General features: G+C 64.2%; 49 protein-coding genes, 1 other RNA gene and 3 pseudogenes (2 of these 53 only partly in view). 13 read left to right on the forward strand and 40 right to left on the reverse strand.

Features of this window, described 5'->3' with window-relative positions:
- Window positions 1-215, forward strand: the final stretch of a protein-coding gene (locus ACG873_RS22530) for an SRPBCC family protein (RefSeq protein WP_394887761.1). It extends 250 nt beyond the left edge of the window; 215 of the gene's 465 nt are visible here — the last part of the coding sequence; its start codon lies beyond the left edge, outside the window; it ends in the stop codon at window positions 213-215.
- A 42-nt stretch (window positions 216-257) separates the two neighbouring features.
- Here ACG873_RS22530 and ACG873_RS22535 read toward each other — a convergent pair whose 3' ends face one another.
- The 6 genes from ACG873_RS22535 to mtgA all read right to left on the reverse strand — a co-directional run bounded on the left by ACG873_RS22535 (window position 258) and on the right by mtgA (window position 4236).
- Window positions 258-1025, reverse strand: a complete 768-nt coding sequence (locus ACG873_RS22535; protein ID WP_394887762.1) for a TerC family protein — start codon at window positions 1023-1025, stop codon at window positions 258-260.
- A gap of 188 nt (window positions 1026-1213) precedes the next feature.
- Window positions 1214-2038, reverse strand: a complete 825-nt coding sequence (locus tag ACG873_RS22540) for a TIGR00282 family metallophosphoesterase (protein WP_394887764.1) — start codon at window positions 2036-2038, stop codon at window positions 1214-1216.
- Window positions 2035-2628, reverse strand: a complete 594-nt coding sequence (locus ACG873_RS22545; protein WP_394893653.1) for a 5-formyltetrahydrofolate cyclo-ligase — start codon at window positions 2626-2628, stop codon at window positions 2035-2037. Before ACG873_RS22545 ends, ACG873_RS22540 begins: the two co-directional genes overlap by 4 nt.
- Before the next feature lie 118 nt (window positions 2629-2746).
- Window positions 2747-2902, reverse strand: a non-coding RNA gene (gene ssrS, locus ACG873_RS22550) — 6S RNA.
- Window positions 2903-3156: 254 nt separating this feature from the next.
- A complete protein-coding gene (rpmF, locus tag ACG873_RS22555; RefSeq protein WP_008834724.1) occupies window positions 3157-3339 on the reverse strand; it encodes a 50S ribosomal protein L32 in 183 nt (60 codons plus the stop codon).
- 189 nt (window positions 3340-3528) lie between these two features.
- Window positions 3529-4236, reverse strand: a complete 708-nt coding sequence (gene mtgA, locus ACG873_RS22560; protein WP_394893655.1) for a monofunctional biosynthetic peptidoglycan transglycosylase — start codon at window positions 4234-4236, stop codon at window positions 3529-3531.
- A 168-nt stretch (window positions 4237-4404) separates the two neighbouring features.
- On the opposite strand from mtgA, the gene ACG873_RS22565 reads away from it, so the two are divergent.
- Both ACG873_RS22565 and ACG873_RS22570 read left to right on the forward strand, forming a co-directional pair.
- Complete coding sequence (locus ACG873_RS22565; RefSeq protein ID WP_394887772.1) at window positions 4405-5340, forward strand: polyprenyl synthetase family protein; 936 nt, start codon at window positions 4405-4407, stop codon at window positions 5338-5340.
- A gap of 136 nt (window positions 5341-5476) precedes the next feature.
- Complete coding sequence (locus ACG873_RS22570; RefSeq protein WP_394887774.1) at window positions 5477-7813, forward strand: response regulator; 2337 nt, start codon at window positions 5477-5479, stop codon at window positions 7811-7813.
- 24 nt (window positions 7814-7837) lie between these two features.
- Here the strand turns inward: ACG873_RS22570 and ACG873_RS22575 are convergent, their stop codons facing one another.
- The 4 genes from ACG873_RS22575 to ACG873_RS22590 all read right to left on the reverse strand — a co-directional run bounded on the left by ACG873_RS22575 (window position 7838) and on the right by ACG873_RS22590 (window position 12090).
- Window positions 7838-8701, reverse strand: coding sequence for a lytic transglycosylase domain-containing protein (locus tag ACG873_RS22575; protein ID WP_394887776.1), 864 nt, complete (start codon window positions 8699-8701; stop codon window positions 7838-7840).
- A 3-nt stretch (window positions 8702-8704) separates the two neighbouring features.
- Window positions 8705-9955 (reverse strand): flavodoxin-dependent (E)-4-hydroxy-3-methylbut-2-enyl-diphosphate synthase, encoded by a 1251-nt coding sequence (gene ispG, locus ACG873_RS22580; RefSeq protein ID WP_394887777.1) that lies wholly within the window; start codon window positions 9953-9955, stop codon window positions 8705-8707.
- Window positions 9956-10036: 81 nt separating this feature from the next.
- Entirely contained in the window at window positions 10037-10975 is a 939-nt protein-coding gene (locus tag ACG873_RS22585; protein ID WP_394887778.1) for a bifunctional helix-turn-helix transcriptional regulator/GNAT family N-acetyltransferase, read from the reverse strand.
- A gap of 74 nt (window positions 10976-11049) precedes the next feature.
- Complete coding sequence (locus tag ACG873_RS22590; RefSeq protein ID WP_394887779.1) at window positions 11050-12090, reverse strand: zinc-dependent alcohol dehydrogenase family protein; 1041 nt, start codon at window positions 12088-12090, stop codon at window positions 11050-11052.
- A 169-nt stretch (window positions 12091-12259) separates the two neighbouring features.
- Here ACG873_RS22590 and ACG873_RS22595 point away from each other — a divergent pair, with 169 nt between their 5' ends.
- Window positions 12260-13042, forward strand: coding sequence for a 3-hydroxybutyrate dehydrogenase (locus tag ACG873_RS22595; RefSeq protein WP_394887781.1), 783 nt, complete (start codon window positions 12260-12262; stop codon window positions 13040-13042).
- Window positions 13043-13132: 90 nt separating this feature from the next.
- Window positions 13133-14263 (forward strand): patatin-like phospholipase family protein, encoded by a 1131-nt coding sequence (locus ACG873_RS22600; protein WP_394887783.1) that lies wholly within the window; start codon window positions 13133-13135, stop codon window positions 14261-14263.
- 107 nt (window positions 14264-14370) lie between these two features.
- Here the strand turns inward: ACG873_RS22600 and ACG873_RS22605 are convergent, their stop codons facing one another.
- A complete protein-coding gene (locus ACG873_RS22605) occupies window positions 14371-14964 on the reverse strand; it encodes a TetR/AcrR family transcriptional regulator (protein ID WP_394887785.1) in 594 nt (197 codons plus the stop codon).
- A 107-nt stretch (window positions 14965-15071) separates the two neighbouring features.
- Between ACG873_RS22605 and ACG873_RS22610 the strand changes: the two genes are divergently transcribed.
- From ACG873_RS22610 to ACG873_RS22630, 5 genes are all read left to right on the forward strand, one after another.
- Window positions 15072-15533, forward strand: coding sequence for a (2Fe-2S)-binding protein (locus tag ACG873_RS22610; protein WP_394887786.1), 462 nt, complete (start codon window positions 15072-15074; stop codon window positions 15531-15533).
- Window positions 15534-15535: 2 nt separating this feature from the next.
- Complete coding sequence (locus tag ACG873_RS22615; RefSeq protein WP_394887788.1) at window positions 15536-17809, forward strand: xanthine dehydrogenase family protein molybdopterin-binding subunit; 2274 nt, start codon at window positions 15536-15538, stop codon at window positions 17807-17809.
- 285 nt (window positions 17810-18094) lie between these two features.
- Window positions 18095-19228 (forward strand): efflux RND transporter periplasmic adaptor subunit, encoded by a 1134-nt coding sequence (locus tag ACG873_RS22620; RefSeq protein ID WP_394887790.1) that lies wholly within the window; start codon window positions 18095-18097, stop codon window positions 19226-19228.
- Window positions 19229-19232: 4 nt separating this feature from the next.
- Entirely contained in the window at window positions 19233-22403 is a 3171-nt protein-coding gene (locus ACG873_RS22625; protein WP_394887792.1) for an efflux RND transporter permease subunit, read from the forward strand.
- Window positions 22404-22677: 274 nt separating this feature from the next.
- A complete protein-coding gene (locus ACG873_RS22630) occupies window positions 22678-22836 on the forward strand; it encodes a DUF3309 family protein (RefSeq protein ID WP_394887794.1) in 159 nt (52 codons plus the stop codon).
- A 60-nt stretch (window positions 22837-22896) separates the two neighbouring features.
- Here the strand turns inward: ACG873_RS22630 and ACG873_RS22635 are convergent, their stop codons facing one another.
- The 12 genes and pseudogenes from ACG873_RS22635 to ACG873_RS22690 form a co-directional block, all read right to left on the reverse strand.
- Window positions 22897-24075, reverse strand: a complete 1179-nt coding sequence (locus tag ACG873_RS22635; RefSeq protein ID WP_394887796.1) for an MFS transporter — start codon at window positions 24073-24075, stop codon at window positions 22897-22899.
- Window positions 24076-24195: 120 nt separating this feature from the next.
- Window positions 24196-27654 (reverse strand): pyruvate carboxylase, encoded by a 3459-nt coding sequence (gene pyc, locus ACG873_RS22640; protein WP_394887798.1) that lies wholly within the window; start codon window positions 27652-27654, stop codon window positions 24196-24198.
- A 146-nt stretch (window positions 27655-27800) separates the two neighbouring features.
- Entirely contained in the window at window positions 27801-28919 is a 1119-nt protein-coding gene (locus tag ACG873_RS22645; protein WP_394887800.1) for a branched-chain amino acid ABC transporter substrate-binding protein, read from the reverse strand.
- Window positions 28920-29055: 136 nt separating this feature from the next.
- Window positions 29056-29403: a DUF6867 family protein gene (locus ACG873_RS22650; RefSeq protein ID WP_394887802.1), complete on the reverse strand. Its 348-nt coding sequence runs from the start codon at window positions 29401-29403 to the stop codon at window positions 29056-29058.
- Window positions 29404-29489: 86 nt separating this feature from the next.
- On the reverse strand, window positions 29490-30218 hold the full coding sequence (locus tag ACG873_RS22655) for an ABC transporter ATP-binding protein (protein WP_394887803.1): 729 nt from the start codon (window positions 30216-30218) through the stop codon (window positions 29490-29492).
- Window positions 30218-31643: pseudogene (locus ACG873_RS22660) on the reverse strand (ATP-binding cassette domain-containing protein). Before ACG873_RS22660 ends, ACG873_RS22655 begins: the two are co-directional and overlap by 1 nt.
- Window positions 31643-33211 carry a high-affinity branched-chain amino acid ABC transporter permease LivM gene (gene livM, locus ACG873_RS22665; RefSeq protein ID WP_394887804.1) on the reverse strand — a complete coding sequence of 523 codons (1569 nt, stop codon included), beginning with the start codon at window positions 33209-33211 and terminating at the stop codon, window positions 31643-31645. Before livM ends, ACG873_RS22660 begins: the two are co-directional and overlap by 1 nt.
- 4 nt (window positions 33212-33215) lie before the next feature.
- A complete protein-coding gene (locus ACG873_RS22670; RefSeq protein WP_394887807.1) occupies window positions 33216-34118 on the reverse strand; it encodes a branched-chain amino acid ABC transporter permease in 903 nt (300 codons plus the stop codon).
- A 332-nt stretch (window positions 34119-34450) separates the two neighbouring features.
- A complete protein-coding gene (locus ACG873_RS22675; protein ID WP_394887810.1) occupies window positions 34451-35452 on the reverse strand; it encodes a 4-hydroxyproline epimerase in 1002 nt (333 codons plus the stop codon).
- 9 nt (window positions 35453-35461) lie between these two features.
- A complete protein-coding gene (locus ACG873_RS22680; RefSeq protein ID WP_394887812.1) occupies window positions 35462-36712 on the reverse strand; it encodes an NAD(P)/FAD-dependent oxidoreductase in 1251 nt (416 codons plus the stop codon).
- An 8-nt stretch (window positions 36713-36720) separates the two neighbouring features.
- Window positions 36721-37182, reverse strand: a complete 462-nt coding sequence (locus tag ACG873_RS22685) for a GNAT family N-acetyltransferase (protein ID WP_394887813.1) — start codon at window positions 37180-37182, stop codon at window positions 36721-36723.
- A 39-nt stretch (window positions 37183-37221) separates the two neighbouring features.
- Window positions 37222-38115 carry a dihydrodipicolinate synthase family protein gene (locus ACG873_RS22690; RefSeq protein ID WP_394887815.1) on the reverse strand — a complete coding sequence of 298 codons (894 nt, stop codon included), beginning with the start codon at window positions 38113-38115 and terminating at the stop codon, window positions 37222-37224.
- A 168-nt stretch (window positions 38116-38283) separates the two neighbouring features.
- Between ACG873_RS22690 and ACG873_RS22695 the strand changes: the two genes are divergently transcribed.
- Window positions 38284-38874 (forward strand): GntR family transcriptional regulator, encoded by a 591-nt coding sequence (locus tag ACG873_RS22695; protein WP_394893657.1) that lies wholly within the window; start codon window positions 38284-38286, stop codon window positions 38872-38874.
- 82 nt (window positions 38875-38956) lie between these two features.
- Here the strand turns inward: ACG873_RS22695 and ACG873_RS22700 are convergent, their stop codons facing one another.
- The 3 genes from ACG873_RS22700 to ACG873_RS22710 all read right to left on the reverse strand — a co-directional run bounded on the left by ACG873_RS22700 (window position 38957) and on the right by ACG873_RS22710 (window position 41613).
- Window positions 38957-39259 (reverse strand): hypothetical protein, encoded by a 303-nt coding sequence (locus ACG873_RS22700; RefSeq protein ID WP_394887817.1) that lies wholly within the window; start codon window positions 39257-39259, stop codon window positions 38957-38959.
- Between the two features lie 231 nt (window positions 39260-39490).
- Window positions 39491-39799 (reverse strand): hypothetical protein, encoded by a 309-nt coding sequence (locus ACG873_RS22705; protein ID WP_394887819.1) that lies wholly within the window; start codon window positions 39797-39799, stop codon window positions 39491-39493.
- A 317-nt stretch (window positions 39800-40116) separates the two neighbouring features.
- Window positions 40117-41613, reverse strand: coding sequence for a CoA-acylating methylmalonate-semialdehyde dehydrogenase (locus ACG873_RS22710; RefSeq protein WP_394887820.1), 1497 nt, complete (start codon window positions 41611-41613; stop codon window positions 40117-40119).
- A 154-nt stretch (window positions 41614-41767) separates the two neighbouring features.
- On the opposite strand from ACG873_RS22710, the gene ACG873_RS22715 reads away from it, so the two are divergent.
- A complete protein-coding gene (locus ACG873_RS22715; RefSeq protein WP_394887822.1) occupies window positions 41768-42649 on the forward strand; it encodes a LysR family transcriptional regulator in 882 nt (293 codons plus the stop codon).
- A gap of 3 nt (window positions 42650-42652) precedes the next feature.
- Here the strand turns inward: ACG873_RS22715 and ACG873_RS22720 are convergent, their stop codons facing one another.
- From ACG873_RS22720 to obgE, 14 genes and pseudogenes are all read right to left on the reverse strand, one after another.
- Window positions 42653-43219 carry a transglutaminase-like cysteine peptidase gene (locus tag ACG873_RS22720; protein ID WP_394887824.1) on the reverse strand — a complete coding sequence of 189 codons (567 nt, stop codon included), beginning with the start codon at window positions 43217-43219 and terminating at the stop codon, window positions 42653-42655.
- Window positions 43220-43467: 248 nt separating this feature from the next.
- Complete coding sequence (locus ACG873_RS22725) at window positions 43468-44721, reverse strand: D-amino acid dehydrogenase (RefSeq protein WP_394887826.1); 1254 nt, start codon at window positions 44719-44721, stop codon at window positions 43468-43470.
- Between the two features lie 42 nt (window positions 44722-44763).
- Window positions 44764-45914 (reverse strand): annotated as a pseudogene (gene alr / locus ACG873_RS22730) (alanine racemase).
- 80 nt (window positions 45915-45994) lie between these two features.
- Window positions 45995-46516, reverse strand: a complete 522-nt coding sequence (locus ACG873_RS22735) for an RNA pyrophosphohydrolase (protein WP_394887828.1) — start codon at window positions 46514-46516, stop codon at window positions 45995-45997.
- 7 nt (window positions 46517-46523) lie between these two features.
- Window positions 46524-47690: a divergent polysaccharide deacetylase family protein gene (locus ACG873_RS22740; protein ID WP_394887830.1), complete on the reverse strand. Its 1167-nt coding sequence runs from the start codon at window positions 47688-47690 to the stop codon at window positions 46524-46526.
- A gap of 149 nt (window positions 47691-47839) precedes the next feature.
- Window positions 47840-49165, reverse strand: coding sequence for a S41 family peptidase (locus ACG873_RS22745; RefSeq protein ID WP_394887832.1), 1326 nt, complete (start codon window positions 49163-49165; stop codon window positions 47840-47842).
- Window positions 49155-50478, reverse strand: a pseudogene (locus ACG873_RS22750) (murein hydrolase activator EnvC family protein). The gene ACG873_RS22745 and the pseudogene ACG873_RS22750 overlap by 11 nt, the downstream one beginning before the upstream one ends.
- A 107-nt stretch (window positions 50479-50585) precedes the next feature.
- Entirely contained in the window at window positions 50586-51068 is a 483-nt protein-coding gene (gene rlmH, locus ACG873_RS22755; RefSeq protein ID WP_394887833.1) for a 23S rRNA (pseudouridine(1915)-N(3))-methyltransferase RlmH, read from the reverse strand.
- Between the two features lie 21 nt (window positions 51069-51089).
- Complete coding sequence (gene rsfS / locus ACG873_RS22760; RefSeq protein ID WP_394887835.1) at window positions 51090-51467, reverse strand: ribosome silencing factor; 378 nt, start codon at window positions 51465-51467, stop codon at window positions 51090-51092.
- A 117-nt stretch (window positions 51468-51584) separates the two neighbouring features.
- A complete protein-coding gene (locus ACG873_RS22765; RefSeq protein ID WP_394887836.1) occupies window positions 51585-52898 on the reverse strand; it encodes an MFS transporter in 1314 nt (437 codons plus the stop codon).
- 96 nt (window positions 52899-52994) lie between these two features.
- Window positions 52995-53597, reverse strand: a complete 603-nt coding sequence (locus ACG873_RS22770; protein WP_394887838.1) for a nicotinate-nucleotide adenylyltransferase — start codon at window positions 53595-53597, stop codon at window positions 52995-52997.
- Between the two features lie 204 nt (window positions 53598-53801).
- Window positions 53802-55088 (reverse strand): glutamate-5-semialdehyde dehydrogenase, encoded by a 1287-nt coding sequence (locus ACG873_RS22775; RefSeq protein ID WP_394887839.1) that lies wholly within the window; start codon window positions 55086-55088, stop codon window positions 53802-53804.
- Between the two features lie 3 nt (window positions 55089-55091).
- Window positions 55092-56237: a glutamate 5-kinase gene (gene proB / locus ACG873_RS22780; RefSeq protein ID WP_394887841.1), complete on the reverse strand. Its 1146-nt coding sequence runs from the start codon at window positions 56235-56237 to the stop codon at window positions 55092-55094.
- Between the two features lie 7 nt (window positions 56238-56244).
- A complete protein-coding gene (gene obgE, locus ACG873_RS22785; RefSeq protein WP_394887844.1) occupies window positions 56245-57279 on the reverse strand; it encodes a GTPase ObgE in 1035 nt (344 codons plus the stop codon).
- Between the two features lie 96 nt (window positions 57280-57375).
- Between obgE and ACG873_RS22790 the strand changes: the two genes are divergently transcribed.
- A protein-coding gene (locus ACG873_RS22790) for an endonuclease/exonuclease/phosphatase family protein (RefSeq protein ID WP_394887847.1) crosses the window boundary here: on the forward strand, window positions 57376-57671 show its beginning. The gene runs 571 nt beyond the window's last position; 296 of the gene's 867 nt are visible here — the first part of the coding sequence; its start codon is at window positions 57376-57378; its stop codon lies beyond the right edge, outside the window.

Genomic DNA, 57671 nt, shown 5'->3' on the forward strand with positions numbered 1-57671 from the left:
CCATCGTCTGGACGTTTACGCCGATGATCGATGAAGCGACTTTCGTCAGCATCCGCAACTCCGGTTTTTCCGGCGATGCAGACCAGCAAATGAACGAGGCGATCGCCTCGACGGAAGGCTTCACCCTCGTGCTCGCCGGCGCCAAGGTCTGGCTGGAACAGGGCCTGACGCTCGGCCTGATCGGCGACCGCCATCCGAAGGGCGTGCCGACATGACGCAAAGGAATGGCCGCCGCTCTGTGCCGTTCCTTTTGAATATCAGTGCGGATCGATTGTCTTTCCGGTTCCGCCCCTCCTGCGGCGCGCCAGCATATTCAACCCTTCGACCAGCGCCGAGAAGCCCATGGCGGCGTAGATGTAGCCCTTCGGCACATGGAAGCCCATGCCGTCGGCGATCAGCGTCATACCGATCATCAGGAGGAAGCCCAGCGCCAGCATGATGATGGTCGGGTTCTTGGCGATGAACCTCGACAGCGGATCGGCGGCGAGCAGCATCACCGTCACGGCGGTGATGACCGCGATGTACATGATCGCGATCTCGTCGGTCATGCCGACGGCGGTGATGATCGAATCGATCGAGAAGACGAGATCGAGCAGCAGGATCTGGAAGATAGCCGCGCCCATGGTCATGGTGACCGTGTGGCCGACCATGTCTTCCTTGTGGTCCACCGGATCGACCGTGTGGTGGATTTCCTTGGTTGCCTTCCAGACCAGGAACAGGCCGCCGGCGATGAGGATGAGGTCGCGCCACGAGAAGCCATGGCCGAAGGCGGTGAACACCGGATCCGTCAGCCGCACGATGATCGAGATCGTGGCGAGCAGCACGAGGCGCATGACAAGCGCCGCGCCGATGCCGAGCCGCCGCGCCCTGGACTGCTGCTCGACAGGCAGCTTGTTGGTCAGGATGGCGATGAAGATGAGATTGTCGATGCCGAGCACGATCTCGAGGATGACGAGCGTGGCCAGCGCCACCCAGGCCGTCGGATCGCTGAGCCAATCGAAATGCGGCGCGAGGAATTCGATCATCGGGGGCTTGCTCGTCAAAATGGATAAAGGATCAGGCAGAGTTAGGGGCGGCTGCGCGAAAGGTCAACTTTACCGTGCGGTATGAGTACGCATGATGTTGGGTTAGAAGCCCTCTCCCCTCGCCTCGGTCGGGGGCAACATGTCGCGCCGTTGGGCGATGCGAGCCTTCTGGCCCGCCCCGAAATCCATCAGCCCCAGAAGGCCGGCGCCGTCTCCTCCAGCCGCGGCCCGATCCTCAGCGGCGCGATCTTCTCAGCCAGCCCGGTGCGGTCGGAAATGTCCACCCCCACGCCGCAGATCGTCGCCGGGCCGGTCGCCGCCTCGAAACGGCCCTTCGGCACCTTGGACAGGAACCGGTTCAGCGGCTCCTCCTTGTCCATGCCGAGCGAGGAATCGTAATCGCCGCACATGCCGGCGTCGGTGATGTAGGCGGTGCCGCCGTTGAGGATCTGGTGGTCGGCGGTCGGCTGGTGGGTGTGCGTGCCGACAACGAAGCTGGCGCGGCCATCGACGAAATGCGCGAAGCACATCTTTTCCGAAGTCGCCTCGGCGTGGAAGTCGATCACCACGGCGTCGGCCTGTTCGCCGAGCGGGCAGGCGGCGAGTTCACGCTCGCCGGCCTGGAACGGATCGTCGAGTTCGGGGTGCATGAACACCCGGCCCATAATGTTTGAGACCAGCACGCGCGCGCCGTTCCTGGCGACGAAGAGGCCGGAGCCACGGCCCGGCGTGCCCTTGGGATAGTTGGCCGGCCGCAGGAATCTTTCCTCGCGCCCGGCAAACATCAGCGCCTCGCGCTGGTCCCAGACATGGTTGCCGGTGGTCACGACGTCGGCGCCGGCACGAAGCGTCTCCTGAAAGATCTCCTCGGTGATGCCGAAGCCGCCAGCGGCGTTCTCGCCGTTGACGATGACAAAGTCGAGCCGGAAGTCGGCAATCAGCCCCGGCAGTTTTTCCCACACCGCCGTGCGTCCAGATTTTCCGACCATGTCGCCGAGGAAAAGAAGTCTCATGAGTTCACCTGCGCGCCGAAGCGGCGCAATCCGCTCTCGGTCAGGATTTCGGGGATGACGATATCGTGCGGCTCGTCAGGCACCAGCCCGACCTCCTGGCAGTCGAAGGCGATGCCGATCAGCCGGGGGCTCCTGCCGAGGTCGTGCAGCCGCTCTATGGCGCGGTCGTAATAGCCGGCGCCATAGCCGATGCGGTGGCCACGCGCGTCGAAGGCGGCGAGCGGCACCAGCATCAGTTCCGGCTCGAGTATCGCGGCGTCGGCTGCCGGGCCGCAAGTGCCGAAGCCGGTGTCGATCAGCTCGGCGCCTCGCACCAGATCGCGAAAGACGATGGTGGTCCGGTCGATGATGGCGGGCAGGCAGAGCCGCGCGCCCTTGTCGGCGAGCGCAAACATCAGCGGGCGCACATCCACTTCCGAGCGCATCGGCCAGAAGCCCGAAACCACCGCGCCCGGCTCCACCTCTATCCGCCCGGCGACATGTTCGGCCATGCCCAGCGAAGCCTCGATGCGCCAGACCGGGTCGAGCGCATCGCGCCGCGCCAGCGCTTCCATGCGCAGGGCCTTCTTCATGTGGTTGGATTGCTTCATAAGGACGGGGTTCAACTACCTGTTTCGTCGTCCTTGGCACAAAACCGGCCGTTGCCGCAACGGCCAGCGAGCTTGATGCGCGGTGCAGCGGTCATTCGAAACGGCGATGTCGGAAAAGCGGCGATCCACACAACCGGTGGAGAAGTCGATCCCGGGAACCTACAAAGTAGGTGGGCGCCGTATGAGAAAACCCACGGGTCTTCCCAGGGACAGCTCCCTAGGGATCAATAAGGCCCCGGGGAAATGTCTCTCCTGCCGCGAGGCGCAGACCGCCGTTGACAAATATAGAGTGTCTTGCGGCCACATACCAGAGAATGATCAGGGTTTCCGGCGCGTCGAGGAAAATTTAATCCACCGGCTCTGCCTCGTGCGTCGAAGGGAAGGTTCCGGAGCGCAGGCGCAGCGACCCCGCCCCTATCCGCTCCACGGATCGCCCCTCTCCTCAAGGGGGAGAGCCGATGCCAAAAACGAAAAAGACCGGCGCATGGCCGGTCCTTGTCCGTCGAGACATGAAACGCCGTTAAGCGTTCAGCTTTCCTTCGGCGTCAAAACCTGACGGCCGCGATACATGCCGGTCTTCAGGTCGATATGGTGCGGGCGGCGCATTTCGCCGGAATTCTTGTCCTCGACATAGGTCGGGGCCTTCAGCGCATCGGCCGAACGGCGCATGCCGCGCTTGGACGGCGAAGTTTTTCGTTTTGGCACAGCCATGGAATTGCTCCATCTATCGGTAAAGGCTCGGGCATGCTCTCGTTGAAGAGCCGTGCGATCCGGGCCGGAATCTGAGAAAGTCGGCGAGCCTATACACGGCAATGTCGCGATTGACCAGCACCGCCACGAAATTTTTTGCCGCGTGCGGCGCTATGCCCGCAATCCGCGACCGGCCGCCCAGGGCAGGCTTTATTGGAGGCAGCGGACGTAGCCGCCGGACTTCGCCGCCCGCCGCTGGATCGTGTTGGCCAGCCGCTTCAGCCCCGGACCCGGTCTGGCCGGGTCGCGGGCGGCCGGATTGGGCAGCGCAGCCGCCATCAGCGCCGCCTGACGCGCCGTAAGCTCGCTCGCCGATACGCCGAAATGGTGCTGCGCCCCGGCCTCGATCCCATAAACGTTCGGGCCCCACTCGGCGATGTTCAGATAGATTTCTATGATCCGCCGCTTGGGCAGCACGGCGTCGAAATACACCGCAAGCGGCAGTTCGAGCGCCTTCCTAACCACCGAGCGCCCGTTCCAGAGAAAGAGGTTCTTCACGGTCTGCATCGGGATGGTGGAGGCGCCGCGCGTGGCTTCGCCCGCCAGCGCACCGTCGAGCACCACCTTCAGTTCGCCGAGGTCGATCCCGTAATGCCCGCAAAACTGTCCGTCCTCCGACATGATGACCGAATGGGCGAGCACCGGCGCGATCTCGTCCAGCGGAACCCAGCGGCGGTCGTAGCCTGTAAACGTCGCCAGGTCCTTCAACATCAGCGTCGAAACCGGGTGCACGAAGGGCGGGAAGTAGAGGAGCGTCAGCACGACCGGCAGCAACGCAAGCACGACCGCGGCCGCCACGATGCGACGAAGCCACGACCCTGCGGCGGCGCGCGATCTTCCCTTCCGCTTCGGCGCCATCGCCAGCCCCTCGGTCTCGAGATCGAGTATCGGTTCGTCCAAGCCCTGCCTCTGCCTCTCTTTCAATCCGGCATAATGGTGCTTGCCCTCCCGCGCAATGTCTGAACAGCCGCGGAGCACGATTGCGGGCGCTTGACCGGGTCCGCGATTGCCGTAAACGGTCGGATCATGACGATTCCAGCCGATTTTCCGTTCGAAGCTGTTCTTGCGGCGCGCGCCGATGCCGTCGAGGCGTTTTTGCGCAACTTGCTGGACGACCGCGCCCTCACCGGCGAGATCGTCCGGCCGGCGGGCCTGATGGCGGCGATGCGCCATGGCGTGCTCAATGGCGGCAAGCGGCTGCGGCCTTTCCTGGTCCTCGAAAGCGCAGCCTTGTTCGACGCATCCCAGCATGCAGCGCTGACGGTGGCCACGGCACTTGAATGCGTTCACTGTTACTCGCTGATCCACGACGACCTGCCCGCCATGGACGACGACGACCTCCGCCGCGGCCAGCCGACGGTCCACAAGGCGTTCGACGAGGCGACCGCCATTCTCGCCGGCGACGGACTGCTCACCCTGGCTTTCGATCTCATCGCAAGCGGCCCGTCCGGCGAGCCGCTCGACGGCTTGCTTTCGGCTGAAACGCGGCTTGACCTTGTTCTCGGCCTTGCCCGCGCGGCAGGCGTCGGCGGCATGGTCGGCGGACAGGCGCTGGACCTTCAGGCCGAACGCCTGCTCCCGGACGAGACCGGCATCATCCGGCTTCAGGCGATGAAGACCGGCGCGCTGATCCGCTATGCCTGCGAGGCGGGCGCAATCGTTGCCGGCGCGCCGCCGGCCGACCGCGAGCGCCTGGCCGAATTCGGCTCGGCCATCGGGCTGGCGTTTCAGCTTGCCGACGATCTGCTCGACGTCACCGCCAACGCCGAAACCATGGGCAAGGCGACCGGCAAGGACCAGGCCGCGGGCAAGGCGACGCTGGTCGCTTTGCATGGCGTGGATTGGGCCCGCCGCCAGCTTTCCGGCCTGGTCGAGCAAGCCCATTCGATGCTCGAACCCTATGGCGAACGCGCCGCAGTGTTGAAGTCGGCGGCGAACTTCATAGCCGAGCGGCGCAGCTGATCGGGCCTTCCGGCCGGGCGTTGCTTGGGCACGTCCCGCGCAACTTTTCGCTAACCTCTTATGCCTGAACGTTTCTTTAATGGAAATAATGCGTAATCCGGATCGGTAAAAGTGTGCGTATTGTCCGGAGAGTGCGTTGCCGAACTATTCCTCGTTTATCCGGCTGGTCCGGGTTCGCTACCTTTCCGGGCTGCTGGCCTTCGCTCTCACCTCCGGTGCGATCATGTACGCGCTGAACGGCGTCAACGCCTTCCGGCACGACATAGACGTAATCAACGAGCAGATGGTCCTGCTGGGCCGCGATCTGCGCAACGCCACCAATTTCGCCGAGACCACCACCACTGCATGGCGCGCCGAGACACGCGATGCGCTCAAATCGGCGGCCCGCGGCCATGCCGAGCGCCTGAATTCCAGCATAGAGGCGCTGACGGCGGCCGTGTCGAGTGTCAGGTCGCGCCTGTCCAGGCGAACAGCGGACGAACTCGATTCCGCCTCCGTCAATGGCGACCTGTTCTGGTCGGCCCGCGATGTCGTCCGCAATCTGGGCGTGCTGGCCGCGGCGCAGGTCCCCGACGAAGCCGCCTATCGCGAGATCGACAACCAGAACAAGCTTTTTGCCCAGCCGTCGCTGATACGGGCGGGCGCTGCACTGGACGCCGAACACGAGCTTGTCGAAACGCGCGGCAACAGCTTGCTGCTCTGGGCGAGCGCGGCGTTGCTCGCGGTGCTCGCCGTCGTTGCCATCTGGATCTTCCGCCCGATGGAAAAAGCTATCCGCCGGGCTTTCACCGAATCTTCGGAATCGCTGTCCAAGGCCGAGGCGGCCGACCGCGCGAAATCCGAATTCCTGGCCAATATGAGCCATGAGATCCGCACGCCGATGAACGGAGTGCTCGGCATGGCCGAACTCCTGGCCAAGACCGAGCTTACGCCGCGCCAGAAGACGTTCACCGACGTCATCGTCAAATCCGGCAACGCGCTGATCACCATCATCAACGACATCCTCGACTTCTCGAAGATCAATGCCGGCCAGTTGACGCTCGATCCCGCGCCGTTCCGTCTGTCCGAGGCGGTCGAGGACGTGGCCACGCTGATTTCGGCCCGCGTCGCCGAAAAGAATCTCGAACTCATCGTCCGCGTCGATCCGCGCCTGCCCAGCCATCTGATCGGCGATGTCGGCCGCTTCCGCCAGATCGTCACCAACATGCTGGGGAATGCGGTGAAATTCACCGAAAGGGGCCACGTCCTGATCGACGTCTCGGGCGAAGTCGCCGGCGAAACAGTCCAGCTCAAGGTGCGCGTCGAGGATACCGGCATCGGCATTCCGGCCGACAAGCTCCAGACCGTGTTCGAGAAATTCGCGCAGGTCGACGGCTCGTCGACACGCCGCCACGAAGGCACCGGGCTTGGCCTGGCGATCGCAGCCAGGCTGGTCGACCTGATGGGCGGAACGATCGGCATCGAAAGCGAGGTCGGCCGCGGTTCGGTCTTCTGGTTCGCCGTGCCGCTGCCCGTCCACGAAGCCGGCGCCAGGAACGAGATCGTCCCCGTCGATGTCACCGGCGCCCGCGTGCTGGTCATCGACGACAACGCCGTCAACCGCGAGATCCTGCTGGAACAGCTCCGGAGCTGGGGCTTCGACTGCGCGGCCGCCGAAAGCGGGGCCGTCGGCCTGGCCTTCCTCGATCGCGCCTGCCAGCTCGGCGCGGCCGTCGACTGCGTCATACTCGACTACCAGATGCCCGGCATGAGCGGCGCCGACGTGGCCAAGGCGATCAGCTCGGACGCCCTGCTTTCCGCCATTCCGGTGGTCATCCTGACCTCGGTCGACCAGATCGATTTCGGTCGACTGGTCGTCGAATACGGCATCGCCGCGCATCTGACCAAGCCCGCCCGCTCGGCCATGCTTCTTGGCACGGTGATCGCCGTGATCCAGCGTGCCCGCACCCAGGTCGGCAAGGCGCACTTCGTCCGCGAGCCGGTACAACAGCTGCAGAACGCTGTCGCGTCGGCCTTCACCACGCTGCGCGGCGCTCAGGCATCCGGTTCCGAGCGCGATGCCGTCGTCAGCGGCAATGCGCCGCTCGATGTTCTGGTGGCCGAGGACAATGAGGTGAACCAGATGGTGTTCGGCCAGATACTCTCCGGCCTCGGCCTCTCCTACCGCATCGCCGCCAACGGCCGCACCGCTGTGGAGATGCATCGTTCGCTGCACCCCAGGCTGATCCTGATGGACGTCTCCATGCCGGAAATGAACGGCTACGAGGCCGCGCAGGCGATTCGCGAGTTCGAGGCTTCCACCGGCGCGCACATCCCGATCATCGGCGTCACCGCGCACGCGCTTAAGGGCGACCGCGAAAAATGCCTCGATGCCGGCATGGACGATTATATCCCGAAGCCGGTCTCGCCCGACCGCCTGGGCGCCAAGATCGGCACATGGCTCAGCGAGACCGCGCTGGCGAAAACAGCATAGTTTCAGCAGCTTGCCGGCCCGGCCCTACCGGTTCCGCACCACCACGCAGGACCCGCCGGCGCCGCGCAACTGCTGGCAGATGATGTCGGCATTGGCGCGGTTTTCGACGCCGATCCTGACCGCATAGATGCCGCGGCGGCCGATTGGCGTACGTACGCGGCTGACGACAGGTTCGTACTCGGCGAGCAGCGCCGAAAACCGGCCTTTCAGGCGCTGCCATTGCTTTATAGCGGCTGAACGGCGGAAATTCCCTGCCACCTGGACGCCCCACGGCTTGATGTTGACGGTCGCCATGGCGACCATAGTGGATTGAATCACCGGCAGGCGGCGGCACGCATCGCGAAAAGACGTTTTTGGATCAATGGGTTGAACGGTTCCGGCGTAATTCGTGTCGGTAAATTTGTCCACAAACTCGCCCATGATGTCTAAAACGTAGTCTTCGGTCTCGATCGGCAGGAAACCGCCCGAGATCAGCCAGCGCGAGACGCGATTCTCGCCGGCATTGTAGGCGGCCGCCGCGAGCCCGAGATTTCCAAAGCCGGATTTCAGTTCGCCGAGGTACCGCGCCGAGGCGGGTATCGCCTTTTCGATGTCGAAGCTGTCGTCGAGGCCGCGCAGCGCAGCCGTGCCCGGCATGAACTGCGCGATGCCCTCGGCGCCCGCCGGGCTGACCGCGTTGGGATCGAAGCGGCTCTCCTTCCAGATCAGCCGCGCGAAGAAATCCTTCGGCAGGCCGTTGCGCTCAGCATGGGTTTCGATCAGGTCGCAAACCCGATCGATCGTAACTGGCGGCGATCCAAGCGCCGATGAAGGTTCGGCATGGGCCGGAGCGCCAGTCGCAAGGAGTACTGCGCAGGCGAAACACAGCTTTCGCCGCGCGGCCCGCATCGGCTACTCCGCAGCCGCCTTGCCGCGCCCGAAGCGCTGCTCGATATAGTTGGCGACCATTTTTTCGAACTCTTCCGCTATGTCGGGCCCGCGCAGCGTCGCGGCCTTGCGGCCGTCGATGAATACCGGGGCGGTCGGCGTCTCGCCTGTGCCGGGCAGCGAGATGCCTATATCGGCATGTTTCGACTCGCCCGGCCCGTTGACGATGCAGCCCATCACCGCAACTTTCAACTGCTCGACGCCCGGATATTTCTCGCGCCAGAGAGGCATGTTCTTGCGCAGGTCCGCCTGGATGTTCTGCGCCAGTTCCTGGAACACGGTCGAGGTAGTGCGGCCGCAGCCGGGGCAAGCCGCCACGATCGGCACGAACTGGCGGAAGCCCATGGTCTGCAGCAATTCCTGCGCCACCTGCACCTCGCGGGTGCGGTCGCCGTTGGGCTCGGGGGTCAGCGAAATGCGGATCGTGTCGCCGATGCCCTGCTGCAGCAATATGCCCATGGCCGCCGAGGAGGCGACGATGCCCTTGGAGCCCATGCCCGCCTCGGTCAGGCCGAGATGCAGCGCGTGGTCGGAGCGCGTCGCCAGTTCGGTGTAGACGGCGATCAGATCCTGAACCTGGCTGACTTTCGCCGACAGGATGATCTTGTCGCGGGCAAGGCCGATCTCCTCGGCCGCGTGCGCGGAAAGCAGCGCCGACTGCACGATCGCTTCGCGGGTCACTTCCTGAGCCGTTAGCGGCGAGCCCTTCTTCTGGTTCTCGTCCATCAGCCGGGTCAGGAGGTCGGCGTCGAGCGAGCCCCAGTTGACACCGATGCGCACGGGCTTGCCGTAACGGATCGCCATTTCGACGATGGCGCCGAATTGCTTGTCCTTCTTTTCCTTGAAGCCGACATTGCCCGGATTGATGCGGTACTTCGCCAGTGCCTCGGCGCATTCGGGATGATCGGCAAGCAGCCGGTGGCCGATATAGTGGAAGTCGCCGACCAGCGGCACGTTGATGCCGAGCCGGTCCAGCCGCTCGCGAATGCCGGGCACTGCGGCGGCGGCCTCGTCGCGATCGACGGTGATGCGCACGATCTCGGAGCCGGCCTTGGCGAGCGCCGCGACCTGGCGAACCGTCTGGTCGACATCGGCGGTGTCGGTGTTGGTCATCGACTGCACGACGACCGGCGCGCCGCCGCCGACCATCACGCCGCCGACATTGACGCCGACCGATCTGCGGCGGGCAAAGGGGGCGGAAAAATACCCGGTCATGCGGGCGGCCTCTTCAGCGAAAAATTCCGCCATGAGGTGGAGGACGGCGCTCGTTATGTCAATGGCGAAGTGGTTCGCCGGTCAGAGCGCAAGGTCCCAGGTCTGGCCGACGAGATCCTTGCCGAAGGAATGATGGCGCTCCTCCTCGACCAATTCGAAACCCGCCGACTGATAGATGCGGCGCGCCGAGACGAGCACGTCGTTGGTCCACAGCGTCAAGGTCTTGTAGCCCTTTTCGCGGGCGAAGCCGACGCATTCGTCGACCAGCCTGCGCCCGATGCCGAGCCCCCGCGCCGAAGGCTCGACGAAGAGCAGGCGCAGCTTCGCCACCTCGGCGGACTTGCGCACGAGAAAGACGGAGCCGACCACCTCCCCTTCGCGCTCCGCGATCCAGGCGTTCTCATGCTTCGGATCGAACGACTTGACGAAGCCGGCGAGAATTTCCGCCACCAGCGCCTCGTAGCTCTCGTCCCAGCCATATTCCTGGGCATAGAGGACGCCTTGCCGATGGATAATCCAGCCGATGTCGCCGACCTGGAGCGGCCGCAGCAGATAGGATGCCTTCTTCGGCTCCGGATTTTGGCCGAGCAGGCCCTGCACCCGTTGCATGGCCGCGACGACGGCTTCGCGGCGGTCGGCGGAAAGCCGGCCGAGCAAGCCGGCAACTTCTTCCCGCGACGCCCGCTCCAGCGGCTCGAACGCTTCGCGGCCGGCCTCGGTGATCGACAGCACGGACTGCCGCGCATCTGCCGGCGACGGCGCCTTTGCCACAAGCCCGCGGCTTTCGAATTTCTTGAGGATGCGGCTGAGATAGCCGGCGTCCAGCCCCAGGTCGCGGCCGAGATCGGTTGCCGTCAAGCCGCTGCGGTGGGCGAGTTCGTAAAGCACCCGCGCCTCGGTCAGCGAGAAGGCGCTCCTGTGGAGCCGCTCCTCCAGCAGGCCGATCTGGCGCGTGTAGAACCTGTTGAACGCCCGCACCGCCGCTATCTGCTCTTTGGATGATGCGCTCGAAACAGTCATCGGAGCCTCCCTGCTCCGACCAATGTCACGCAAACAGTTGACTGAGTCAAGTAATTGCGTTGTAGCGCCAATCGTCAAAAACTCGTGACGACGCTGATGCCGAGACCTCCAAATCTGTCCATGGCCATGAGGGCAGCCGGCGCTTCGGCGAGGCTGATTTTTCTGCCGACGAGTTTCTGCGGCGAAAGCTTGCCGGTCGCGATCATCTCCATCATCGCGCCGTAGCGGAATGCCTGCATGCCGTGGCTGCCGAGGATTTCGAGCTCGAAGGCGATGATTTTGCTCATCGGCACCTGCGCCTTGGCATGGTCGCCGAGCATCAGCCCGACCTGCACATGCCGGCCGCGGCGGCGCAGGTTGGAGATCGAATTGAAGCAGGTCACAGGATGGCCGAGCGCGTCGATCGAAACATGCGCGCCGCCCTTGGTGATCTGCTTGACCGCGCGAACGACGTTTTCGGTCTGTGATGCGTTGACGGTGGCGACAGCGCCCATCTGCCTGGCGAATTCGAGTTTTTCGTCGGTCAGGTCGACGGCTACGACATTGGCGCCCATCGCAGTGGCGATCATGATGGCGGACAGGCCGACGCCGCCGCAGCCATGCACCGCGACCCATTCGCCGGGTCTCGTCCGGCCCTGGTCGACTACGGCGCGGAACGAGGTGACGAAGCGGCAGCCGAGCGCCGCGGCCGTTGCGAAATCCAGTTCCTCCGGCAGCCGGACCAGATTGGTGTCGGCGAAGTCGAGCGCGACATATTCGGCGAACGAACCCCAGGCGCTGAAGCCGGGCTGGAACTGGTGCTCGCAGACTTGATGGTTGCCCGAATTGCACTCGAAGCAATGGTCGCAGCCGGCCACGAACGGCACCGTGACGCGGTCGCCGATCTTCCAGTTCCTGACGCGGCCGCCGATCGCCTGGACCGTGCCAGCGAGCTCGTGGCCCGGCACATGCGGCAGCGTGATGTCGGGGTCGTGTCCCATCCAGCCGTGCCAATCGCTGCGGCAGAGCCCCGTCGCCTCGACCTTGACCACCACGCCGTCGGGCGATGGCGTGGGATCGGCGACGTTCTGCAGACTTGGCGGCGTGCCGAACTGTTCGAAGACGACGGCTTTCATGGGAACTCCAGGCTCTGAACTGCCTCCATCTTGTCGCTGGTCGGAACGGAAGGCAAATGAGGTGGTAGGCGCGGCATTCCACTCCCCCTTGAGGGGAGGCAGCACCGCTTCGCAATTCTGCTGCAATGCAATATGTATATTGCGTCGCACCATCATCGGAGGAAGCACCATGACCGCCAGAAGGACCGCCATCGTCACCGGATCGACTTCGGGCATCGGGCTGGCGATTGCCCGCACGCTCGCCGCCGAGGGTTGCAGCGTCGTCGTCAACTCCTTTTCGGATACGCCGCAGGACTACGCGATCGCCGAGACGATCGCCAAGGAGCATCCGGGTGAGGCCGTCTACATCAAGGCCGACATGTCGAATGCCTTCGAATGCCGGGCGCTGGTGGAGCGGGCTGCGGAAAAGTTCGGCTCGGTCGACATCCTCGTCAACAATGCCGGCATCCAGCATGTCGCGCCGGTGGAGGAATTCCCGGTCGAGAAATGGGACGCGATCATCGCGATCAACCTCACCTCGGCCTTCCACACCATCGCCGCCGCTATCCCCCTGATGAAAAAGGCCGGCGGCGGGCGCATCGTCAACATCGCCTCCGCGCACGGGCTGATCGCCTCGCCGTTCAAATCGGCCTATGTCTCGGCCAAGCATGGCATTATGGGCCTGACCAAGACGGTCGCCCTGGAGGTGGCGCGCGAAAAAATAACCTGCAACGCGATCTGCCCTGGCTACGTGCTGACGCCGCTGGTCGAGGCGCAGATACCGGACCAGATGAAGGCGCACGGCATGGACCGCGAGACGGTGATCCGCGAGGTCATGCTGGACCGGCAGCCGACCAAGGAATTCGTGACCGTCGAGGAGATCGCGGCCGCGGTCTCGTTCCTGTGCTCGCCGGCCGCGGCCCAGATCAACGGCACGCATATTTCGGTCGACGGCGGTTGGACGGCGGAGTGAGATGCGGCATTGCGTTCTCCCCGTGAACGGAGAGAAGGGGCGCTGTCCGCCGCCGCTGCAACCGCTTCCGCAACGCAGAAGGATGCATCCATGACCACCAACGGCCATGCCCCGGATAAAAAACCGATCAACGTCGCGCTGCAGGGCGGCGGCTCGCACGGGGCGTTTTCCTGGGGCGTGCTCGACCGGCTGATAGAGGACGGGCGGCTGGAATTCGCCGCCATCTCCGGCACCAGCGCCGGCGCAATGAACGCGGTGGCGCTGGCCGACGGCTGGGTGCGCGGCGGCGCTGACGGGGCGCGGCAGAAGCTTTACGATTTCTGGCGCGCCGTGGCGCAGAAGGGCCGCTTCAGCCCGGTGCAACGCACGCCTTGGGACGTCGCCTGGGGCAACTGGTCGGTGGAGAACACGCCGGGCTACATCTGGTACGACGCGGTGTCGCGCATGCTGTCGCCCTACGTCGCCAACCCGCTCAACCTGAACCCGCTGCGCGATGCGGTGCGCGACGAGATCGACTTCGACAATGTCCGCGCCTGCAAGGCGATGAAGCTGTTCATCTCGGCGACGAATGTCGAAACCGGCCAGCTTCGCGTCTTCAACCCGGACGAGATCGACATCGACGTGATCATGGCGTCGGCCTGCCTGCCGCAGCTTTTCCAGGCGGTCGAAATCGACGGAAAACCCTATTGGGACGGCGGCTACGGCGGAAATCCGGCCATCTATCCGTTCTTCAAGGCTACCGAGACCGAGGATGTGCTTCTGGTGCAGATCAATCCGGTCATCCGCGAGGGCACGCCGAAATCCGCCAACGAGATACAGAACCGCATCGATGAGATCACCTTCAATGCCGGGCTACTGCGCGAATTCCGCGCCATCGCCTTCATCAAGGACCTGATCGCCGCCGGGCGCCTGCCGCATGGCGAGTTCCGCGACATCCGCATGCACCGGATCGACGCCGACGAGGCGTTCAAGGACCTGTCTGCTTCGTCCAAGGTCAACGCCGAATGGGCGTTCCTGGAATATCTGCGCGATCTCGGCCGCACCGCCGCCAGCGACTGGCTCGAGGAAAACTATGACGCCGTGGGCGAACGGCCGACGCTCGACCTTTCCGGCGACCTCGACGACGAGTACCGCCCGATGCGCAGCAAGGGTCTCGGCAAACGGGTGCAGGAATACATGGCGACGCACAAGAGGCCGCCCGCCGTGCGGCGCAGGGCCTAGAGCAAGCCGCCCGATTTCGGAATCGGCATCTCGCTCTAGCTTTTTTTCGCATCGTTTTTGCCGAAAACCGGCATCCACTTTTCGGCACGATGCTCGAGCGTAGATGCTTAGCCCTGGACGGCGATCTCGACGACCCTGACCAGCCCGCGGGCGGCGGCGCGCTGCTCATCGGGATCGGGTATGCGCATCTTCATGCCTTCGAGCCCGTCGAGCAGCAGCGCCGAGAGCAGCGGAGCCGACAGGCCCCGCGCCTGGAGGTCGACGCCGTTGCGCCGGGCCTCGTCCGCGACCGCGGCTTCCACGAGAGCGCCGAGCCGGCTGCGCCAGGCGGCATGCAGATCGCCCGCGAGCCTGCTCTTCATGTCGAGGATTTCGGCACCGTGCGGGGATCCCGCTATGTGCCGCATCATCGCGATCAGGCACTCCTCGATCATCGTCATCATCCGCTCGGCGAAAGGCCCCTCGCGCCGCAGTATGACGCCTGCCTGCGCGACCGAACCGTCCAGAAGCTGCTCGGCGATAGCCCGGTAGATTTCTGTCTTGTTCTTGAACAGGAGATAGAGCGCCGGCCGCGACATTTCCGCGGCGCTGGCGATGTCACCCATCGTCGTGCGTGAAAAGCCGTAAGCGAGGACGAGCCTCATCGCGGCCTCGAGGATGCGGGCTCGCTTGGGGTCGGTGGGTTCGGCGTCTGTCGTCATATTCCTCACTTCGCTATTGTCTATTGACAAAATAACAGAATTTGTCAAGCTGTCAGGGATCGGCGTCTCGGCGCCTCCGGCAATGGACGAAAACCAAGGGTATCCCCATGCGCCTCATCGTAGACGGAAAATCAATAGAGTTCGAAGCCGATCCGGAAATGCCACTATTGTGGGCGCTGCGCGATCTGGCCTGCAAGACCGGGCCGAAATTCGGCTGCGGCATCGCCGCCTGCGGCGCCTGCACGGTGCATGTAGGCGGCGAGGCGGTGCGCTCCTGCAGCCTGCCGGTGGGCCAGGTCGAGGGCGAGGTCACCACGATCGAGGGGCTTGCGGTCGACGGCAAGCTGCATCCGGTGCAGCAGGCGTGGCTGGACGAGCAGGTGGCGCAATGCGGCTACTGCCAGGCCGGCCAGATCATGAGCGCCGCGGCGCTGCTCGAAGCCAATCCCGACCCGACCGACCGGGACATAGACGAGGCGATGAACGGCAATCTCTGCCGCTGCGGCACCTATCCGCGGATACGCTCGGCGATCAAGAAGGCCGCCGCCCTCAAAACGGCGGGGATCTGACCATGGCCAGCGTTGCAAAGATCGCCAGGCGTACATTCCTGATCGGCGCTGCCGCCGTCGCCGGCGGCGTCGCGGTCGGCTACTACTCCTACCGCAAGCCCTATCCAAACCCACTCGACAAGGATCTCGCCGAGGGCGAGACGACCTTCAATCCCTACGTCAAGATCGCACCCGACAACACCATCACCGTGATCGTGCCGCGCGCCGAGATGGGGCAAGGCGTGGCGACATCGCTTGCCGCTCTGGTGGCGGAGGAGTTGAACGTCAGGCTCGACCAGGTGAAGGTCGAGCACGGGCCGGCCGACTGGGCTTACTACAATTCCGAGATATTTGCCGAAGGCGGCCCCTTTGCTTCCTTTAACGAGGGTGCCGTCGCCGAGGCCGCGCGCGGGCTGATGGGCGGTGTGGGCAAAATCTTCGGGCTACAGGGCACCGGCGGTTCGTCGTCGTTGCGAGACGGTTTCGGCAAGATGCGCGAGGCCGGTGCGACGGCGCGCGAGATGCTGGTGTCCGCAGCCGCGGCGCGTTTCAAGGTGCAGGCCGGCGAGTTGGTCGCCGACGGCGGCGTGATCGCCCACAAGACATCCGGCAGGTCGCTGACCTATGGCGAGGTGGCAGCCGATGCCGCGAAGCGGGAAGTGCCGTCCGGGATAAGGTTGAAGGACAAGTCCGAGTGGAAGCTGCTCGGCAAGCCGCAGCCGCGCACGGACATGCTCGCCAAGGTGACCGGCGCGCCGATCTTCGGCATCGACGTCACGCTACCGGATATGCTTTACGGCACCGTGAAGATGAGCCCGCGCTTCTGGGCGAAGCCGGTCAAGGCCGACATCTCCAAAGCGGAGAAGATGCCGGGCGTAGTGAAGATCGTGCCGATCGAGACGAGCTACGGCCACGGCTTCGGCGTCATCGCCGAGAACACCTGGGCGGCGTTCCAGGCGGCGGAAGCCATCGAGGTCGAATGGGGCGCGGCCGACTATCCGGCCGACAGCGCTGCGATCTCGCAAGCGCTCAAGGATGCGCTCGCCGTCGACGGCTCGGCCCTGCGCGACGACGGCGACGTAGACACGGCCTTCGCCGACGCGCCGCGCGAGAAGCTCGTCGCGGCGGAATATTCCGTGCCGTTCCTGGCGCATGCCTGCATGGAGCCTATGAACGCCACCGCAAGGCTGAAAGACGGCGTGCTCGACATCTGGTCGCCGAACCAGTTTCCGACCCAGACCCGGCTGATGTGCGCCGAAGCGGCCGGCGTCGAGCGCGACAAGACCTTGGTGCACACCACCTTCATGGGCGGCGGCTTCGGCCGCCGCGTCGAGATGGACTTTTCAGTCTTTGCAGCCCTGCTCGCCAAGGCGGTCGAAGGCCGGCCGGTCAAGGTAACCTGGACCCGCGCGGAAGATACCCAGCACGACGCCTACCGGCCGCCGGCGCTCGGCAGCTTCCGCGCGCACTGTGGCGAGGACGGCATGCCAGTCGCGGTAGACATGCAGATATCCTCACCGTCCGTCATGGCGAGCGCGATGCGGCGCTTCTTCCCATCCCTGTCGCCGGTCGGACCGGACAAGACGATCGTTGAGGGGTCCTACGATCAGCCCTACGCGATCCCGAATTACCGCGTTTCGGCGCACAAGGCCGACATCGGCATCCCGGTCGGCTTCTGGCGATCGGTCGGCAATTCCTACAACGGCTTCTTCCATGAATGCTTCATGGACGAGATCGCCACAGCCGGCAAAACCGACCCGGTCGAGCTTCGCCGGAAGCTGATGGCGTCCTGGCCGACGGCGGTCAAAGTCGTCGACAAGGCCGCCGCGATGGCGAAATGGGGCGAGCCGCTTCCGGCGGGGCGAGCGAAGGGGTTCGCCTTTACGTTGAGTTTCGGCAGCTGGGTCGCGGAGATCGTGCAGGTGGCCGATACGCCGGCCGGCATTCGCATCGAGAAGGTCTGGATCGCCGCCGATGTCGGCACGGCGCTCGATCCCGGCATTATCGAGGCTCAGCTGGTTTCAGGCGCGGTTTTCGGCCTCTCCGCAGCAATGGGTCAGGAAATCACCATCGCCGACGGCATGGTTGAGCAATCAAATTTCCATGATTTCGACGCAATGCAGATCTCCCAATGCCCCGCGTTCGAGATCGCCATACTGGAGAATGCGGAACGGATGGGCGGCGTCGGCGAAATCGGTACGCCACCGGCGGCGCCCGCGCTCGCCAATGCGGTCTTCGCCCTTACCGGCAAGCGTATCCGCACGCTTCCGCTGTCGAAGGAGGTCGCCTTTGCATGAACTCATTGAATCATGCTGACTCCTGCTGCCAATCGGGCAGGTTGCAATCTTCGGCATCATCAGCGCGTCGGAAGCCAGCGCGCCGCGCCTGAAAAATGTCAGGAAATGCTACCTGTGATAGAGCCATGAATTTTTCTGACTGTTTTGCGGCGCGACTTTGATGTAGGTAACGCGCGCCCGCGGAGCGTCGCTTCGCGGAGCGATTGAACACGGCCCGACGCGATACCATATCGGGGGCGCCCTTGCAGGACGCGGTCTGGCCGGCCGACAACGGAAAAAACGATAATGGCGAAGTACAGGTTCCACAAGCTTGCCGCGTTGGTCGTGCTCGCGGGCTTCGCGGCCTGGATGGGCACGGGGGAATTTTCCTCTGTCGGCAGCGCCGCCAATGAAGACGAGAAGAAGACGGAATCGGCCGAACAGCCGGCTGCTCCGCTGCGCACGGTTGCAGTGGTGACGCCGCCGCGTGTGCAGCATGCGCGCGCGATCCGCATTTCGGGCAGGACCGATGCGGAGAAGCGCGTCACGCTCGCCACCCGCGTCATGGGCGTCATAGAGAGCCTGCCGGTGAAGCAGGGCCAGCGCGTCGAGCGCGGCGACCTGGTGATGCGCCTAGACGCCCGGGACAAGGAAGCAGCGGTCCAAATGGCCGAAAGCGTGGTCACGCAGCGGCAGGCCGAGTTTGACGCCGCCGAACGGCTGGTGGGCGGCGGCAACGCGCCAAAGCTCCAGGCCGACCAGGCCCGCGCCGCGCTGGCTACCGCCAAGTCGGAACTGGAGGGCGCCAAGGCCGAGCTTGCCCAATACGAGATGTATGCACCCTACAACGGCGTCGTCGACCGGGTTCCCGTCCAACGCGGCAGCACCATCCTGGCGGGCGCAGAGGTGGCGACGCTGATCAATCTCGACCCGTTGCTCGCCATCGGTGAGGTAAGCGAACGCGATCTGCGCTACCTGAAGCTCGGCGACACGGCGGATATCGAGCTGGTTGACGGCACGACCGTGAAGGGCACGCTGCGTTACATCAGCCGCGACGCTTCGTCCGCCACACGCACGTACCGTATCGAAGTGGCAATACCCAACGAGAACAAAGAGCTGCCGGCCGGCATGACGGCGGAGATAAAACTGCTCGCCGAGTCTACCGACTCCGTTTTGCTGCCGCGCTCGGTCGTGACGCTGAGCGGCGACGGCGACCTGGGGATTCGCGCCGTCGACAAGGACGACAAGGTCGTGTTCTTCCCGATCGATCTCGTCGACGATACACCGAACGGACTGGTGCTCGGGGGGATCCCGGCCGATGCCCGCATCATTGTCGCCGGACAGGACCTTGTCACCGAGGGCGACACGGTAAAGGCCGTGGAAGCCGATCAGGAGACGATCAACAAACTCGTCGGCGAAGCCGGCAGCGGGACTCAGTAGCCCTATGGATATTGTCAAGCTTGCGATCCGCAATGCGCGTCTGACGCTTTCGGTACTGCTGTTCCTGGTGATCGCGGGAGCGCTTGCATACCAGTCGGTGCCTAAGGAGGCCGAACCCGACGTCGCCATTCCGATCATGTATGTGAGCCTCGTCTACCAGGGGATTTCGCCCGAGGATTCCGAACGCCTGCTGCTCAGGCCGGTTGAATCCCAGCTCAAGAACCTCAAGGGGCTGAAAGAGATGAAGTCCGCCGCCTATGAAGGCGGTGGATACGTTCTGGTTGAATTCGATCCTTCGACCGATCTCGGCGATGCTCTCATCGACACCCGTAACAAGGTGCAGGACGCAAAGCCCGACCTGCCCGAAGGCGTCGAGGAGCCAACCGTCAACGAGGTCAACATCTCGGAGTTTCCCGTCCTTGTCGTGACCCTGTCGGGCAATGTGCCAGAGCGGGCGCTGACGACGGCCGCCAAGGCCCTGCGCGACCGCATCGAGGAAGTCCCGGGCGTGCTCGAGGGCGTCATCCAGGGATCTCGCGAAGAGCTTGTCGAGGCGATCATCGATCCGGCCAAGCTGTCGTCCTACGGTCTTCAACTCGAACAGCTGATCCAGGGCATAGGTGCGTCCAACAGCCTGGTTGCCGCAGGCGCGATCGAAGGCTCCGAAGGCAAGTACGCCATCAAGATTCCGGCCCTGATCGAGACGCCGCTGGACGTCGCCAACCTGCCGGTTGTCGCCGGGCCGAACGCCGTGGTGCGCGTGAAGGACCTCGCCCTGGTCCGCTCCACCTTCAAGGACGCGGAAACGATCACGCGGCTCGACGGCAAGCCTGCCATCGCCATCGAAGTCAAGAAGCGCATCGGCGCCAACGTGGTCGAAACGATCGAAGGCGCCAAGAAGGTCGCCGACGAGTTCGTGAAGAGCATGCCGGAAGGCACCGAAGTCACCTACACGCAAGACAAGTCCGTCTTCGTCAACCAGCTTCTCAACGACCTGCAGAACCACGTCATCATCGCGGTGATCCTGGTCTTCATCGTCATCCTCTACGCGCTGTCGGGCCGGGCTTCTATGCTGATCGGCCTCGCCATCCCGTCCTCGTTCCTGATGGGCATACTGGCGCTGGCGATGATGGGCTACACCATCAATATGATCGTGCTGTTCAGCCTGATCTTGGCGGTCGGCATGCTGGTGGACGACGCGATCATCGTGACGGAGTTCGCCGAGCGCCGCATGTCTGAGGGCATGCCGAAGGAGCAGGCCTTCGAACTCGCCGCCAAGCGCATGGCTGGCCCGGTTATCGCCGCGACCATGACCCGTATCGCGGCGTTCTCGCCGCTGCTGTTCTGGCCGGGCATCATCGGCGATTTCATGAAATATCTGCCGATCACACTGATCGTCACGCTGGCCGCATCGATGGCCTATGCGCTGATCTTCGCGCCGACGCTGGGCGCCTTGTTCGCCAAGGCGCCGGTGCACGAAGAGGGTGAACTGCGCGACGGCTACTACATGGCGGTCGTCAAGCGTGCCGTGCATTACCCCAAGACGGTGCTGGTGCTGACGGTTGCGCTGCTGGTCGCGGTGCCGGTCGCCTATTCCAAATACGGTGCGGGCGTCGAGTTCTTCCCCACCGTCGAACCCGATTACGGCCTGCTTTACGTGCATGCCCGCGGCAACCTGTCTCTCGACGAGATGGATACCGCCACGCGCGAGGCGGAACGCCGCATCCTCGGCTGGCCGGGCATCACATCGGTCTACACCCGCGCCGGCAAGACGCGAGGCGGCGGCGCCGACATCCCTGAAGACGTGATCGGCGTGATCCAGTACGAATTCGTCGACTGGCGCGAGCGCAAGTCCGCGCATCAGATCCTGGACGAATTGCGCGTGGCCATGGCCGGCATTCCCGGCGTCGATATCGAGGTCCGTGTGCCGGATGCCGGCCCGCCGACTGGCAAGCCAATCCAGGTTCAGCTCTCCGCGGTCGATCCCGAAGGCCTGAACGAGAAGGCGGCCGAAGTCGCGGAGGCGGTCAAGCGGGTTCCGGGCGTCATCGACGTATCGGACGGCCTGCCGCCGCCCGGCGTCGACTGGGCGCTGGAGGTCGACCGCTCGAAGGCGGCGCAATACGGCATCAGCCCGACATCGGTCGGCACCGTCGTGCAGCTGGTCACCACAGGCCTTAAACTGACCGACTATCGGCCGGCCGGCGTTGACGATGCGGTGGACATCCGCCTGCGCCTGCCCGAGGACCGCCGCACCCTGGCGACGCTCGACCAGCTCAGGATAGAGACGGCCCAGGGTTCCGTGCCGATCTCGAACTTCGTCACGCGCAAGGCGGAAAAAACCACGGGCATACTGAACCGCATCGACGGCAAGCGAACGATCACCATTCAGGGCAACGTTGCATCCGGCCTTCAGGTCGCGGCGGTCCAGGCCGAGGTCTCGAATGTCGTCGGCGGCATGGATTTGCCCGGCATCGACTGGAAGCTGGCCGGTTCGAACGAAGACAGCGAGGAGGCCAGTGCCTTCCTGAGCAACGCCTTCGGCGCGGCGATCTTCCTGATCTTCATCGTGCTTCTGGCGCAGTTCAACAAGTTCACCAGCGTTCTGCTCGTGCTTTCCTGCGTCGTCATGGCGACGATCGGCGCGCTGCTCGGCATGATGCTGACCGGCCAGGCCTTCGTGATCGTGATGTCGGGCATCGGCGTCATCGCGCTGGCCGGCGTAGTCGTCAACAACAACATCGTGCTGATCGACACCTACGACCGCCTCCGCGAGGAGGGGTGGAGCAAGTACGACGCCGTGCTTCAGACCTGCCGCGAACGCGCCCGTCCGGTGGTGCTGACGGCGCTGTCGGCCATTCTCGGCGTGCTGCCCATCGCGTTCGGCCTCGGGCTGGAGATTTTCCATCACGAGACGACGATCAACGCGCCCTCGACCCAGTGGTGGATCGCGCTGTCGTCGGCGATCGTCTTCGGCCTGTCCTTCGCGACGCTGCTGACGCTGGTCGTCACGCCGTCGATGCTGATGGTCTTCACCCGCGAGACCCACGAGAAGGGCAGGCGCAACTGGTTCGCCCGGCTGTTCCGCCGCGGCGGAAAGACCGAGGCGGCGCCTGCGGCCGTCGAGCCGGTCGCCGTTCCGGGCGATGTCGCTTTCCCGAAGGCTGCGGAGTAGACGCCCGGCAGAGTTACGAAATGCGGCGATAATGCTTGGCGGGAAACGTGTTGTCCGTTTCCGCCAAGCAGGTTCCTGCTCCGAGTTCTCGTAGCTCTTTTGAACCGACTCGATGTCCGTTCAAACTGGTAAACAGACTTCGCCCGGGGAAGCGACCACTCCCTGGAGCCGTTGGTAATAATCCACTCGCAAAAGGTTTGTTGAACCCTTCGGAACCGGCGGGGCTTATTGCGCATTGTGGTCTCATTGCAACACTGCTTTCGAGGGACCCGTCATGACGTTGACCACCATTTTGATCATCATCCTGATTCTTATCCTGATCGGCGCCGTGCCGGCATGGCCGCATTCGCGTGCCTGGGGTTATGGGCCGTCCGGCATAGTCGGCCTTATTCTCGTGGTGCTCCTGATCCTGCTCCTGATGGGAAGAATTTGACGCGAACCTACGAGACAGGCGCCTTCGCGGCGCCTGTTTCGCTTCGATCGCTCGCTGAAGCTATTCCGCCGGTTGCGCCGGCGCGAAATCGGCGGTGCGCGCCAGCCCCGCCATCAGGCAGACCACGATCAGCAGGGCCGACAAAGCGATGAACACCGGGCCGAAGCCGGTGCGCTCGCCGACGAAGCCGATGGCGGAGGGCGCGACGAGCAGACCTGAATAGCCCATCGTCGTCACCACGCTCATGCCCGCGCCTGCAGATGTGCCGGGCTGGTTGCCAGCGGCCGAAAACGCTATCGGCACCATGTTGGCGACGCCGAGGCCGCAAAAGGCGAAGGCGGCGATGGCCAGCCACGGCCAGGGCGACAGGCCGGCCACCAGCATGCCCGCCGCCGCGATCAGGCTGGATACGCGCAGCGTCGTCACCGCGCCGAAACGGTTCCTGACGGCGTCGCCGAGGAAGCGGACGATGGCCATGGTGCCGGCGAAGAAAGCGAAGGCGAAGCCCGCCGTGGCGAGGTCGGCGCCCAGTTCCTGCTGCAGGTAGAGCGCTGCCCAGTCGAGCACCGCGCCTTCCGGCACCATCGAGAACAGCGCCACGATGCCGATCAGGTAGATTAGCGGATTTTTCGGCAGCGAGAATTTGTGATGCTCGTGCGCCAGGGCCTTCTTCTCGGCGATGAGTCTTGGAAGCGCCCATGCCATGACGGCGAGCGCGACGGCTGTCACCGCGGCGGCATGAGGGAGATGGCCGTAGGTCTGGATGGCGATGCCGCCAAGGCCGCCGCCGGCAAAGCCGCCGAGGCTCCAGAAGCCGTGCGACGAGGACATGATGGCCCGGCCGAGCCGCTTCTCGACCTCCACCGCATTGGCGTTCATGGCGACATCCATGCCGCCGATCATGCCGCCGAACAGGAACATCGCCAGCGCGGCGAGCGGCAGATTGGGCGCGGCGGCGACGACCAGCAGGCCGAATGCGCCGATGGCGCCGAACCACCGCACCACCGGCCGCGAGCCATAACGTGAAATCAGGTGGCCGCACAACGTCATCGCCGTGATTGCGCCCGCGCCGAACAGGAGGATGAGCAGGCCGAGCGTGAATTCGCTGATGCCGAGGCGCGTCAGGAAAACTGGGATCTGCGGCGCCCAGCTGCCGGTCAGGAAGCCGTTGACGAAGAACACCGCGCCGACCGCCCAGCGGGCGCGCACTGCGGTCGCAATGATATTGGTGGCGTCCATGGCGGATTCCGGGCGTTGGAGAACGCGGCGGAACCTAAATCGGTTCAGGGCTGAGTCAACCCGAAGGTGCGGTCAAATGTTGGGCCAGCACGGCCTTTCCCCCAAGGGGGAGGGACCGCCCTATCCGAACACCACCAGCAGATCCTTGGCGTCGATCTGGTCGCCGGATTTGACCAGCACTTCGGCGATCGTGCCGTCGCGTTCGGCGTGGAGCGCGGTTTCCATCTTCATCGCTTCGATGGACAAGAGCACGTCGCCCGCCTTCACCGCCTGTCCGGCGGCAACCGCCAGCGACGATACCACGCCGGGCATCGGCGCGCCGACATGCGCTTCGTTGCCCGGCTCGGCCTTGCGCCGCGCCTTCGACGCCGACGCGCCATGGGCGCGGTCCGGCACCTTTATGCGCCGCGGCTGGCCGTTGAGCTCGAAGAACACCGTCACCATGCCCTTGTCGTCGACCTCACCGATGGCGAAGCAGCGGATGACCAGCGTCTTGCCCTTTTCAATGTCGACGAAGATCTCGTCCTGCGGCTTCATGCCGTAGAAGTAGACCGGCGTCGGCAGCACGCTTACCGGACCGTAGGTCTCTTGTGCGCCGCAAAAATCGGAGAACACTTTCGGGTACATCAGCCACGAGGCGAACTCGAACTCGGAAAGCTTGCGCTCGAGCTTGCCCTCGATCTCCTTGCGGCTGGCTTCCAGATCGGCAGCTTTCAAGAGCGAGCCGGGGCGGACCGTGATCGGCTTCTCGCCCTTCAGCACCTTCTTCTGCAGCTTCTGCGGCCAGCCGCCCGGCGACTGGCCGAGATCGCCGCGCAGCATCGACACGACCGAATCCGGGAAGGCTATGTCCCTGGCCGGGTTCTCGACATCGGCGACAGTCAGGTCCTGGCTCACCATCATTAGCGCCATGTCGCCGACGACTTTTGACGAGGGCGTCACCTTGACAATGTCGCCGAACATCAGGTTCACGTCGTGATAGGCCTGCGCGACCTCATGCCAGCGGGTTTCGAGGCCTAGCGCGCGCGCCTGCTCCTTCAAATTGGTGAACTGGCCGCCCGGCATTTCGTGCAGATAGACTTCCGATGCCGGCCCCTTCAAATCGCTCTCGAAGGCCGCGTACTGGTTGCGCACCGCTTCCCAGTAGAAGGAGATGCGGCGGATCCATTCCGGGTCGAGCCCGGGATCGCGCTCGTCGCCCTTCAGCGCCTCGACAATCGAGCCAAGGCAGGGCTGCGACGTGTTGCCCGACAGCGCATCCATCGCCGCGTCGATGGCGTCGACGCCGGCTTCGACCGCGGCCAGCACCGTCGCCGCCGAGAGGCCGGACGTGTCGTGCGTGTGGAAATGCAGCGGCAGGCCGGTCGCCTCGCGCAACGCCTTGAAAAGCGCCTTGGCCGCGGCGGGCTTCAGGAGGCCCGCCATGTCCTTGACGGCTATGATGTTGGCTCCGGCCGCTTCCAGTTCCTTTGCCAGGCCGACATAATATTTCAAATCGTATTTTGCGCGGGCCGGATCGAGGATGTCGCCGGTATAGCAGATCGCCGCCTCGCAGAGGCCGCCTTCGCTGCGCACCGCGTCCATGGCGACGCGCATGTTCTCGACCCAGTTCAGGCAGTCGAACACGCGGAACAGGTCGATGCCGCCGGCCGCCGCCTGCTTTACGAAATGCTGGACGACATTGTCGGGATAGTTGGTGTAGCCGACGCCGTTGGCGCCGCGCAGCAGCATCTGCAGCAGGAGGTTGGGCGCCGCCTCGCGCACCAGCGACAGCCGCTCCCACGGATCCTCGGTGAGAAAGCGCATGGAAACGTCGAAGGTCGCGCCGCCCCAGCATTCAAGCGACAGCAATTGCGGCAGAGCCCGCGCATAGGTACCGGCGATGTGGGCGATGTCGTGCGTGCGCATACGGGTGGCGAGCAGCGACTGGTGGCCGTCGCGCATCGTCGTATCGGTGACCAGAACCTGCTTCTGCTCGCGCATCCAGGCGGCGAATTTTTCCGGGCCGAGCGTGTCGAAGCGCTGCTTGGTTCCGCCCGGGATCGTGCCGTTGAGATAGGGTACGACTGGAGCGGCGGCATCCGCCTTCGGCATCGGACGGCCGCGGGTTTCGGGGTGACCGTTGACGGTCACGTCGGCCAGGTAGTTGAGCAGCTTGGTCGCGCGGTCCTGCCGCTTCACCTGCGCGAACAGTTCCGGCGTCGTGTCGATGAACCTGGTCGTGTAGGAATTGTCGTGGAAGCTCGGGTGAGTGATGATCGCTTCGAGGAAGGTGAGATTGGTCGCCACGCCGCGGATGCGGAACTCCCGGAGCGCCCGGTGCATGCGCGCAATCGCCTCCTGCGGCGACGGGGCCCAGGCGGTTATCTTTTCCAGCAGCGGATCGTAGAAGCGCGTGATGACCGCGCCGGAATAGGCAGTGCCGCCGTCGAGGCGGATGCCGAAGCCGGTCGCGCCGCGATAGGCGGTGATGCGGCCGTAATCGGGGATGAAGTTCTGCTCGGGGTCTTCGGTGGTGATGCGGCACTGCAATGCATGGCCGTTCAGCCTGATCTCGTCCTGCGACGGCACGCCCGATTCCGGCGTTCCGATGGCAAAGCCGTCGAGGATGTGGATCTGCGCCTTGACGATGTCGATGCCGGTAACCTGCTCGGTGACGGTGTGCTCGACCTGGATGCGCGGATTGACCTCGATGAAGTAGAATTTCCCGGTGTCGGCATCCATCAGGAACTCGACCGTGCCGGCGCCGATATAGGCGGTTTCGCGCGCGATCTTCAGGGCATGGTCGCACAGTTCCTTGCGCTGGCCGGCGTCTAGATACGGAGCCGGTGCTCGCTCGACGACCTTCTGGTTGCGGCGCTGGATCGAGCAGTCTCGCTCATAGAGGTGGACGGCGTTGCCGTGGGTGTCGCCCAGCACCTGGACCTCGACATGGCGGGCACGCTCGATCAGCTTTTCGAGATAGACCTCGTCCTTGCCGAAGGCGGCCTTGGCCTCACGCTTGCCTTCCGTCACCTCGCGGGCAAGATCGGCCTCCGAGCGGATCGCCCGCATGCCGCGCCCGCCACCGCCCCAGGAGGCCTTCAGCATCACCGGATAACCGATCCCGGCGGCGAGCTTCTTCACCTCGGTGATGTCGTCGGGCAGCGGTCCGGTCGCCGGCACGACCGGAACGCCGACTTCGATCGCCAGGTCACGCGCCGCGACCTTGTTGCCAAGGCGCCGCATGGTCTCGGGCTTCGGCCCGATGAAGGTGATGCGATTTTCGGCGCAGGCCTCGGCGAATTCGGGGCTTTCCGACAAGAGGCCGTAGCCGGGATGGATCGCGTCGGCGCCGGCGAGTTTTGCGACGCGGATTACTTCCTCGATCGACAGGTAGCTCTCGATCGGCCCCATGTCCTTGGCGAGATGCGGGCCGCGCCCGACCTGGTAGGATTCATCGGCCTTGAACCGGTGCAGCGAGTATTTGTCCTCTTCCGCCCAGATCGCCACGGTTTTCAGCCCGAGCTCGTTGGCGGCGCGGAAAACCCGGATGGCGATTTCGGAACGGTTGGCGACGAGGATCTTGGCAATGGGCACGGGCGCACTCCGAAGGGAAGGTACCCTTCCTGCTTATCGCCAAAATGCTGCACTGCAAACTTTTGTTTCCGGCTAACCAGCCGCCGCGCAACAAAAAATGCCCGGCGCAAGCGCCGGGCATCCTTCAAAACCGGACGTTTGCCGGCTTATTCGTTCTCGAAGTAACTGTACTTGCCGTCGTCGCCCTTCTTCCACGTGTACATCACGTAGTCGGGGCGGGTGATGTCGCCCTTCTCGTCAAAGCCGATCTCGCCGATGGCGGTCGTGAACGGACCCTTGGCCTTGGCGGTTTCCGCAACCTTCATCGGATCGTTCTCGCCAGCTGCCTTGGCGGCATCGGCGATGATCTGAACCGCAGCGTAGGAGTAGAGCGTATAGGCTTCCGGCTCGAAACCGGCGGCACGGAACTTTTCGACGAGTTCCTTGGCGTTCGGGTTCTTGCGCGGATCCGGAGCAAACGTCATCAGCGTGCCGTCAACTGCGTCGCCTGCGATCGAAGCGAGTTCGTTCGAGACGATGCCGTCGCCCGACATGAAGCTCGCCTTCAGGCCCTGGTCGGCGAGCTGGCGCATGATCAGGCCGGCCTCGGTGTGAAGGCCGCCGTAATAGACGACCGAAACGCCGGCGTCCTTCATCTTGGCGATGAGCGCCGAGAAGTCCTTGTCGCCGACATTGATGCCTTCATACATGGCTTCGGTGACGCCCGCAGCGTTGGCTGCCTTCTTGGTCTCGTCAGCGAGACCCTGGCCGTAAGGCGTCTTGTCGTGGATGATGGCGACCTTGGCATCCTTGAAATTGGCTGCGAGATAATCGCCGGCAACTTTGCCCTGCTGATCGTCGCGACCGCAGGTGCGGAAGGTGTTCCACAAGCCGCGCTCGGTGAATTGCGGATTGGTCGAGGCAGGCGTGATCTGCATGATGCCGTTTTCGGCATAGACTTCCGACGCCGGGATAGACACGCCCGAGTTGAAGTGACCGACAACGAATTTGACGCCGTCGGCGACGAACTTGTTGGCAACCGAGATGCCCTGCTTCGGATCGGAGACGTCGTCGCCAACGACAACCTTGATCTGCTCGCCGTTGATGCCGCCCGCGGCATTGAGATCGGCGGCCGCCTGTTCGGCGCCCTTCTGGAGCTGCGCGCCGAAAGCGGCGTTAGGGCCGGTGATCGGGCCAGCCACGCCGATGATGATGTCCGCCCATGCGCTGCCGCTGAACGCTACAAGCGCGGTCAGTGCAACTGCGGACAAAAGTGACTTTTTCATTGAAAGACTCCCATTAACTGAGCGGGCTGGATGAATCCTTCATGCGATGCCCACCCATATCGCAGAAAGGCTACTTTGCCGATTTTCCGGCAGTTGTCACGCCGATTCATGGCTGAATCGGCGCGAATGGTGAACGTCAACTCCGGGCTTTCCAGCTCAACAGCGACGCCCTTTCATAGAGCCAGTGATACTGCGTCACCATCTGGTTCGTGCGTGTGTACTGGTATCCGACCAAGCCGATGATGGTGAGCACAATGGTATCGACGATGTAATATTGCGCCGAAAACATCGTGCCTCCGAACAGGGCGTGGTGAATGAAGCGCACCGCGATGCCGAGCAGGAGAAGGTAGATCACGACGGCGAACATCGGCCGCCATGTCTGGGCGCAGGCCTTGCCCGTCATCCAGGCGGCCCACCCGCCGAGCACGCAGGTGACGAAAAAGAACTGCCAGATCGAGGGTTCCTCATGGAGAATTCCCTGCATTTCACAACCTCCAGGCGGGCTTTGCCGCGCCGCCTTTATTCCGAATTCAGTCCCGATGCGGATGCGCCCGCACCGCCCGGTTGTCCCTAGTGCCTGCCACCCTCGAGATAGGCGGCGCGGACTTCCGGATTTGCGAGAAGCTCGGCGCCCGACCCGCTGAGCGTCACATTGCCGTTGACCATAACATAGCCGCGATTGGCGAGCTTCAGCGCGCCGAACGCGTTCTGCTCGACCAGAAACACCGTCAGCCCCTCGGTCTTGTTGAGTTCCCGGATCGCGTCGAAGATCTGCCTGACGATCAGCGGCGCCAGTCCGAGCGACGGTTCGTCCAGCAGCAGGAGCTTCGGCCTGGCCATCAGTGCGCGCGCGATCGACAGCATCTGCTGCTCGCCGCCCGAAAGCGTGCCGCCGCGCTGCCCGATGCGCTCCTTGAGGCGAGGAAAAAGCGTGAAAACCTTCTCGGCGTCCTGGTTGAAGTGCTTCATGTTGTCCAGGCTCGCGCCCATCTGGAGGTTTTCCATGACGGTCATGCGCGGGAAGATGCGCCGCCCTTCCGGCGACTGCGCGATGCGCATGCGGGCGATCTCATGTGTCGGCATTTCGGTGATGTCGGCGCCGGCGAAGGTGATCCTGCCGGCCCGCGCGCGCGGATTGCCGAAGATCGTCATCATCAGCGTCGACTTGCCGGCGCCGTTGGCCCCGATGAGCGCCACGATCTCGCCCTCATGGACCGCCACGTCAACGCCGTTGAGCGCCCGGATATTGCCGTAATAGGCCTGGACGCCTTCGACCTGCAGCAGCGCTTTCGTAGCCATCAGCGACTTCCTCCGCGCTTTCCGGATGCAGGTTTGGCGGCCTTGGCGAGCGCCTTGGCCTGGCCCACCCAATCCTCGCGGGCGATGCGCCCGTCAAACGCCAGATAGGCTTCGACAGCTTCTATGTCGGCCTTCTTCCACGCCGCGATCTGGTCGAAATGGAAGATGCCGTGCTCGTTGAGTTTCTTCTCGTTCACGGGACCTATGCCCTTGATCAGCACCAGCTTGTCAGGCGACGCCGCCGCGTGGGGCGGCAAGCGCGTTGGCAACCGCTCTGGTTTTGGGAGACGCGGGCTTCGGCGCCTTGGCGGCGGCCGGCTTTGCAGCGGAGGCTTTCACGGGCGCAGCCTTTTCCTCGACAGGCTCGGCCGCCGCGGCGGCAGCCTTCGCCTTGGCGCGCGCCGCGCGGTCATCCACCTGCTGCGCTTTGGATGCGCGGCTCGACACGGTGATGCGTTCGCCGTGGTCGTCGCTGTGGCCGATCGTGTCGGACACCGAGCCGGCCATCATGGAAGACGACGATCCCGGTCCGTGGCTGCGGTCCGGCTCGGCGTCGAACTGCTCGATGACCTGTTCGTCGCCGACTTCGACCAGCACCTCCTCGACCTCCTCATCCTCAACGCCGAGATAGGCGGCGACGACGCGCGGATCGTTCTTTACCGAGTTCGGGTCGCCGTCGGAGATCTTGCGGCCGTATTCGAGAACGACGACGTGGTCGGAAATCTGCATCACCACCGACATGTCGTGCTCGATCAGCAGGATCGAGGTGCCTGTGGTGTCCTTGATGTCGTTGAGCAGCGCGTTGAGCGCCATCGATTCCTTAGGATTGAGGCCCGCCGCCGGCTCGTCGAGGCAAAGCAGTTCCGGCTCGGTGCACATCGCGCGGGCGATTTCCAAACGCCGCTGCGCGCCGTAGGGCAGGTCGCCGGCCGGGTCGTCGGCGCGGTCGGTCAGATTGGCCTTTTCGAGCCAGAACTGTGCCAGTTCGACCGATTCGGCCGAGGCCTTGCGATAGCCGCCGATGCCGAGCAGGCCGAGGATCGTGTAGCCCGACGCCAGCATCAGCTTGTTGTGCTGCGCCACCAGCAGGTTTTCGAGCACCGTCATGCCCGAGAACAGGCGGATATTCTGGAAGGTGCGGGCCACTTTCGCCTGGGCGGTGATGCGGAAGTCGGGCATGCGCTCGAGGAGGAACGCCTTGCCGTCCCTGCCGCGCATCGTGATCATGCCCTCGGTCGGCTTGTAGAAGCCGGTGATGCAGTTGAATACGGTGGTCTTGCCCGCGCCGTTGGGGCCGATCAGCGCGGTGATCTGACCGCGCGCCGCCTCGAAGGACAGGTCGCCGATGGCGACCAGCCCGCCGAACTTCATCGACAGGTGCTCGACCGTGAGGATCGGATTGCTCAAGGGTGTTGCGGTGTTCATCAACCGTGTCCCTCCTTGGTGAAGGAACCCGACACCGATTTTTTCTTGAACAGGAAGGCGGTTGGCTCACGGCTGCCGACAAAGCCGCGCGGCTTCCATATCATGACGATGACCATAGCCGCGCCGAACAGAAGCATGCGGTAGAGTTCCGGCGTGAAGCTTGGACCGAAGATCACCTTGAGGAAATCCAGTTCGCGCAGGATTTCCGTGCCGCCGATCATCACCAGCGCCGCAATGGCGATGCCGGTGAGCGAACCCATGCCGCCGAGGACAACAATGGCCAGGATGATCGCCGATTCGAGGAAGACGAAGGATTCCGGGCTGACGAAGCCCTGACGCGCCGCGAAGAACGAGCCGGCGAAGCCGCCGAACATCGCGCCTGTCGCAAAGGCGGTGAGTTTTGTGGTGGTGGTGTTGATGCCGAGCGAGCGGCAGGCGATCTCGTCTTCGCGCAACGCCTCCCAGGCGCGGCCGACCGGCATGCTGCGCAGCCGGAGCGTCACGAAGGCGGTGAGCAGCGCCAGGCCGAGGATCAGGTAATAGAGGAAGATCTTGTAGTAGGCGCCGGACTGGGCGATGTCGAACACCTTCGAGATGTAATTGTCGTCAGTCACGTTGAACGAGAACAGGCCGAAGAACGTGACCTTCGGGATGCCGGATATGCCGGCCGAGCCGTTGGTCACCTCGCGCCAGTTGATCAGCACCAGGCGGATGATCTCGCCGAAGGCAAGCGTGACGATCGCCAGGTAGTCGCCGCGCAGGCGCAGCACCGGGAAGCCGAGTATGACGCCCCAGAAAGCCGCCATGGCGCCGGCCGCCGGTAGCAGGATCCAGAACGACCAGCCGAACTCAGTGCCGAGCAGGGCGTAGCAATAGGCGCCGACCGCATAGAAGGCGACATAGCCGAGGTCCAGCAGGCCCGCGAGGCCGACGACGATGTTCAACCCCCAGGCCAGCATGACGTAGATCAGGATCTGGATGCCGAAATTGTCGACCCATTTCAGCGAGCCCTGGAAGCCGAAGGCCGCAACTATGACGATGGGATAGAGCACCAGAAGGGTTACACCCAGCGCCGAAAAATTGGCCAGGATGAAGGTGCGGAAATAGTACAGGAGCCACGCCAGCGCATAGATGATCGCAAGGCCTCGAACCATGCCGAGGTAAGCCCCGACTTGCGGGCCGACCGCCGCTGTGAGGCTGGCGCCGAAGGCGAGCAGGATAGCCGCCACGACGAGCGCCGCGATGAAATACGGCAGGCGGAAGAAGCGGACCGCCACGGTGTCCGGCAAAAGTCCGGTCGTGATGTCGGCGATCTTCTGCCCGGCGATGAAAGGACGGATATAGGCGACGGTGACGAAGCGCCCGATCATGACCAGCGCCACGACGACGGCCAGGAGGCCCCAGCGCTGCACGATGATCAGTTCGTTGCGGATATTCTGGTCTGTCTTCAGCCCGACCAGCAGGACGAAAAGCCCGAAAGCAAGGACGCCGGCATAGAGCGCCTCGCGGATGGCGCGGGGAAACAGGTTCTCTGTTTCGACGCGATTGGCGGAAACGGCTTGGACCATGTTGTCAGACCTTTTCCACTTCCGGGCGGCCGAGAATGCCCGACGGCAGGAAGATCAGCACGATGGCGAGGATGGAGAACGCCGCGACGTCCTTGTAGTCGATCGAGAAATACGCCGACCACATGCTCTCGATGAAGCCGATCATCAGGCCTCCGAGCACCGCGCCGGGAATGGAGCCGATGCCGCCGAGCACCGCCGCCGTGAACGCCTTGACGCCTGGGACGAAGCCGTCGGAGAACACCACCACGCCGTAATACATGAGGTAGAGCGTGCCCGCGACCGCGGCCAGCGAAGCGCCCATGATGAAGGTGATCGAGATGGTGCGGTCGACATCGATGCCCAGCAGCGCCGCCATCTTGCGGTCCTGCTCGCATGCCCGCTGGGCGCGGCCCAGCGCCGTCCTGTTGACGAGGTACCAGAAGATGGCGAGCAGGCCGATGGTGACCAGCACGATCACGATCTGCTTCTGCGAGATCGAGATGCCGAAAATGTCGTAGACCTTGGAGATCATCGGCGGGATCGGCTTGTTGCGCGGACCCTGGGTGACCTGCACGAAATTCGACAGCACGATCGACATGCCGATGGCAGTGATCAGCGGCGCCAGCCGGAACGAACCGCGCAGCGGCCGATAGGCGACCTTCTCGATCGTCCAGTTGTAGAGGCTGGTGGTCAGCATGGCCACGATCATCATGATCAGTAGGAACAGCACCACCGGCAGCGAGTAGAAGACGGCCGTCAGGACCAGGAAAACGATCAGGGCCACGAACGACCCGATCATGAAGATGTCGCCATGGGCGAAATTGATCATGCCGATGATGCCGTAGACCATCGTGTAGCCGATTGCGATCAGCCCGTAGATCGATCCCAGCGTCAGCCCATTGACAAGCTGCTGGACGAAATATTCCATATTTAAACGGCTCCCCTGGAACGTCGCCCGATGAACGCGTTCCTTGTATAGCTTTCCCCTAGTCCTAAAGTTTCGAGCCCGGATTGCAATGTCCTTTTGCAGCCGGGTCGCCCTTCAGCCCCCTGCCCAGATTGCCTGCACTTTTCCGCATGAGGTCGCTGGACTAGGCGGCAAGCTATCATTGGCCCAACGCAATGTCTTTGACGAATCTGCAATTTTTTGGGCCTCAAGCTGAAGAATCTCGCGTTATTGACGGACCATCCACCGGATTCTTGCGCCCAGGCCGGCGGCGTGGTTCGGCCGGAAATGTTCGCGGCTCTCCTGGCGGCCGCTCACTTGACAATGAAGCCATGCGCGAATGGGTCGCGGTCGTCGATGAAAATGGTGTTCAGTCCCGTCATTCGCGCCCAGCCTCCGATAGACGGAATGATCGCCTTGCTTCCGCCGACGACGGTTTCGCTCTCGACGCGGCCCTTGAACAGCGAGCCTATGATCGATTCGTGGATGAACTCGTCGCCGACCTTGAGCCTGCCCTTGGCGTGGAGTTGCGCCATTCGCGCCGAGGTGCCGGTACCGCAAGGCGACCGGTCGATTGCCTTGTCGCCGTAGAACACGGCGTTGCGCGCATGCGCTTCCGGGTGTTTCGCTGCGCCGGTCCACAGAATGTGCGACAGGCCGGAGATGCCGGAGTTTTCGGGATGAACAAATGAATACGCCTCGTTGAGGCGCTGGCGGAGCACCGGGCTCCAGGCGATCAGGTCGCCTGCCGAGTGATCCTCTATGTCGCGGTAATTGTCCTGCGGCTCGACGATGGCGTAGAAGTTGCCGCCATAGGCGACATCGACCTTGAGCGATCCGAGCACCGGACATTCGACGGCGAGACCTTCCGCGTAGAGGAAGGAAGGCACGTTGGTGATGCGCACCTCCTCAACATATTCGCCGGCCTGCCTGTATTCGGCGACGACCAGCCCGGCGGGCGTGTCGAGGCGCAGGACGCCGGGCGTACGCGGCCGCACAAGGCCGTGCTCGATCGCCATGGTGACGGTGCCGATGGTGCCGTGACCGCACATCGGCAGGCATCCGGAGGTCTCGATGAACAGGATGGCGATGTCGCAGTCAGGGCGTGTCGGCGGGTAGAGGATCGAGCCGGACATGACGTCGTGGCCACGCGGCTCGAACATCAGGCCGGTGCGTATCCAGTCATACTCGGCCAGGAAATGCGCCCGCCGCTCCATCATCGTCGCGCCTTTAAGCAGCGGCCCGCCGCCGGCGACCAGCCGCACCGGATTGCCGCATGTATGCCCGTCGATGCAGAAGAAGGAATGCCGCGCCATTGTGTGCCTTCAGAATCTCTGTGCCGAAAACGGCGAAATATCGATTGCCGGAGCCTGCCCCGAAAGCAGATCGCGGATCAAGCGGGCAGTCGATGCGGCCTGGGTAAGGCCGAGATGGCCATGGCCGAACGCGTAATGGACATTTTGGTTTCTGCTTGCCCTGCCGATCACCGGCAGCGAATCCGGCAGCGACGGCCGGAACCCCATCCATTCACGCCCGCCCCTCATATCGAGCCCGGGCAGGAATGCCTTCGCCTTGTCGAGCATCGCCTTCGAGCGGGCGTAGTTCGGCGGGCGATGAAGGCCGCCCAGTTCGACCGCCCCGCCGATGCGCAGGCCGGTCACAAGCGGTGTGATGACGAAGCCCTGGCCTGAAAAGATGAGCTGTCGTTTCACGTCGAACGCACCTGCCGGCAGGGTGGTGTTGTAGCCGCGCTCGGTTTCAAGCGGAATGCGGTCGCCGAGCTGCCGCGCCAGGAGGTGCGACCAGGCCCCGGCCGCGAGCACCAGATGCCCGGCCTTGACGGTGCGGCCGTCGCGAAGCTGGATGACTATGCCCCCCTTCGACGGCATGACGAGCCCGACATAGCCCTTGACGAAGGTCGCCCCGTTCTCCTCCGCATAGCGCCAGATCGCCTTGCCGAGATGCTGGGGATCACTGACGGTCTTCCAGACCGGGACGAAGGTGCCGCGGACGAGCCGGCCGGACAGGCCGGGCTGGAAGGCGGCGAGTTCATGCTGCCGCAGATGCCGGTATTCTATGCCGAAGCGGTCGCGAGCCGCCCATCCGGGCAGCGAGGCGTCGAATTCGCTCTCGCTCTCATAGAGTTCGAGTGATCCGTCCTCGCGCAGCATATGCCGCGTACCTGAGCGATCCATCAGCCCCGCCCATTCGGCGTCGGCGAGTTTCATCATCGCCGCCTGCGCCTTGAGGCCGCCCTCGTATTTGTCCGCCGCGCCGGCACGCCAGAAGCGTACCAGCCAAGGCAGAAGTTTCGGGAGATAGGCGGGCGGGATGGAGAGCGGCCCGAGCGGGTCCATCAGCCATTTCGGCACCTGCCTGAGCATGCCCTTGTGGGCCAGCGGCAGTACGTCGGAGAAGGCTAGCGCGGCCGCATTGCCTGAACTCGTCTCCTCGCAAATGCCCGTGCGGTCATAAACGGTGACGCGTTGCCCGGCCTCTGCCAGGTAGGCAGCGATGCAGACGCCGATGATGCCGCCGCCTATGATCACCGTCTCGTTTGAGAGATTCTGTGACAAAGGCCGGCTCAGCCATTTCGATGAGTTAATGCCAAAGACAGGCTTTTAACCATCATGGGATTGCTTCGTGTGTTGTCATGCATCGACCATCCGAGGCGCATGTAGAAGCCGACAGCGTCGGGAGCGACGCTGGCTTCCAGGCGAGTGATCCCATGCACCATCGCGTAACGCTCCAGACCAGACATAAGCACGCTGCCCAAGCCCTGTCGCTGGCCGTTTGACACGATCGCGACCGGGCGAACCACCCCCGAGCCATTCGACCGATCGTCGAGACGAACGGTGCCGACTGGTTGGCCATCCGCCAGAAGTAATAAGGGATGATGGCCTGGCAGCCTTTCATCGGGATGGTTCTCGTCATACGCGCCTCGCCGTCCACGGGCATCGAAAAGGACCTCCCGCCGGATCTGATGGTAGGCTCGCCAATGTCTGCTCGTGGCAACACGAACCAACTGCGTCGGCGGGCCTTTCATCCTATCGTTTGGTATCCGCTTCGGCAGACAGTTGATCTCCTAAAACTTCGGCAGCTCCGGCCGCTTAGCGAGCGCGTCCTTGACGATCTTCTCCACCGCCGCGCGGCGGTCGCCCGAGAGCGGCAGGCGCGGCATGCGCACGCGGTCGTTGGTGCCGATCGCATGCACTTCGGCAAGCTTGATGTTCTGAACCAGATAGGTCGAGACATCGAGGTCGAGCAACGGCCGGAACCAGCGATAGATCGACAGCGCTTCTTCGCGCCGGCCCTGCTTCATCAATTGGTAGATCGCCACCGTCTCGCGCGGGAAGGCCGTGACCAGCCCGGCGACCCAGCCGATGGCGCCGACCGACAGCGCCTCGAAGGCCAGATTGTCCACCCCGGTGAAGAGGTCGAAGCGATCGCCGAAGCGGTTGATGATCTCGGTCGAGCGGCGGATGTCGTCGGACGATTCCTTGATCGCCACGAACAGCGGGTCGGGCGCCAGCTCTTCCATCACGTCGACGGTGACGTCGACGCGGTAGGCGAGCCGGTTGGAATAGATCATCACCGGCAGGCCGCCGGCGGCAGCCACTGCCTTAAGCGTCGCCACCGTTTCCTGTGGATTGGTGTGATAGATCGGACTCGGCACGACCATCAGACCGTGCGCGCCGGCCTTGGCCGCGCGCCGGGCGAGCGCCGCGCCGTCGCGGGTGGCCGGTTCGTTGACGGTCATCAGAACCGGCTTTCCGCCGGCGACCTTCTGCGCCGTCGCCAGCACCTCCAGCTTCTCGTCATGCGACAGCATCGGGCCTTCGCCCAGCGACCCGGCGACGATTATGCCGTCGCAGCCCGCTTCCACCTGCAGGCTGAAGCAGCGCTCCATCTCCCTATGGTCGAGGCGGTCGTCCTCGGTGAATTTGGTCGTGACTGCTGGGAATACTCCGGTCCACATGGGCTCGCTCCTTCAGATATATCAGTGATATATCTGGCCTCCGCAGCCTCTGTCAAACGGAATCGAGCAGTGATATATCGTAAATATATCACTGGAGGATTCTCCTTGCCCTTTTCCGCCGAAAATTCCGGCTCGGCAAGCGCCAAGGCCTACCGGGTTCTCGAGCGCATGATCGTGACGCTCGAACTCGCCCCCGGAAGCGTCGCAACCGAAGGCGCGCTGATCGAAAGGCTTGGTCTCGGCAGGACGCCGGTGCGCGAGGCGATCCAGAGGCTCGCCTGGGAAGGGCTCGTCGAGGTGCGCCCCCGCGCCGGACTGGCGATTGCCCCCCTGCACGCGGCCGATTGGCTGCGAGTCCTCGATGCGCGCCGCGGCATAGAGATCGTGCTGGCCCGCTCGGCGGCGCGCCACGTGACGCGCGACGCCGCCGACCGGTTTCACGCTGCGGCGCTCGCCATGCGCAAGGCCGTGCTTGCGGGAGATGTTCCGGCTTTCCTTGAAGCCGACAAAGCCCTCGACGAGGCGATGGCTGTCGCCGCCGACAACCCCTTCGCCGCCCGTGTCGCCGCGCCGCTGCAGACCCACAGCCGCCGGTTCTGGTTCCGCTACCAGGCCGACACTGGCCTCGGCCAGGCGGCCGAGCACCATGTCCGCCTGATCGGCGCAATACTGGAAAAGGACGAGGAAGAGGCCGCGGCTGAAGCGGAACGCCTCATGGCGCTGCTGCGCGGACACGCGGAGCAGGCCGCTTCAAGGTAGATCCGGGATTCGAGCGCTTCAGGTGCGAAGAGTTTCAGCCGCGCCTGCGAGATCGGCGCGGCCTGCCTTGAGGGCATCGAAATCAGGCGTCGGGCAACGCTGCGATCTGGGTGCTTTCCCATCCGTCGCCGGCCGAGAGAACGCAGCTCTTGCCGTCGGTTCCGGTCGCAATGATGGTCCAGGTTCCATTTTCAGACACGAAGACCTCGACCACGGCGTCGGGGTTGATGACGCCCACCGCTTGCGGGTTCTCCTTGTACTCGTCCGAAAGCTTCTTGACGATCTCGCCGCGTTCCGCGCACGGGGCTTCGGCAAGGGCGGGACCGAGCGGCAGCAGCATCGCTGCAGCGGCAACGGCCGCGATAAGGTTTAGATTTCGTGCCATGACGCACCTCCGTCCAGCAGTCGAATGGATTGGAAATACTAAATCCAACGACGCGGCTTCAGATCGTTGACCTCGAAACCAGCGCACGCGATTCACTGGTTCAGCTTCAAACAAAGCGCCGGTTGCCTGCCGTCGTTCCATCACGGATTGTTACAATACCGTCGCAGGAATTCGGTGGAATGGCCGACGCGAACGAGGCATCGCTTCTTTCTTTTGGACAAGCAGCGGCCCTTATACGTCTTCGCCGGAAAGGGTCGCCGTGCTTTCCCAACTGTCGCCGGCCGCCACGATGCAGCTTCTGCCGAGGGTGTCGGTTACGATGACCGTCCAGCTACCAGTCGCGCCGACATAGACCTCCATGATCGCCATCCGGCCGATCAGCCCGAATGCAATCTGCTTTTCCTGGAATTTCTCGGTCAGTGTGGCGACGAGTTCGCCGTGGTCGACGCAATGTTGATACTGGGCACCTGCGGGACTCGCGACCGTCATCGCCGCGACGACCAGCGCCTTCATCCATCTCAGCAACGATTTGTGTGCCATGGGGCACCTCCTTCGCCATCGCGTCCGGCAAGGAGGTGTTTGACGGCCTCATTTTGCCGGAACGATCCAGGCCGGTTCCGACGTCGTCATCGCGTCGCTCCTTTCTGTTCCGGTCTGCCGTCAGTGGGAACGCAAGGTATGTTCCCACTATGTTCCACATATGGGGAGAGTAGATGAAAACCACAAGATGTGTCCCGGGGGGCTTCAAGGAGGACGCGACGACAAATCCGCGAGCGATCACCCGCGGATTTTTGTCGGATATAAGGCCTCACGGCGGGCGAAGCCCCGCGAAGACATGCAATCGAAAGGCCGTCCGGTCAGTTCATGGTCGGGATGCTGAACTCGGCGCCGTCCTTGACACCCGACGGCCAGCGCGAGGTCACCGTCTTGGTCTTGGTGTAGAAGCGGAAAGCATCGGGGCCATGCTGGTTCAGGTCGCCGAAAGCCGAGCCTTTCCAGCCGCCGAATGTGTAATAGGCGATCGGCACCGGGATCGGCACATTGACGCCGACCATGCCGACCTGCACCCGGCTGGCGAAATCACGCGCGGCGTCACCGTCGCGTGTGTAAATGGCGACGCCATTGCCGTATTCGTGCTCGTTGGCGAGCTTGATCGCGTTCTCATAGTTCGGCGCGCGCACAACCGACAGCACCGGCCCAAAGATCTCTTCTTTGTAGATGCGCATGTCGGCGGTCACGTTGTCGAACAGGCAGCCGCCCATGTAATAGCCGTCCTCGTAGCCCTGCATCTTGAAGCCGCGGCCGTCCACGACCAGCTTGGCGCCTTCTTTGACGCCGATGTCGACATAGTTCTTGACGCGCTCCAGCGCCTCCTTGGTGACCAGCGGCCCGAAATCGGCCGAACTGTCGGTCGAGGGGCCGACCTTCAGGCTTTCGACGCGGGGGATGAGCTTTTCGAACAGCCGGTCCGCCGTCTCGTTGCCCACCGGAACCGCCACCGAGATCGCCATGCAGCGCTCACCGGCCGAGCCGTAGCCGGCGCCGATCAGCGCGTCGACGGTCTGGTCCAGGTCGGCGTCGGGCATGATGATCATGTGGTTTTTCGCGCCGCCGAAGCACTGCGCGCGCTTACCGTTCGCAGTGGCACGCGAATAGATGTACTGCGCGATCGGCGTCGAGCCGACAAAGCCGATCGCCTTGATGTCGGGATCGTCGAGGATCGCGTCGACCGCTTCCTTGTCGCCATTGACGACGTTGAGAATGCCCGCCGGCAGGCCAGCCTCGATGAACAGTTCCGCGATCCGCAACGGCACGCCCGGGTCGCGCTCCGACGGCTTCAGGATGAAGGCGTTGCCGCAGGCGATGGCCGGCGCGATCTTCCACAGGGGGATCATGGCCGGGAAGTTGAACGGCGTGATGCCGGCGACGACGCCGAGCGGCTGGCGCATCGAATAGACGTCGATGCCGGGGCCGGCGCCGTCGGTGAACTCGCCCTTCATCATATGCGGCGCGCCGATGCAGACCTCGACCACCTCCAGCCCGCGCTGGATGTCGCCCTTGGCGTCGGCGATGGTCTTGCCGTGCTCGCGCGCCAGAATTTCGGCGAGCTCGTCATACTCGTTTTGCACGAGCTCCAGGAATTTCATCAGGACGCGCACGCGGCGCTGCGGATTGGTGGCCGCCCAGCCCGGCTGTGCGGCCTTGGCGTTCTCGACCGCCGCGCGCAATTCCGATTTCGAGGCCAGCGCCACCGTGCCGCGCACAGTGCCATCCATGGGCTGCATGACGTTCTGCATCCGCCCGCTCGTGCCGGCGACGCGTTTTCCGCCGATAAAATGACCGTACTCGACCATGATCTCTCTCCCTGAATTCTGTTGAGTTGCCGCATTGTCCCGCTTTGCGCCGCGCAATGCAACGCGAGCGGACAAGCAACCGTTGTGCAGAAATTGATGTGCCGGTAGAGAAGGGCTTCGTTTTTCGCAATGCTGCGAACTAGAGGCCTGAGCCATGAACTGGGATGACGTCCGCATCTTCCTCGCGGTCGCGCGAGCCGGCCAGATCCTCGGCGCAGCAAGGCGGCTGGAACTGAACCACGCCACAGTCTCGCGCCGGGTCGCCGCGCTCGAGCAGGCGCTCAACGCAAAACTGTTCCGCCGGCTCACCACCGGCAGCGAACTGACCCCCGCCGGCGAGCGCTTTCTCGAAGTGGCCGAGCGCATGGAAGCCGGCATGATTTCCGCGCGCGCCGAAATCGCCGGCGAGGACGAGGAAGTATCCGGCGTGGTGCGCATCGGCGCGCCGGACGGCTTTGGCGTGGCGTTCCTCGCCTCGCGGCTGGGCACACTTACAGAGAGGCACCGCGAGCTGAACATCCAGCTCGTGCCCGTGCCAAAATCCTTTTCGCTGTCGCGCCGCGAGGCCGATATCGCCATCACCGTCGAGCGGCCGTCGGAGGGCCGGCTGGTGGCGGGAAAGCTCGTCGACTACACGTTGGGGCTCTTTGCGTCACGCGCGTATGCCGAGGCGCACGGCCTGCCGCGGACCGTCGCCGAACTCACCGGGCACCGGCTGGTCGGCTATGTCCCGGATCTCGTCGCCAGCCCCTCGCTCGATTACGCCGCCGAAATCAGTCCGGACTGGAACGCCGGCTTTTCCATCTCTTCCACGCTCGGCCAGGCCGAGGCGGTGCGCTCGGGCGCCGGCATCGGCATCGTGCACACATTCATCGCCCGCGCGCTGCCCGAACTGGTTCCCGTGGACGCCGCCCCGCCGATCCGCCGCGCCTACTGGCTGGTCTATCACGAATCCATGCGCCCGCTGCGCCGCATCCAGACCGTCGCCGGGTTCATCACGCGGGCGGTGGAGCAGGAGCGGAGGCTGTTCGTGTGAGCCTTACGGCTTGCTGCCCGCCGACAGAGCCGGAGCCGGGCCGGGAACGCCGATCGCAACCCATGCGGCCGCGTTTTCGGAGGACTGGCGCTTGACGAACTTGTATCCCCTGGCGGCATCCCACGGCCGAACCGCCGGATGAAGATTGTCGAGCACGAAATCGCCCTCAGTGGTTCGCAGCGTCAGGATGGCGTGGCCTTCGCCGTTCTTTCTTTTCACCACCGTCAAAAGCACGTTCGAAGGCGAAAGGCCCTGTTCCTCGATCAGGAGGCGGCGCTTGAGCAGCGCGTAATCCTCGCAATCGCCTGCACCCTTGGGAAAGGTCCACAGCTCTTCCTTGCCGAAGAGTTCCCGGTCCGTCTTCGGAGCGATCTCGGAATTGATGCGCTCGTTGATCTGCCTGACGGCGGCCCAGGCCGCTTCGCTAAGCGCCTCAGGACCGGACGGTTTCGCGACCTTCGCGCATTCCTCGCGCCACTGCTTGCAGAATTCGAAATGGCCGATCGGCGAACTGGTTGGGCCGCCGATGTCCATCGGGCGTGCGGCGGCATCCGGCGCAAATGCCGCCAAAGCCAAAATCGCAACAGCCACTATCCTGAACAGGATCGGATCCCCTTTGGTTATCACCAGCCAAGGGAAGCAAGAGGTGTGCCAACGCCGACAATGCCGCCGGTTAGATTCGTTAATGAATTCTCTACACGGCCAGCGACCAATGAAGCTGCCGCCCTTTTGACCGTATTGCACCAACGCGTGCCTAAAATTTAGGCGGTCCAAGGGAAGGGAATGCGCGGCGGCGGCGGCGGGGGCGATTACTCTCCCTATCCGTATCGGCTCAGCCCGAGTTCGCCGACATCGATCTCCGGTTTGCGGCCGGTGATGATATCGGCAATCACGCGGCCCGAGCCGCAGGCCATGGTCCAGCCGAGCGTGCCGTGACCGGTGTTGAGGAACAGCCTGCCAACGCCGCTTTCGCCGATAATCGGCGGGCCGTCGGGCGTCATCGGCCGCAAGCCGCACCAGAAGGTCGCATCTTTCAGCGAACCACCATTCGGGAACAGTTCGCCGACCGAATGCTCCAGCGTGTCGCGGCGCGCGTCGTGCAGCCTGAGATCGTAGCCGGAAATCTCGGCGGTGCCGCCGGCGCGGATGCGATCACCGAGCCTGGTGATCGCGACTTTGTAGCTCTCGTCCATGACAGTCGAGACCGGCGCGCCATCGGGATTGGTGATCGGCACGGTGATCGAATAGCCCTTGACCGGATAGACCGGAACCGAAAGGCCGAGCGGCCGCAGCAGAATCGGCGAATAGCTGCCGAGCGCCACGACATAGGCGTCCGCGGTCAGCAAACCGGCGCCGGTCGCCACGCCGGTCACGGCTTTGCCGGAGACCAAAATCTTGTCGATGGCCGTGCCGAAGCGGAACTTTACGCCGCGCCCGGCGCAAAGCGCGGCCAGCCGTTCGGTAAACATCTGGCAGTCGCCGGTTTCGTCGCCGGGCAGCCTCAGGCCGCCCTTGATCTTGTCGCGCACTTTGGCGAGCGCCGGCTCGGCCACGATGCAGCCTGCCGGATCCAGAACCTCGAAGGGAACGCCGAACTGCTTCAGCACCTCAATATCGCCGCCGGTGCCGTCGACCTGAGCCTGGGTGCGGAAAAGCTGCAGCGTGCCGCGGCTGCGTTCATCATAGGCGATGCCGGTCTCCTGACGCAGCGCGCGCAGGCTGTCGCGGCTGTATTCGGCGATCGGCACCATGCGCGCCTTGTTGATGGCGTAGCGCGCCGAGGTGCAGTTCCGCAGCATCTTCAGGAGCCACGACCACATGGCCGGATCGAATTTCGGCCGCACGACCAGCGGACCGTGGCGCATCAGCAGCCATTTGATCGCCTTCAGCGGAATTCCCGGGCCGGCCCAGGGCGAGGAATAACCCGGCGAGACCTCGCCGGCATTGGCGAAGCTCGTTTCGAGCGCCGGCCCGCTCTGGCGGTCGATCACCTCGACCTCGTGCCCCGCTTGCGCAAGATAATAGGCGGTGGTGACGCCGATCACCCCGCTTCCCAGAACCAGCACCTTCACCTGTCCAAACCCCTTTCGACTGCCCTGGCTGCGGCGGACCGCTCAACCGTCCCGATAAACGCGGTGGAAGCGGCTGCCGAGGCCGGTCAGGATTTCGTAGCCGATCGTGCCGGCCTGCACGGCCACATCGTCCACGGTCTGATGCGCGCCGATCAGTTCGACCGTGTCGCCCCCTTTAGCGTATCGGCCGGCAGCGCCGATATGTCCAGAACGATGCTGTCCATCGACACACGGCCGGCGAAGGGCAAGGCCACGCCATCGTGAAAGGCGCGAGATGCCGCATGCCGTGGCCAGCCGTCGGCATAGCCGAGCGAAACCGTAGCGACACTCAAGCCGCCCGCGGCGCGATAGGAATGGCCATAGCCGACGCCGGCGCCTTGCTCCAGCGTCCGCGTCTGGATGATCTTGGCCACGAGGCTCACGACTTGCCGCATCGGGTTCGGCTTGCCTGGCGTCGGGTTGACGCCGTAGAGCGCAGCGCCCGGCCGGGCGAGGTCGAAATGAAAGCCGCCGCTCAGAAATATTCCGGAGGAATTGGCGAGCGAGGCCGGCGCCGGCGGCAGTTTGGCCAGCAGCGCCTCGAAATTGCGAAGCTGCAACGCGTTCGCTGGACTTTCAGGCTCGTCGGCGCAGGCGAGATGGCTCATGACGAGCTCCAGATCGATCCCGTCCAGTGCGGCCGGATCGGCTGCGATCGCATCGACCTCCGAGGGGGCCAAGCCGAGCCGCGACATGCCGCTGTCAACCTGGATCGCCGCAGGCAGTGTCCGGCCAAGGCGCCGGGCGGCGTCGCACCAGGCTTCCAACTGCTCGGTGCTGTTGATGACGGGAACCAGTACGGCCGCCGCGCATTGCGCTTCAGCGCCGGGAAGAATTCCGTTCAGGATGTAGATCCGAACCTTCTCGCCGAGAATGCGACGCAGCGCGATACCTTCCGAAACCTGCGCTACGAAGAACGTCTCGCAGCCTTCGCGAAGCAGCGCCGGAGCGACCTCTGCTGCGCCCAACCCATACGCATCGGCCTTGACCACCGCGGCGCAGGAGACGCCGCCGAGGCGCGCTTTCAAGCGCCGGTAGTTCTCGCGGATAGCGCCGAGATCGATGGTCAGGACGGCTCCGGCCTGGGCCAATGAAGGCCGGCCTTCATTGTCCGCCTGGCCGGGTTCCCGCAGCTTTTTAGAAGACTGATCCATAACGGCTGAATGGCCCCTGACAAGGTCAGCCAATCAGTAGAACCGGAATGCCGTACCTGCAACATGCATGGGACGCCGCATCAGGAAACGAGGTACCGGAAGGCCCCGACCACGTCTTCATAGACCTTGCGCTTGAACGGCACGATCAGGCCTGTCAGTTCGTCCATCCTTCGCCAGCTCCAGCGGTCGAATTCCGGCGAATGTCCGCCGGGCGGCGGATTGATGCGGATTTCGCTCTCGTCGCCATGGAAGCGGAAGGCGAACCATTTCTGCGTCTGGCCGCGGTATTTTCCTTTCCAGACGACACCAACCAGTTCGGGCGGCAGGTCGTAGTTGATCCAGTCCGGCGCCTCGGCGAGGAGCTTCAGGCTTTCCATGCCGGTTTCCTCGAAAAGCTCGCGGCGCACTGCCTCCAGCGGCTCCTCGTCTCCGTCGATGCCACCCTGCGGCATCTGCCAACGCTGGTGCGAAGTCGCCATTTCGCCGCCCGGCTGGGCAAGGCGGTGCCCGACCCAGACGCGTCCATTGGCGTTCAGCACCATCGCGCCAACGCAAGGGCGGTAGGGCAGGTCCTCGGCCCGCACGTTGCGTTTCTTCGTCATGCCGTGGCTAGCCTCGTTCCGGATCGGTCGTCACCGCCGAAACAGGGACGATCTCGATGCCGCGTTTCTTCGCCTCCAGCGCCCAGGCGGCGACAGCTTCGACGGTCACGTCGAAGGCCGAACCCGTGCCGATGGCGTAGCCCTTGGCCCGCGCGGTGCTTTCGAGCTGGTCGAGCTTCTTGAGTATCTCGCCGCGGTCGCGAACGGCGTCGATGGCGGTATCGCCGATGGCGAAGGGAACGCCGTTCTTCAATGCGAGCTCCGGGGCCACGCTGCGCGCCGTCGAGCCGTCGTCGAGAAAAAGGAGGCCGCGTTTGCCGAGTTCGGCGAGGAACAAGCCCATCGCCTCGGCGTCCGCCGAAAACCGAGCGCCCATATAGTTCATCACACCGGTATAATTTGTGGTGCGCGACAGCGCCCATCGCAGGTTCTTCAGGTTTTCCTCCGCCGTCGCATCGACCGTCAGCGTGTTGCGGCCCGGATTGACGTTCGGGAAGTCGAACGGCTCCAGCGGCACCTGCATGATGATCTCGTGGCCGGTGCGGCGCGCCTCCTGCATCCAGCGGCCGATGCTGTTGCCCTGCGGCGCAAAGGCCAGCGTGATCTCGCCGGGCAGCTTGCCGATCGCTTCCTGCGTGCCGGTCTGCGAAAGGCCGAGGCCGCCGATCACGATCGCCACCCGCGTACCGCGCGCGCCGGACCAGGGCCGGGCATAGACGTCAGCCGGGCGCCTGCCGTCATCGCCGCGCACCGGCAGCGGCCCGGTTTCGCTTTGCTCGATCAGCGCCTTGTCGGGTAGATGGGCGATCCGCAGATCCTGGCCGACCGCCGACGGATCACGGATGATGACCACGCCCTTTCCGGAACCGTCCGGCGGGTTGACGTTGATGATGGAGGGCCCGTCCGAAACAGCCGCCGGCTTGCTCGGCGCGGCCGCGGATTCCATAGGCGTCGGCGCCTCGGCCGAGGATTTTTCCAGCGGTGTCGTCACGACGACCTGCGCCGGATTGCGAAAAGGCCTTTCGCGCAGCGCGATCGCTCCCGAAGAGACCATGACGCACAAAGCGGCCACAACCGTGGCGACCTGCCCGGCGCGAAAACGCGGCCATGCCCGGCGCGCCGGCCGCGAAGCCTGCCCTAGCGGGCGTTCAATGTCCTTGCTGGTTGGCGTCACGCCAAATCCCCCGGTGGCGGAACAGTCCCTGAATCGAACTGCCGGAACCTCGCGGTCCCGGCAGCAACGCATTGCACAAGTGAACTCCGAAAACTCATCCTGCCGAAAACCGCTTCAAGCGACCGGCCGAGAGGAGTGAGTGGGCGGTCTTACTGGTTCATCACGGCCTTTTCGGGATTAGGCGGAAACGCCGGATCCGTCTTCTGGCCGCGCAGCAGTTCGAGCGCATGCTGGAGCTGGATGTCGTCCTTGGCTTCCGGCGGCACATAGGCTGCCGAGCCCGAACCCTCGTCGCTCTCCTCGACGCCCTTGATGTGGCCCTTCAAATCCGACTCGCCACGGGAGACGTCGCGGTCTTTCAACTCTTCCGGAAGAGGCTGCTCGACCTTGATGTCGGGCGCGATGCCCTTGCCCTGGATCGATTTGCCGGCCGGCGTGTAATAGAGCGCGGTCGTCAGGCGCAGCGCGCCGTTTTCGGCGAGCGGGATGATCGTCTGGACCGAACCCTTGCCGAACGATGTCGTGCCGACCACGGTCGCGCGACGGTGATCCTGCAGCGCGCCGGCAACGATTTCCGAGGCGCTGGCCGAACCGCCATTGACGAGCACGATCAGCGGCTTGCCGTCGATCAGGTCGCCAGGCCGCGAATCGAAGCGGGTGATGTCCTTCGGGTCGCGGCCGCGCGTCGAGACGATCTCGCCGCGGTCGAGGAAGGAGTCCGATACGCTCACCGCCTGGTCAAGCAGGCCACCCGGGTTCAAGCGCAGGTCGAGCACGTAGCCCTTGAGCTTGTCGTCCGGCACCTGGCTCTTGATCGAACTGACCGCGGCTTCGAGGTCATCGAAGGTCTTTTCGGTGAACGAGGTGATCTTCATGTAGCCGATATCGTTCTCGACGCGGAACTTGACCGCCTTCACCTTGATGATGTCGCGCACGATGGTGATTTCGATCGGCTTGTCGGTGCCTTCGCGCAGGATGGTGAGCTTGATCGGCGTGTTGACCAGGCCGCGCATCTTCTCGACGGCATCGTTCAGCGTCAGGCCCCGCACTTCCTCGCCATCGATTTCGGCGATGAAGTCGCCGGCGCGCACGCCAGCCTTGGCCGCCGGCGTGTCGTCGATCGGCGTAATGACCTTGACCAGCTCGTTTTCCATGGTGACTTCGATGCCGAGGCCGCCGAACTCACCCTTGGTCTGAACCCGCATATCCTTGGCGGCTTCGGGATTCAGGTAGGAGGAATGCGGATCGAGCGAGGTCAGCATGCCGTTGATGGCATTTTCCACCAGCGACTTCTCCTCGGGCGGGGTCACATACTGCGCCCGCACGCGCTCGAAAATGTCGCCGAAGATCGCCAGCTGGCGATAGGTGTCGGAGCCCGCCGCGTTGGCTGTCGAACCGGGCGCGCCATAGACGAGGCTCATGGCGGATGCGCCCATCAGCGCACCGGCAAACAGAAGCGACAATTTACGTACCATTTCCTGTCCTTCCAGAAAGACGCTCCGCCCACCACGGGGCCGGATCGACGGGTTTTCCATCTTTGCGGAACTCAATATAGAGCTCCGGCCCGGTATTTGCACCTGCAGTCGAGGCGTTAGCCATATTGGCTTCCGCCATCGCCCCGATCGGTTCGCCGGCTAGGACGGACTGACCGAGTGTGACGTTGATTCTGTTCATACCCGCCAGAACCACATGATAGCCGTCGCCGGCATCCAGGATCAAGAGTTGTCCATACGAACGGAACGGTCCCGCATAAAGTACGCTCCCATCGGCAGGCGCGGTGACGATGGCTGCCGATTGTGTCGCAACCATGTCGCCGAGCATCACGCCGCCGTTACCGTCCTTGGTCCCGAAGCGCCGCTTCATCCGCCCCGCCACAGGCATCGCCACCTGCCCGCGCAACGAGGCGAACGGCGCTGCCGACAGCAGGCGGTTGGCGTCCGGCAGCGCCGCGATTTCGGCATCGCGCTCCGCCTTTTCCTGCTCGGCCTTACGCCGCGCCTCTTCGGCCTTGCGGTTTTCCTCGGCCTGCTTTTCCAGCGCCGCGATCAGTTCCTTGAGGCTCGACGCTTTGCCGGCAAGTTGTTCGGACTTGCGCTGCTCCTCGGCGAGCGCCGTCTCGGCCTCGCTCTGCAGCTTCCGCTTCTCCTCGAGCAGGAGGTTCAGCCGCTGCTTTTCGGCCACCTGCTCGCCGACCGAGGCCACCAGGCGGCCTCGCTCCGCCTCGATCGAGCCTGCAAGGCGCATCATCTCCTTCATGTCGGCAAGCAATATTTCGGTCTCGGCGCGCAATTCCGGCACGACCGCGCCGAGCAGGATGGCGCTTCGCACCGACGACAGCGCGTCTTCCGGCTTGACCAGGATCGCCGGCGGCGGGTTCAGGCCCATCCGCTGCAATGCGCCCAGCACCTCGGCGAGCACGCCACGCCGGGCGCTCAGCGAACGCCTTATGCCGTCTTCCTGGTCTTTCAGGGCTTCCAGCCTCGCGGTGATGTCGTCTATGTCCTGGCTGAGCTTCTGCTCGGTCTTGGCCGACTGGATAAGGCTGGCGGTGATCGAGGCATGGTCCTTCTTGACCTCGGCGATCTCGGCCGAGAGCTCTTCCAGCCGGTCGGCTGAAAGCGCGGATTCTGCGCAGGACCCGTTCATATTCGGCGCGCCGCAAGTCGGGCGCTGCGGCTTCGGGAACGCGGTCCTGGGCATGGGAAAAGCCCGCGGCAAACAACAGCACCGCGGCGGCAAAGATGCCGCGGCGCAAATGCTTCGCCTTCCGTCCCATCGTAATCGTCATAATTCGCGCCACATGCCACCCGGATTCTATCGGCTCGTTCGTTAACGGACCATCAACCATAACGACAGCGGCAAACATGCTTTCTGCGAAAAGATGCGTCGGTCGGGTCAGGCCCGATGATAGGGATGGCCCGACAATATGGTGGCGGCGCGGTAAAGCTGCTCGGCCAGCATGATGCGGACAAGCTGATGCGGCCAGGTCATCGCCCCGAAGGACAGTACAAGCGTGGCCTGCTCGCGCAACGACGCTTCATGACCATCCGCCCCGCCGATCGCGATGACCAGGCCTCGACGGCCATCGTCGCGCATCGAACCGATTTTCCGGGCGAATTCTTCCGATGAAAGATTCTTGCCGCGCTCGTCGAGCAGGATGAGGGAAATGCCGGCGCCAAGTTGCGCCGACAGTTTTTGCGCCTCTTCGCGGCGGCGCTCGCCGGCGGTCTGGGCGCGGCTTTCCGCGATCTCCGTCACGCCGGAAAATTCCAGGCCCAAAGCCGGGCCGCTCTTGGAGAAGCGGTCGAAATAGCGCTCGGCCAATTCCTTGTCGGGGCCGGCCTTCATCCGGCCCACGGCATGTACGGCTATGCGCATCCTGTCCCGGCCGTTAACGGCTCAGTGAACCGTTTCTTCCTCGAGATCCGGCGTCTGCCACATCTTTTCGAGATTGTAGAAGTCGCGGACTTCGGGGCGGAAGACATGGACGATGATATCGCCTGAATCGATCAGGACCCAGTCGGCGCCCGCCAGCCCTTCGACACGCGCGGTGCCGTGGCCGGCATCCTTGAGCGCCGTGAGCAGTTGGTCGGCAACCGCCGCGACATGACGGTGCGAACGCCCCGAAGCGACGACCATGTAGTCGCCGAGGCTCGATTTCCGCTGAATGTCGATGGAGACGATATTTTCGGCCTTGGAGTCTTCCAGACTGGCAAGGACGGTGTCGAGGGCACGGGACACGGCTATGTTTCCGCTCATCCCGGCCGGCGAAGGCATGACGACTGCCTTCTTCCGTAGTGCTGTTCTCAGTGTCTTTCCTTTCGAAACAGGAACAACCAACATTCCCGCATCATTGCGGGATACCCAATAGATAGGCAGAGTCGGGTAACGGTTTCAAGACATGGTCCGATTTCGGCGGCCGGGCTCCTCGTCGGGCGAGAAGGCAAGTTCCACCGGCAATGGCGCCTGCGCGGTCATCGGCGAATATCCGGTCACGGTAGCTTCGGCGACGGCCTGGGTCGTCAGCACGCGCCAGGCGACGAAAAGGCAGAAGGCGGCGCCGATGGCGATGGCGACATACATGAAGGATTGCGTGCCGTAGACCGCGGTCAGGATGGTACCCAGTCCGGGCACGAGGAAGCCTGACAGCGACCAGGCAAACAGCATCGTCGACGACAGGGTGACGAGGTCTTCCTTCGAGGCGCGGTCGTTGGCGTGTGCGCTCGACAGCGAATAGATGGATTCACTCGAACCGCTCCACACGACATAGATGGTGATCATTATCGCGAGCGCACTGCCGTCCATCCGGCTTGCGACGATGCCGGCCAGGACGACGAGCAACGCCGCCACGATCAGCACATAGCGCCGGTCTGTGCGGTCGGAAGCCCAGCCCAACGGAATCTGGAACAGCAGCGTGCCGAGCGGCATGGCGAACATCAGCATCGCCACCTCCTGCTGCGAATATCCACTCGCGGTGGCGTGGATCGGCGCGAAACCGGCGACCATCATCGACAGGCCGCCGACGGCCAGCATGCCGGCCATGCCGACCGGCGAGATGCGCCATGCCCGCCTAAGCGCCACGGAAGCGGATTCCGGCGGAGGCGGCGGCCGCAACCTGGTCAGCCCGACCGGAAGGATCGACAGGGCGGTGAAGGCGATGCCGACCAGCGGCGCATCCGAGGTCGTTATGTCGACGAAGCTCAACATGAACGAGCCGACGCCCAGCCCGACGATGTAGCTGACGTAGAAGATCGCCATCACCCGGCCGCGGATCGAGTTGGCCACGACATCGTTGAGCCAGCTCTGCGCCACGATAAACACGCCGCTGATGGCGAAGCCGTAGAGCGCGCGGGCGACAATCCAGAGCACCGGAAATGTGCCGGCGCCAACCAGCGCGTTGGAGAGCACGATTAGCGCCGAAAACACCATGAAGGCGCGGGCGTGGCCGACGCGCCGCACGATGCGTCCGGTAAGCAGGCAGCCGGCCATGCCGCCGGCCGACAGCCCGGTCAATATGCCGCCGGCCCAAGTCGGCAGAAAGCCTTCCGCACCGAGCCGCACCGGTATGTAGGCGAACATCAGGCCGTTGCCGATCGCCACCAGCGCCAGCGCCACGATGACGCTGGCGATCGCGATAGCCGGGGCCGGAGCGTCGCCGGCCGCCGCCTCGCTCTGAGCGATTTTCACTTTCTGGTGCACAGCGTTCATCTCGGCAAGCTTGCCCGCGGCCTAGCGCTCAGGAAGCGGCAAAAGCGACATCGACAGGCGGGCGGCATACTGGACCGCCGGATTTCCGCGCCTGGATCATGCCGGCGGGCTCTTGGCCTTCGATCCGTTGCGGATGGCGGTCGACGACAGCGAGGAGCGCGGCCCGTGGATAAAGGTCCAGGCCGGCGCTTCCGCCCGCGCCAGCCGCGGCGCATCCGCCTCGTCGATGCGTGCATAGTCGAAGGTCTTGGCCACCACCGAGGACAGGAACGACAGCGTCGAGCCCGGCCGGTCGATGACCGCGATCGGGAACGTCAGCGCGATCTGCCGCCAGCGCTGCCAGTGATGAAAATCGCGCAGATTGTCGGCGCCCATGATCCAGACGAAATCGACGCCGGGATTGCGCGCCTTGATCAGCGCCAGCGTGTCGGCGGTGTAGCGAATATTGTGGCGCGCCTCGAAAGCGGTGACCTTGATGCGCGGATCCCGTGCGATCACTTCGGAAAGCTTCAGACGCTCGGAGAGCGGCGCTAGCTCGCTGGAGGCCTTCAGCGGGTTGCCGGGCGTGACGATCCACCAGAGCTGGTCGAGGCGCAGCCGCCTCAGCGCAATCTCGGCGACCAGCGCATGGCCGCGATGCGGCGGATTGAACGAGCCGCCGAACAGGCCGACCGCCATGCCTTTTTCGGCATGCGGCATGCGGAGGTGGTGATGGGGGATGTCCTCCCCCTTGTGGGGAGGGTCGGTCCGAGAAGCGGAGCGGGGTGGGGGTGACGACATTGACTGTAGCTCAGGCGTGGGTAGAGCACTTCGTCTCCACCCCCACCCCGGTTCGCTGCAGTCGCTTCGCGACCTTCGCTCTTCGACCCTCCCCGCAAGGCGGAGGGTAAGAAGGCCGCGCAATCACGCCCGCACCTGCCCCGAACCGCGCACGCGGTACTTGAACGAGGTCAGTTGCTCGACGCCGACCGGGCCGCGCGCGTGCATCTTGCCGGTGGCGATGCCGATCTCCGCGCCCATGCCGAACTCGCCGCCATCAGCGAACTGGGTCGAGGCATTGTGCAGCAGGATCGCCGAATCAATCTCGTTGAAAAACCGTTCGATCGCCTCCGCATCCTCGGCGACGATCGCTTCGGTGTGATGCGACGAATAGGTCTCGATATGCTCGATCGCGCCGGAAACGCCATCGACGAGTTTTACCGCGATGATGGCGTCGAGATATTCGGTGAACCAGTCAGCTTCGGTCGCTGGTGTTGCGTCTGCAAAGGCGGCAAGCACGTCCGTGTCGGCGTGGATTTCACATCCGGCATCTCGCAGCGCCTTCAGCACCAGGACGAGATGCGTCGAAGCGGCCGCCCGGTCGACGAGCAGCGTCTCCGCCGCGCCGCAAATGCCGGTGCGCCGCATCTTGGCGTTGACCGCTATCGCAACCGCCATGTCGAGCTCTGCCGATTTGTCGATGTAGAGGTGACAAATGCCTTCGAGATGCGCGAAGACTGGCACGCGGGCCTCGTTCTGCACGCGCTCGACCAGGCTCCTGCCGCCGCGCGGAATGATCACGTCGAGATTGCCGGAAAGCCCTTTCAGCATTTCGCCGACGGCTGCGCGGTCGGTGGTCGGCACCAACTGGATCGCTTCGGCCGGCAGCTTCGCCGCTTTCAACCCCTCCACCAGGCAGGCATGGATCGCGGTCGAGGAATTCGATGAATCAGAACCGCCGCGCAGGATCACCGGATTGCCGGCTTTTAGGCAGAGCGCTCCGGCGTCGGCTGTCACATTGGGCCGGCTTTCATAGATCACGCCGACGACGCCCAGCGGCGTGCGCACGCGTTCTATATGCAGGCCGTTCGGGCGGTCCCATTCGGCGATGACCTCGCCAACCGGATCGCGGAGTTCGGCGATGGCCCTGATCCCGTCGGCCATGTCGTGGATGCGGGCCGGCGTCAGTTTCAGGCGGTCCATGAACGACGCGCCGAGGCGGGCTTCTTCGCCGTTCCTGAGATCGATCGCGTTGGCCGCAAGAATCTTGTCCTCGCCGCGCAGAATGGCGTCTGCCATTGCTATAAGCGCCGCGTGTTTGCGCTCGGCTGAAGCAATTGCGAGCGGCCGCGCCGCAGCCCGCGCCCGGCGGCCGATCTCGGCCATCAGGGCGGTGGTGTCCTCGCGGGGTTTTTCATGCGTCGTCAGCATGGCTTATCCTTCCGCCCGGGCTTCTTCCATCGGTTCGCGCAGGCTCACCACCAGATCGTCACGGTGGATCATCGCCGAACGCGCCTCGTAGCCCAGCACGGCCTCGATCTCGGCCGTTTTCAACCCGGCAATCCTTACGGCATCGGCGGCGTCGTAGGCAACAAGGCCGCGCGCCATCTCGTGGCCCTCGGGCGTGAGGATCGCTACGGTGTCGCCGCGCGAAAAATTGCCGCTGACCAGCTTTACGCCCGCCGGCAGCAGCGATTTGCCCGAAAGCAGCGCACCGACCGCGCCGGCGTCGACCGTCAGCCGTCCCGCTGGTTCGAGCTGTCCGGCAATCCAGCTCTTGTAGCCCTTGACCGGGTTGGCGCTGGGCCTGAACCACGTCGCCCGCTCGCCACGCTCGATCGCCATCAGCGGCGAGAGCCTTGTCCCCGAGGTGATGATCATCGCCGTTCCCGCGGCCGTCGCGATCTTCCCAGCGTCGAGTTTTGTCCGCATGCCGCCGCGCGACAGTTCGGAGGCCGCAGCCCCAGCCATCGCCTCGATTTCCGGCGTGATGCGCTCGACGACCGGAATGAATTTCGCCGACGGATCAAGCGCCGGCGGCGCGGTGTAGAGGCCGTCGATGTCGGACAGCAGCACCAGAAGGTCGGCACCCATCATGGTCGCCACGCGCGCCGCCAACCGGTCATTGTCGCCGTAGCGGATTTCCGACGTCGCCACCGTATCGTTCTCGTTGATGACCGGCACCGCCTTCATCTTGAGCAGCGTCGAGATCGTCGCGCGGGCGTTCAGATAGCGGCGGCGCTCCTCGGTGTCGCCGAGCGTCACCAGCACCTGGCCGGACCTCAGGCCGCAGCGCGCCAGCGCCTCCGACCACGCGCCGGCAAGCTCGATCTGCCCGACGGCTGCCGCCGCCTGGCTTTCCTCCAGCTTCAGCGCCCGCTTGCCGAGACCGAGTATGGTGCGCCCGAGCGCAATGGCCCCGGACGACACGACAAGTACGTCCGCCCCGCCGGCGGCGAGCGCCGATACATCTTCGGCCAGCGAAGCCAGCCATTCGCGCTTCAGCCCGGCAGCGCGGTCGACGAGCAGCGCCGAGCCGATCTTGACGGTGATGCGCCTGTATTTTTTCAGGGACTGCATCGCCGGCCTACTTCTGCCAGCGCGTATCGGTTTCGGCGGGGGCTTCCGCTTCGCGCGCGCCCTGGACCTCGGACATCAGCGCGCGCAGCACCGGCTCCACCCCTTCGCCTGTCACCGCTGACATGACGAACGGCGTCTGTCCGCTCGCGCGTTTCAGCGCGGCAAGCTTCTTCTTGCGCGCATCGGCGTCCAGCGTGTCGGCCTGGCTCAGCGCCACGATCTCCGCCTTGTCGGCCAAGCCGCCGCCATAGGCTTCGAGCTCCGTGCGCACCGTCTTGTACGCCTTTGCCGGGCTTTCCTCCTGCGCCGACACCAGGTGCAGAAGCACCCGCGTGCGCTCGACATGGCCGAGGAAGCGGTCGCCGATGCCGACGCCTTCATGCGCGCCTTCGATCAGGCCGGGAATGTCGGCGATGACGAATTCACGGGCGTCGACGCGCGCGACGCCGAGATTGGGATGCAGCGTCGTGAACGGATAGTCGGCGATCTTCGGCTTGGCCGCTGTGACTGCCGCCAGAAATGTCGACTTGCCGGCATTGGGCAGTCCGACGACGCCGGCATCGGCGATCAGCTTCAGCCTCAGCCAGATCGTCATTTCTTCGCCCGGCAGGCCGGGATTGGCCCGGCGCGGCGCCTGGTTGGTCGAAGTCTTGAAATGCTGGTTGCCGAAGCCGCCATTGCCGCCGGCGGCAATGCGATAGCGCTGGCCGACCTCGGTCAGGTCGCAGATCAGCGTTTCGTTGTCCTCTTCATAGACCTGCGTGCCGGCCGGCACTTTCAGCACAACGTCAGCGCCCTTCGCGCCGGTGCGGTTGCGGCCCATGCCGTGCACGCCGGTCTTGGCGCGGAAATGCTGCTGGTAGCGGTAGTCGATCAGCGTGTTCAGCCCGTCCACCGCCTCGATCCACACATCGCCGCCGCGGCCGCCATCGCCGCCATCTGGCCCGCCGAACTCGATGAACTTCTCGCGGCGGAACGAGACGCTGCCCGAGCCGCCGTCGCCGGAACGTATGTAAACCTTGGCCTGGTCGAGAAATTTCATCGGATTGACAGCTTGCGCCTGTTTCTGGTCTTGGAACGGACTGCTCTAACGCAAGCGGCATTCAAGCGCGAGAGCCGAATTGCAGGGGAACATGCCATGAAATGCGTGAGCTACAACATCCAGTACGGCGTCGGGCTCGATGGCCGCTACGATATCGGGCGCATAACCGACGCCGTGCGCGGCGCCGATGTGATCGCGCTGCAGGAGGTGTCGTGCAACAATCCGAAAAACCAGGGCCGCGACATGGTCGAGGAGATCCGCGCCGCCCTTCCCGGATATTTTTCGGTTTACGGCCCCAATTTCGAGGCCGACGTCGGCTCGCATGTGAACGACGGGCAAGCGGTGAACGTCATGTTCCAGTTCGGCAACATGGTGCTGTCCAGGTCGCCGAT

The organism is Allomesorhizobium aridi (genome assembly GCF_043769475.1).
Classification (GTDB): domain Bacteria; phylum Pseudomonadota; class Alphaproteobacteria; order Rhizobiales; family Rhizobiaceae; genus Allomesorhizobium.

Bases quoted from the DNA above. Each gene is read 5' to 3' on its own strand.
- ACG873_RS22535 (WP_394887762.1), bottom strand. From the start codon at position 1,025: ATGATCGAATTCCTCGCGCCGCATTTCGATTGGCTCAGCGATCCGACG.
- ACG873_RS22540 (WP_394887764.1), bottom strand. From the start codon at position 2,038: ATGAGACTTCTTTTCCTCGGCGACATGGTCGGAAAATCTGGACGCACG.
- ACG873_RS22545 (WP_394893653.1), bottom strand. From the start codon at position 2,628: ATGAAGCAATCCAACCACATGAAGAAGGCCCTGCGCATGGAAGCGCTG.
- rpmF (WP_008834724.1), bottom strand. From the start codon at position 3,339: ATGGCTGTGCCAAAACGAAAAACTTCGCCGTCCAAGCGCGGCATGCGC.
- mtgA (WP_394893655.1), bottom strand. From the start codon at position 4,236: ATGGCGCCGAAGCGGAAGGGAAGATCGCGCGCCGCCGCAGGGTCGTGG.
- ACG873_RS22565 (WP_394887772.1), top strand. From the start codon at position 4,405: ATGACGATTCCAGCCGATTTTCCGTTCGAAGCTGTTCTTGCGGCGCGC.
- ACG873_RS22575 (WP_394887776.1), bottom strand. From the start codon at position 8,701: ATGCGGGCCGCGCGGCGAAAGCTGTGTTTCGCCTGCGCAGTACTCCTT.
- ispG (WP_394887777.1), bottom strand. From the start codon at position 9,955: ATGACCGGGTATTTTTCCGCCCCCTTTGCCCGCCGCAGATCGGTCGGC.
- ACG873_RS22585 (WP_394887778.1), bottom strand. From the start codon at position 10,975: ATGACTGTTTCGAGCGCATCATCCAAAGAGCAGATAGCGGCGGTGCGG.
- ACG873_RS22590 (WP_394887779.1), bottom strand. From the start codon at position 12,090: ATGAAAGCCGTCGTCTTCGAACAGTTCGGCACGCCGCCAAGTCTGCAG.
- ACG873_RS22595 (WP_394887781.1), top strand. From the start codon at position 12,260: ATGACCGCCAGAAGGACCGCCATCGTCACCGGATCGACTTCGGGCATC.
- ACG873_RS22600 (WP_394887783.1), top strand. From the start codon at position 13,133: ATGACCACCAACGGCCATGCCCCGGATAAAAAACCGATCAACGTCGCG.
- ACG873_RS22605 (WP_394887785.1), bottom strand. From the start codon at position 14,964: ATGACGACAGACGCCGAACCCACCGACCCCAAGCGAGCCCGCATCCTC.
- ACG873_RS22610 (WP_394887786.1), top strand. From the start codon at position 15,072: ATGCGCCTCATCGTAGACGGAAAATCAATAGAGTTCGAAGCCGATCCG.
- ACG873_RS22615 (WP_394887788.1), top strand. From the start codon at position 15,536: ATGGCCAGCGTTGCAAAGATCGCCAGGCGTACATTCCTGATCGGCGCT.
- ACG873_RS22620 (WP_394887790.1), top strand. From the start codon at position 18,095: ATGGCGAAGTACAGGTTCCACAAGCTTGCCGCGTTGGTCGTGCTCGCG.
- ACG873_RS22625 (WP_394887792.1), top strand. From the start codon at position 19,233: ATGGATATTGTCAAGCTTGCGATCCGCAATGCGCGTCTGACGCTTTCG.
- ACG873_RS22630 (WP_394887794.1), top strand. From the start codon at position 22,678: ATGACGTTGACCACCATTTTGATCATCATCCTGATTCTTATCCTGATC.
- ACG873_RS22635 (WP_394887796.1), bottom strand. From the start codon at position 24,075: ATGGACGCCACCAATATCATTGCGACCGCAGTGCGCGCCCGCTGGGCG.
- ACG873_RS22645 (WP_394887800.1), bottom strand. From the start codon at position 28,919: ATGAAAAAGTCACTTTTGTCCGCAGTTGCACTGACCGCGCTTGTAGCG.
- ACG873_RS22650 (WP_394887802.1), bottom strand. From the start codon at position 29,403: ATGCAGGGAATTCTCCATGAGGAACCCTCGATCTGGCAGTTCTTTTTC.
- ACG873_RS22655 (WP_394887803.1), bottom strand. From the start codon at position 30,218: ATGGCTACGAAAGCGCTGCTGCAGGTCGAAGGCGTCCAGGCCTATTAC.
- livM (WP_394887804.1), bottom strand. From the start codon at position 33,211: ATGGTCCAAGCCGTTTCCGCCAATCGCGTCGAAACAGAGAACCTGTTT.
- ACG873_RS22670 (WP_394887807.1), bottom strand. From the start codon at position 34,118: ATGGAATATTTCGTCCAGCAGCTTGTCAATGGGCTGACGCTGGGATCG.
- ACG873_RS22675 (WP_394887810.1), bottom strand. From the start codon at position 35,452: ATGGCGCGGCATTCCTTCTTCTGCATCGACGGGCATACATGCGGCAAT.
- ACG873_RS22685 (WP_394887813.1), bottom strand. From the start codon at position 37,182: ATGAAAGGCCCGCCGACGCAGTTGGTTCGTGTTGCCACGAGCAGACAT.
- ACG873_RS22690 (WP_394887815.1), bottom strand. From the start codon at position 38,115: ATGTGGACCGGAGTATTCCCAGCAGTCACGACCAAATTCACCGAGGAC.
- ACG873_RS22695 (WP_394893657.1), top strand. From the start codon at position 38,284: ATGATCGTGACGCTCGAACTCGCCCCCGGAAGCGTCGCAACCGAAGGC.
- ACG873_RS22700 (WP_394887817.1), bottom strand. From the start codon at position 39,259: ATGGCACGAAATCTAAACCTTATCGCGGCCGTTGCCGCTGCAGCGATG.
- ACG873_RS22705 (WP_394887819.1), bottom strand. From the start codon at position 39,799: ATGGCACACAAATCGTTGCTGAGATGGATGAAGGCGCTGGTCGTCGCG.
- ACG873_RS22710 (WP_394887820.1), bottom strand. From the start codon at position 41,613: ATGGTCGAGTACGGTCATTTTATCGGCGGAAAACGCGTCGCCGGCACG.
- ACG873_RS22715 (WP_394887822.1), top strand. From the start codon at position 41,768: ATGAACTGGGATGACGTCCGCATCTTCCTCGCGGTCGCGCGAGCCGGC.
- ACG873_RS22735 (WP_394887828.1), bottom strand. From the start codon at position 46,516: ATGACGAAGAAACGCAACGTGCGGGCCGAGGACCTGCCCTACCGCCCT.
- ACG873_RS22745 (WP_394887832.1), bottom strand. From the start codon at position 49,165: ATGGTACGTAAATTGTCGCTTCTGTTTGCCGGTGCGCTGATGGGCGCA.
- rlmH (WP_394887833.1), bottom strand. From the start codon at position 51,068: ATGCGCATAGCCGTACATGCCGTGGGCCGGATGAAGGCCGGCCCCGAC.
- rsfS (WP_394887835.1), bottom strand. From the start codon at position 51,467: ATGCCTTCGCCGGCCGGGATGAGCGGAAACATAGCCGTGTCCCGTGCC.
- ACG873_RS22765 (WP_394887836.1), bottom strand. From the start codon at position 52,898: ATGAACGCTGTGCACCAGAAAGTGAAAATCGCTCAGAGCGAGGCGGCG.
- ACG873_RS22770 (WP_394887838.1), bottom strand. From the start codon at position 53,597: ATGCCGCATGCCGAAAAAGGCATGGCGGTCGGCCTGTTCGGCGGCTCG.
- ACG873_RS22775 (WP_394887839.1), bottom strand. From the start codon at position 55,088: ATGCTGACGACGCATGAAAAACCCCGCGAGGACACCACCGCCCTGATG.
- proB (WP_394887841.1), bottom strand. From the start codon at position 56,237: ATGCAGTCCCTGAAAAAATACAGGCGCATCACCGTCAAGATCGGCTCG.
- obgE (WP_394887844.1), bottom strand. From the start codon at position 57,279: ATGAAATTTCTCGACCAGGCCAAGGTTTACATACGTTCCGGCGACGGC.